Origin of the sequence: Snodgrassella sp. CFCC 13594 (assembly GCF_001590725.1) — a bacterium.
GTDB lineage: Bacteria > Pseudomonadota > Gammaproteobacteria > Burkholderiales > Neisseriaceae > Snodgrassella.
Map to the genome: position 1 here is coordinate 57,672 of NZ_LQXR01000004.1, position 57,046 is coordinate 114,717.

The window sequence follows — 57,046 nt, forward strand, 5'->3', positions numbered from 1 at the left end:
TGCAAAATATTGCGGTGGAAAATCAGGGGCAATCAAAAAATTCAACATTATTGATTCCCTTCTGCCAATCTCATTTGGGCATACAATTCACGCATTTCTCTCACCTTGCTGCGCGATGGATTGCGGCGTACAGAAGTATAGCCTTGAATCACACCATTGCGAATGTTAGGAATAATGGTTGCGTAAACCCAATAAAATCCGCCATCTTTGCGCAGATTTTTAACATATCCATGCCATTTTTGGCCAGCTTGGATGGTGTCCCACAAATCTTTATACGCCACACTCGGCATATCTGGATGGCGCAAAATATAATGCGGCGCACCCATCAATTCTTCTCGTGTCCAGCCACTCATATCCACAAACACATCATTGGCATGGGTAATGATGCCTTCCAAATCGGTAGTTGAGGTAATCAAGCAACCGTCAGGAAAGCGCTTCTCTTCTTCCGTGCAATACACAGTGCGGACTTGACCATCATAATGAGTCAATTCATAGGTGCGATGCGCCACCTGTGGCAGTGGCATAGGTAAAAGCATTTCTTTCCCCCAAAAAATCAAAATCTATGTGCCGTTTATGGCCGTTTAGCTACTCATACTGCCATCATGTAGACCACATGAAAAGAAGAAAGAGTAACTGATTTAAAAAAAATGATTTTTTTTTGATATATATTAAATTTCGGCAATATTTACCACCGATAATACCTATCTAATTAGCATATTATTTTCTTTTACTGCGCTGCCCTGGGATCGACATGCCAGCCCAACGCACAATATTGGCCACCTCAAATTGGTTCAATTCATAATACTGCCCCCGCTTCAATCGCGCAGGCAGCCCGATGGGACCAAAGCCCACCCGAACCAGCCGGCTCACCGTCAACCCTTGGCTCTCAAATAAGCGTCGAACTTCGCGATTTCGGCCTTCTTTGATCACCACATTGTACCAACGATTCGCACCCTCACCACCTTGCTCAAACAACCGCTCGATTTTGGCCAAACCATCTTCCAACATCACGCCTTCAGTTAATGCTTGTCTTTGTTCGTCTGTCAGTTCACCCAAAATCCGAACTGCATACTCGCGTTCAACTTCAAAACTGGGATGAGCAAACCGATTCACCAATTCACCCGAAGTAGTCAAAATCAATAAACCGCTGGTATTGATGTCCAACCGGCCAATAGCCACCCACCGGCTGCTGGCGGTTTGCGGTAATCGATCAAAAATGCTCACCCGTCCTTGCGGATCATCTCGACTGACAATCTCACCTTCTTGTTTGTAATACAGCAAGATACGCGGCAACCGATCCGGCCATTTGATTTTAACTGCTTGGCCTCGAACACTGATTTCATCGTCGGGTGCAACTTTGTCACCCAATTGCGCCACTTTACCGTTTATTTTCACCAAACCTTGTGTAATCCATTGCTCCATTTCACGACGCGAGCCCACGCCGGAAGCAGCCAATGCTTTTTGTAAACGCATTGGCTCTATATCGTGACTGCTGACGCGTTGTTCTTTTAGTTCACGTGCCCGCTCTTGGATTTTCTGGTTGGGGCTACGCACCACCAGTTTTTTGGCTCGGGATACTTGCAATTTAGGCTGTTCACTCGAGGGATGGCTGCCTGAAGCAGGCGCAATAGTTCCCTGCTGGCCAACCTTGCCACGACGCGAAGCAGCTGATGGCATCGCTTTTTTCAGTGGTGTTTTGGGTGTTTTAGATGGACTGGCAACGCCATCACGCATTTGACGCTTGGTCATTTTTTTAGGGGTGGTCATAATCTAGGCTCCCAACTCATCATCAGATGGTTCTTCTGCGGCAGGTAAAGCAGCGGCAGGTTCGGTTAATTCAGGCAAAACCAGTTCGCCCAACTCGGTTAAAGGGGGCAATTGGCACAAATCTTCCAATTGCAAATCACTCAGAAATTGCGGTGTGGTGGCCCATAAATTGGGTTGGCCCAATGTATCACGTTGGCCGATGACTTCAATCCAATTACGATCTTGTAAAATTTGCATCACATGGCTGGAAACAGCCACACCGCGAATGGCCTCAATATCGGCACGTGTTACTGGTTGCTGATACGCAATGATGGCCAGTGTTTCCATTACAGCACGTGAATAACGCGGTGCTCGTTGCTCGTTCAACCGGCTGAGACGAGAAAAGGCAGCGGGCACGACTTGAAACCGCCATCCTTCTGGCGTATGCACCAACAACAATCCACGACCTTGCCAACGGCTTTTCAGCACCGCCAAAACATCAATCAATTTATCAGCAGACATGGGTGGTTCAAATAACGCGCGCAAAGCGCGTTCGTCAAGGGCCTCATCCCGTGTCAGCAACGCTGCTTCAATAAAGGCATCAGCCGATAACGGCGCCTGCTCAGTCATGGGAGCGCCTGAACGCTGTGCTTTGCGCGCTTCGCGTTCTGCTTTAAGCACCGCTTCGCGTTGTTGTCCAGCCTTTAACCACACCGCCCATTGATTGGGTGTTTCCAAGGTAATACACCCAATTTGACCATCACGAAAATCAGTCAGCACTCGTTCGGCCGCCTTTTGATAATCAATGCGCCCCCCTGTCAATAGCGCACCGCGCTTGCGCCCAATCCAATCGAGCCATTCATCATCGCGCCAATGTGGGCTAGTGCTCAAATCAGCCTGATAGCGTGCTTGTAGCAAAGTTAAGTAATGACGACGTAAATAATCCAGCAATTCCAGCGCCACCGTTTCTTCGTCTAACGCATTGCGGCCCACGGCACCACTGGCCGCTAAGTGATAACCGGCCTCTTCGACAATAATTTTTGGCCATAACATACCTGGCGTATCGTAGAGCCAAAAATCATCAGCCAAAATCAATCGCTGCTCCGCTTTGGTGATGCCCGGCTCATTACCCGTTTTCGCACCTTTTTTACCCAGCATCCCATTAATCAATGTTGATTTGCCCACATTAGGAATTCCACAAATCAATACCCGCAAAGGTTTATCCAGCCCCTTGCGGTGAGGTACCAAGGCACGACAGGCGGCTATGAGCTTGGCTGCGGCTTGGCGATCAGATGCATCTAAAGCAATGGCTTGTGTCTGACTTTGCGCTTGGTATTCAGCCAACCATAAATCCGTGCGCTGGGCATCTGCTAAATCTTGTTTATTGAGGATTTTAAGTTTAGGTTTGTCCGCTGAAAGCTTCGCCAACAGTGGATTGGCACTGGAGGCTGGCAGGCGCGCATCCAATACCTCAATCACCATATCCACGCTTTTTAAGCGTTCCATAATGGCTTTTTTGGCCTTGTGCATGTGCCCTGGGTACCACTGAATGGCCATAACGATTCCTAAACATAAACAAACAGGCTAAATTATTCAAGCAGCCTACAAGGCTGCCTGAATATAAAATTAGAATCATTATATCGTGTTTGCCCAATTGTGCCTAACCATCCAATTGACGATGGCGCACCAACACCGAATAAGCCGACAATCGTGCCGCTAACGCCTCCACAATATAAACAGAACGATGCTGCCCGCCAGTACACCCCACACCTATATTCACATAGCTGCGGCTGTCTTCACCCATACGCGGCAACCACCGCTGCAAAAAGGCATCTACGCTGTCTATCATTTCAGCCATCATAGGCTGCGTGGCAAAAAAATTCCGCACTGGGTCATCCAGCCCTGTATATGGCCGCAACTGAGGATCGTAAAAAGGATTGGGCAAACAGCGCACATCGAACACATAATCCATGCTCACCGGCGCCCCAAATTTAAAGCCAAATGATTCCAGTACCACATGCAAAGGCGCCACCGGCAGACCTAGCCATTGTTGCACATAGTGGCGCAATTGTTGCGCATTCAACAGCGAAGTATCTAGGGTATAGGCATGGTTTTGCAGAGGTGCCATATAATGACGCTCAGCCGCCAAACTCTCACTCAGAGTTTGGTGTTCACGTGCGAGCGGATGACTGCGACGCGTTTCGGAGAAGCGGCGCAATAACACAGCATCAGAAGTGGTTAAAAACAAAATATCGACACGATGACCACGCCCCCGTAGCTGACCGATCAACGTTTCAACTTCTGCCAAACGAAAGCGGGATCGAATATCAACGCTAACCCCCAATTGCTCAATTTGGCTCCGCTGGTAATGGCGCACCAAATCAGGCAGCATGTCTACTGGAAGATTGTCTACACACACAAAGCCAACATCTTCCAATAAGCGCAACGCAATGGATTTGCCTGAGCCAGACAAACCACTAATCAGCACGATCCTCATTGTTTGCTGCATCCTCTTTAAGCATGGCGTTGTGCCGATCCAAAAATTCTTTGGTGCTGTCTTTACCACGTATTTGCAAAATATAATTGCGCACTGCTGCCTCAACCAATACCGCCAAGTTGCGCCCCACCGCCACAGGCAAGGTGACGCTGCGGATGGATACATTCAAAATGCCTTCCGTTTCGCTTTGAATACTTAACCGATCGAGATTCTGCATGTATGCATCATCAGCCAAAGCCAGATTGATGATGAGTTTTAATGGTTTTTTCGGGCGCACCGCGGTTTCACCAAATATGGCCCGGATATTAAGCACGCCCAATCCGCGCACTTCCAAGAAATCCTTCAGCATGGGCGGGCAGCGCCCCTCCAACGTCTCAGGGCCGGTACGGTATAATTCAACGGCATCGTCTGCCACCAATCCATGGCCGCGGGAAATCAGCTCCAGGGCCAATTCACTTTTGCCCAAACCTGATTGCCCAGTAATCAATACACCCACTTCAAAGACATCCAAGAAAACACCATGCTTGACTGTAGAAGTAGCCAAAGTGCGTTGCAAATAAATACGCAACACATCCATCAAAAATGGGCTTTCAGTTTGAGAGGTTAGAAGTGGGACACTGTGAGTGTGGCAATAATCGCGGAGCATATAAGGCACAGGTAAATCATTGGCTACAATCACCAATGCCATGGTTAAATCAAAGAGTTCATCAAAACTGGCTTTGACTTCGCCATTTTCCATGCGATTCAGATAATTGACTTCGGCGATGCCCAACACTTGAATCTGGTTGGGATGAATGAAGTTGAGATGGCCCACCAGCGCCAATACTGGTTTATCCGCATCGACACTGATTCGATTGTCCGCGCCTGCAGTACCTGCCGACCACGCCAGTTTGAGTTTATTTTGATTATCCTGATACAAGCGGCGGACAGAAATGCTGGGCATGACCTCAACCTCAATCAGCGATTAAAATAGCATGAGCTGCTTCTGGTGTATTTGCGGCCATCAAGGCCTCACGGACACTTTTCATCGAGAATTTGTCTGCCAAGGCAGACAACACTTCCAAATGTTGACTGGAAGCATTTTCTGGCACCAATAGCACAAACACCAGAGCAACCGGTTTACCATCAGGTGAATCAAAAGACACGGGTGATTTCAAGCGGAAAAAAGCGCCCAATGTTTTTTTAATGCCAGCATGGCGCCCATGCGGAATGGCTACGCCTTGCCCTAAGCCTGTTGAGCCCAATTTTTCCCGCGCAAATAGACAATCAAAAACATCAGCACGGCTTAAGTTAGCTTCATTTTCCAGCAGCAATCCAGCTTGCTCGAAAATGCGTTTTTTGCTGCCCACATCCAAATCCAACACCACATGTGAAAGCGGCAGAATATCCCCGATAAGACTCATTGCGTTCTCTAAATCAAGCCCAAGCTTGTGTTTGTCAAAACGCGCTAATTGTACTGCCGCGCCTCATTAAGCTCAACTTGTAAATGGGGGCATCCATCAGACTGCCTGCATAAATACATTTTCAGGCAGCCAAATGAATCCATAGATAGTGGAGGTACAACCCCAAAAACCACGCCAAGCCAATGCGATTATTGCGTAAAAATGTTACAAAACATGCTGTGCGATGACGTGTACGAATCACTTGGTATTGTCGCCATTGCCAATACACCACCAAAGGCAACATAAGCCAATAAGGCCAACTGGCTTGGATACACCAGCCCAGAACTACCATCAGCAAGGTAAACACCGCATGGCAACACATGATGGCGGCAACATCGTAATCACCAAACGTAATGGCAGAGGTACGGATGCCGATTTTTAAATCGTCTTCTTTATCAGCCATGGCATAAATGGTGTCATATGCCACTGTCCAGAATGTATTGGCTAAAAAGATTAACCATGCCAGCGCTGGCACTTGATTTTGTATTGCTGCAAACGCCATAGGAATACCAAAAGAAAAAGCCAAGCCCAAATACAGTTGCGGCAATGGGAAAAATCGCTTGGTAAACGGGTAGCTTATCGCCAAAAACAGTGCCGGCAAGCTCATCAATGCAGCCAGCCGATTTAGCGGAATCAAACACAACAGCGCCAATAGGCACAGTACCAGCGTCAGTAGCCATGCTTCTTTACTGGTTACCCGCTTCTGCGCAAACGGGCGGTTTTGCGTGCGCGCCACTGCACCATCAAAATGGCGATCAGCAAAATCATTCACGACGCAGCCTGCACTGCGCATCAATACCGTACCAATCGTAAACACCGCCACCAGAAACCAATTTGGCTGCCCTTGCCCGGCCACCCACAACGCCCACCAAGTTGGCCATAACAATAAGAGTGATCCAATGGGTTTATCGATGCGCATCAATTGGCTGTATACCCGCGCGCGATCGCGCAACCGTGTCCACAAATTGCCTGAAGGCGTTGAACTCATTTGCACGCTATTCATTGCATCCCTTTTTTAATGACCACCAACATGGTGATCCAATCTACCTATTCAAGCGAGCCTAATCTGTCGCCACACAAAATTCTGCATGCCCATTGCACACATGCTAATCAGGCAACATAGTGGTGCAATGCAGGCAGGAAAACCTCAACTAAATCTAAAGTTTGTGTCTGCTGTTGCGATTGTTGTCGAAACATAGAGCGCCTAGCCCACAAAGGTTGCTCGTCTGGACATTCTGGGTGCACCCCATGCGCATAATAGAACGTTGATCGCGTAAAAGAGTTTGTCCCATCAAACAAGCGTGCACCCAAGGGCTGCGTACCGCATTGTAAATAGGATACCCAAAAAGCTGCATCCACAGCGCACAGGCTTTTTGCCCACACCACAGGGGTCCCGGCCAAACACAAATAAACTTCGCGAACATAAGCACGGTCGCAAGATTGTGGTGCGGATTCTGGTAATGTCATTAGCATACTGCACTCAGCTTCGCCTTGATGGCGAACCTCAATACTGAAATCAGCCAATGGCCTCAATGCAGCCGTCAGGGATGGTGCCTGCAACAATTGGCGCCAAGGCAGAGTTAAAACTGGAGCATCCGGCCAATATTCAGACCAATTCAAGGCAGCTGCCATGCTGTGTAGCCTCTGTGAAACAAAATAGGTATATTGTACCGTTTCGAGCCATGTCCACCAAGACAAGCACGTTCAGGCAGCCCAAATGCAAAACCTGCCCCAGTGCGCACAACAATCAGGAGACAACAATGGATTTGATTTTATGGCGCCATGCCGAAGCAGAAGAAGGCGATGAAGATTTGCAGCGCAAATTAACCAATAAAGGCCAACAGCAAGCCAAAATCACTGCCACGTGGTTGCGTGAGCGACTGCCTGAACACACCCGTGTATGGGTTTCACAAGCCAAACGAAGCCAGCAAACTGCTGCTCACTTAAAGCTGCCGGTTAGCGTAGTGCCCATGCTCAATCCCACCACTCGGTCACATGATCTGCCGGGATTGCTGCAACGCGAAAACAATGAATCTGCCTTAGTATGGGTGGGACACCAACCTTGGCTGGGACAAATGTGTGCATTTTTACTCAATCAGCAATGGGACAATACACTTTACTGGTCGGTTAAAAAAAGCGGATTTTGGTGGTTTGAAATTAAGGTAGACAGTCACCGCCGTATCGAGGCTAAACTTAAAGCAGCACTGACACCGAATATGGTTAAAAAAGACAAATAACTTGAATCAAACAGCCTTTCTCCCCTATGATGAATTCACTGTTTTCCAGGGAACTGGCCATGACCGACGCAAATAAATTACAGCAAATACAAGAAAAATTCCGGCGCCGCCGTTTGGATGAACGGGGTTTTTTAGCAAAGCTTAAGAAATATGCGGGAAAAATAGGTAAACCAGCAGCCAAGCAACTGTATGCCTTGTATTTTCTTCTCAAATCGAAATCCACGCCAACCCGCAGCAAATTAATTATAGTGGGGGCTTTGGTGTATTTTCTCAGCCCCATCGACAGCATTCCCGATCTGATGGGCCCATTGGGGTTCAGCGATGATTTGGCTGTGATTGCGCTGGTGTATGCACAATTAAAGAATCTACTCACCGATGACATTGTGCAACAGGCCAAAACGGCCGCTGATAAATTATTTGGCGAATAGTGTCACCCAACGCGCCAGATTCCGCATTGATGGCTGACGATGACCATTCGTAGAAAATAAAAAACCGCTCAGTTAGACAATAGCTTGAGCGGTTTAAAAAGGTTTAAAATCAAGATTTTTGTGCTTCCTCAGGCGCTTCGCTGCGGATAATCAACAATGGTAAATGGGTTTCGCGCATCACGGTTTCAGCAAAACTACCCATCAACAAATGCATTAAGCCGCTGCGTCCATGCGTGCCCAAGATGATTAAATCGGAACCTTGCTGATCTGCATAATCCACCAACATTTGAGCCATTTCCTTGGCACCTTTATTGGCCATCAGCAAATGCCGGTGTATCTTATCTGCTGCCAATGCGGTTTTGGCCGTTTGTTCAGCCGCATCCAATACTTTATTGCCTTCCGCCAATGCAGCAGCTTCATAGCTTTCATGCTGTAAAAATTCAGGTGCCAGTGCCATATATTCTGCTGGGTTGGCGACATTCACCAAAGTCAGCTCAGCGTTTTCCACTTTGGCCAAGCCAATCGCATGGGCCAATGCATTTTCAGAAGTATGGCTGCCGTCAACGGCTACAACCAAATGTTTGTACATATATTCAGTCTCCATGACATGGGTATTCTGGAATCCAATGCCCAAGCATCTCGATTTCTTGGGTGACTACAGTATAATACTCGCGCACCGCTTTGTCGGCATTTCCCTTCACAAATTTGATGCAACTCAGATGACCATTATCCCTACCCAACACCCACAACGCCGTTTTGGCGGCATCTCTCGTCTGTATGGCGATGCAGCCTTACAGCGCTTTCAGGCAGCCCATGTTTGCGTGGTGGGCGTGGGTGGCGTCGGCTCTTGGGCCGTAGAGGCACTGGCACGCAGTGGCGTAGGCCAATTGACTTTAATTGATTTAGACAATGTAGCTGAATCCAATGTCAACCGCCAATTGCCGGCGTTAACCAGCCAGTTTGGCAAAGCCAAAGTGGCTGCATTGGCGGAGCGCATTACTGACATCAATGCAGCGTGCACAGTGCATCAAGTTGAAGATTTTGTGGATGCGGATAACCTCAAACAATTGTTTCATCAACCCTTTGATTTTGTCATCGATGCCATTGATCAGGTCCGCACCAAAGCTGCAATGGCGGCCCATTTTGTGTCCACCCAGCAAGCTTTCGCAGTGTCCGGCGGCGCTGGTGGACAAAAAAAATGCGGGCTTAATTCAGCACGCCGACTTGAGCCGTGTCACACACGATCCGATGCTGGCCAATATGCGTTATACCTTGCGCAAACGCCATGGCTTTAGCCGGGACACCGCCGCCAAAATGAACGTGCCTTGCGTTTATTCAATTGAAAACATCACGCCACCCCAAAGCGACTTGGCCTGCAACACAGAAAGCGCACCACAGGGGCTTTCTTGTGCTGGCTATGGAGCATCTATGGTGGTTACAGCAAGCTTTGGCTTGCGTTTAACGCAGTTGTGCTTGGAAGCATTATGCCAACCATAGGTGCGAGTGAAAGATTCACTGAAGAGGCCAAACCTGGTGAATCGGCTGTGGCTTGGCTGTTTGGCCAGCCCGTTATTGACGTACCCAATGATCTGTTTATTCCCCCTGATGCTTTGCAGGTGGTGCTGCAGAGCTTTGAGGGGCCGCTTGATTTACTACTGTACCTGATACGCAAACAAAACATTGATGTGTTGGATATCCCCATGCTCACTGTCACCGAGCAGTATCTTGCCTATATTGGACAAATGCAGGAGCGTGAGCTGGATTTAACTGCGGAATACCTCTTAATGGCGGCGGTTTTAATTGAAATTAAATCACGCTTGCTGCTGCCACAACCCGCTCAGATAGAGGATGAAGAACAAGATCCTCGGGCGGAACTGGTACGCCGTTTATTGGCCTACGAGCAAATGAAGTTGGCTGCTTTGGGGCTCGACGCATTACCCCGGGCTGGGCGTGACTTTGCTTGGGCATATTGGCCAGTTGAAATAAGTAGCACCGTCCACCCACCCAAAATATCGGTTAGCGATTTAACGCAGGCATGGTTGGGTATTTTGGCCCGCGCTCAACACAACCGCAGCCACAGTGTGGTGCAAGAAGCCTTGTCCGTGCGTGTGCAAATGAGCAGCATACTGCGCCGGCTGCAACACGATGGCGGCTGTCGTTTCACACAACTTTTTGGCCAACATGATTCATTGGCATTGGTGGTCACCAATTTCGTTGCCCTATTGGAACTGGCCAAGGAAGGCCTCATTGTCATCGAACAAGCAGAAAACCGAGGACCGATTCACATCCGCTTGCCTAGCCTTCACGGGCTGCCTGAAGATACTACACCCCAAAACTCAATTGATTCGCCCAAATAACTCAAGCCCATACTATAAAATAAGCCCTACTCATGGGCGGGTAATTATACCCATTGAATCAATCCGCCTCCTCATCCATCAAACAGCCCAATCAAATAATAAAGCCTAGCCAAGTAGCTATTTTTCGATCATTCTGCTGAAACATTGGGGGCCAAGTGTGATTACGCCTTACAACAAGTCCAAAACTTGTATCGGCTGCTGAATCACCGCATCAACCGGCCAAGAGGCGGTGTCATCGCTGTCAGCAATATAGCCCCAATCTGCCAAAACGGTACGCATTTTCGCTTGCCTGCCTGCCTGCATGTCACGTTCCGCATCGCCTACATACCAACACTCATCAGGCACAATCCCCAATTGGGCACAAGCAAAATACATCGGTTTCGTACTGGGTTTGGGTTCATCAGTGGTGTCTCCACTAACCACCACAGCCGGAGGTGAAACGAATCCCAATTGCGGTACCAGTCGATCAGTAAATGTATGCGGCTTATTGGTGATAATGCCCCAAGCTATGTTTTTTTGCTGCAAACCCAAAAGCATTTCATTTACCCCATCAAACAGCACCGTTTCTCTGGCAAAGCCTTGTTCGTATTCATCCAAAAAATCTTGGCGCCAACGCGCATGCTCGGGATGGTTGCGACCAATGCCAGCACCCAGCAAAATTAATCCACTGGCACCATGACTGGCCACCGGCCGGATTTCGGCCATGCTTTTTTCAGGCAGCCCTCGACGCTTTAGTAGTCGGTTTAACGCGCCACCCAAATCCAGTGCGGTGTCAGCCAATGTACCATCTAAATCAAATAATACGGCACGGGTCATCATGGTTATCCTTACTTGTCAGTGGGTTTAAAGGGCAATGGTCCAAACGGCGTTAGTGATGGTGTTGTGATTCATGGTTTTGTTGCTTGTGTTGATGTAGCTGGCAAAATAAATCATGGCGGTGCCCGCTTTGTGGACTTTCGGTTTGGATGGTGCTGTGGTGGATGTTGTTGTCCTGTAAAACACGCTCGATCTCGGCCACTACCTGCTCGGCCTCGCGCACACTCAATTCGCCATTTACCACCACGTGGCTCGACAGTGCATTTAGCCCGCTGGTAATGGTCCAAACATGTAAATCATGCACTGCCAACACACCTGGCACCGCCAAAATAGTGGCTTGTAAATGATGGGTATCAGCTTCAACTGGGGTGCCTTCCATCAAAATTTGTATGGTCGTGCGCAAGATGCCCCAACCGCTTTTGGCGATCAACAAAGCCACCAGCACGCTAGCCAAAGGGTCCGCCCAACGCCAGCCAAACATCATCATCAAAATAGCGGCGCTGATGGCACCCACCGATCCCAGCAAATCACCCAAAACATGCAAATAAGCACCATGCATATTGACGTTATCATGGGTTTCACCGCCACGCAGCATATAAAGCGCCACCACCATATTCACCACCAACCCAATAACACTGATGATGAGCATGCCCCATGTGGCAATCTCAGGTGGATGCGCAAATCGACCAATAGCCTCATACACAATCAGCACCGCAATCAACACCAAGGCCAAACCATTAATGGCTGCTGCAAGAATTTCAAAACGCTTGAAACCAAATGTGCGCTTACTGCTGCTCGGGCGCTCGCTCAAATGGAAAGCCAGCAGCGACAGACCCAAAGCCAAAGCATCAGAAAACATGTGACCGGCATCTGATAGCAAAGCCAAGCTATTGGTCCACAACCCACCGACTACCTCCACCAGCATATACAGCGCAATAATCACCAATGATACTTTCAGCACTTTTTTATTGGTACTGTGTGTATGAGAATGTTCATGATGATGAGACATAGTTTGCCCTTTTAAAAATGCGCAACATGATCAATGGCCTGTTTTAACAGACCCAATACATGTTCATCATCGCCAGTGTAATAAATCGAAACGCCAGCGCGCCTGGCTTTCACCAAGCGCAAATCTTTCAATATACGCAACTGATGAGAAATAGCCGATTGGCTCAAGCCCAGCTGCTGCGCAATGTCTCCTACTGCGTATTCACCACCACAGAGTAAATTTAATATCCGCAAACGTGTAGGCTCCCCCAATGCTTTGAAAATACGGGTGAGTCGAATTAGCGTGTCATCATCCAATTGCTGATACATATCCATTCCTATATGAACATATATTCATAAATATGATAACCAAGCTGCCTGAAACATACAAGAGCAGAATAACCGTATTTAAGCGAAGCAAATGACAACATTACCCACTCTGCTTCGCTCTTTCCTGGCCAAGCCCAGTAGATATCATTATTTTGAGTTCATCACCTTGAGATTGAGCGCGAAGCTGTGACATCAATGATTGAGCGCGGCTCGCCAATCGGCTATATCTGGCTACTGCGTTGTTGTTCAAAGTCCGCCAACATGGCCAATTCAAAAGCAGAAAAACCAGCCTGCTCCCGAGCATCCATATTCACATGCCCCCGAAAAATGAACAAATCGTAGCGCTGCAATAAACGTCGAAACACGGTCATGGGATCCAAATTCCGCGCAGCGCAAAGATATTGATACCAATGATTACCGACACGCACATGCCCGACTTCTTCACGATAGATCACATCCAATACCGCACACGTTGCTTCATCGCCTCGTTGCGCCACCTTCGCCCTCATGGGCGGTGTCACATCCAAACCACGTGCTTCTAATACTCGGGGAACGAGTGCCATGCGCAGCAATGGGTCAAAAGCCGTTTTGTAGGCCATGTCCCACAAATGATTGTGGGCAGGAAAATCACCATAATCGAAACCCAAGCTTTGCACCCGCGCACGCATCAAACCAAAATGTTTTGCCTCCTCTGCAGCTACTCGTATCCAATCACGGGTAAACGATTCAGGCAATCTGCGAAAACGATAGGCAGCATCGAGTGCCAAATTAATGGCATTGAATTCAATATGGCATACCGCATGCAACAGCGCTGCATACCCTTCTTGCGTGGTCATTTTGCGGTTTTTTACTGCAGAAGGTGGAACCAAAATTGGCTTAGATGGCCGTCCAGCATAGCGGCAATCAAGAGGTGGAGTCGCCACGGCACGATTCAATGTCTCGGTTTTTACACAAGCAGCCTGAAGCGCGTGGGCGCGTGTGCATTTCTCTGCCACGTCATCACATAAAAGTACCGCTTCCAATTCCGAATAAATTTGCATCACTTTCCTTCAAATTCATGAGTCTTATTATACTGTGTCGAACAGAGTTTAAATCTGCGTTAAAGTAGTTAAAAGATCAGCAAGACAAATCATTGTATTCAATACACTATTCAATAATAATCTGTCTTTACAATTCGCACACTGGTCACTGTGCTGAGCCGATTGCGCTACAATAGCCATCATTCAGGCAGCCTATGGCTGCTTTATTATGCTACCCGCCGAAAGGACGTGTATGACACTCAAACAATTATCTAAAACTTTTGCCGCAGCAGCCTTAAGTGCTGGCATTGGTATGACCCACGCAGACGGCATTGCTGCCCTACAGAAATTCAATACGGATACCGATGGTATCAGCGGTCAATTTTCTCAGACCGTGCACAGCAAGAAAAAAACGCAAACCACATCGGGCCAATTCTCCATTCTCCGCCCAGGATTATTTAAATGGGAATACACTCGTCCATATAAGCAAACCATTGTTGGTGATGGCAAAACCATTTGGTTGTACGACCAAGATCTAAAACAAGTTACGAAACGTGCACAGAATCAAACTATAGGGGATAGCCCGGCCGCCATTTTGTCCAACAAAAGTGCTTTGAATGCCAGCTATACTTTAAAAAATGATGGTGCCAGCAGCGGTGTCGACTACGTCCGCGCCACACCCAAGCGCAACAATGCTGGCTATCGCTACATCCGTATTGGTTTCCGAGGCAACACATTGGCAACCATGCAATTGCAAGACAGCTTTGGCAACAATACCAATATTCAATTTAGTGGCGTCAACACCCGACCCAATTTAAGCCGTGGCCAATTCCACTTCACACCGCCCAAGGGCGTAGACGTATTGGGTCAATAAATTAGAACTTAATTGAATGAGCTGGCTACTCAATGACCTTCAGTCCCTGAACATATTATGATTGTTCAGGGATTTTTATTATCGTTCGCCTTCAATTTTGTCGGGCATTGATGGATTGACAGCAAGACGAACTCCACGTTCGGGTATTTTCAATACAACTAAGATAGATCCGACCCTAACAAGGTATCATGATGTCTGCTATGCCATCTTGAGTAAAGTTCTTTCAACAACCCATGGCTACTGGATAACGATATACTCTTTATAGTCAAACCAGATCATCTAACATAATCCATCCATTTATTTATCCGAATATATTCACCAAAGCGATACACCATTCAACAAAAAACCCTGCTTTAAGCAGGGTTTGATATCACAGCGGCAAACTAAGCATCCACTTTTTCCGCCACTTCTTGATATTGTGGAATTTCATTAAAATTCATGTAGCGGTAAATTTCCAATCCTTTTTCATTAATGATGGCTACATTTTCTTTGTATTCATCAATAGTGGGGATATGGCCCAATTTCGCACAAATTGCCGCCAATTCAGCTGAGCTCAAATACACCTGTGAATTTTTACCCAAGCGATTAGGGAAATTACGCGTGGAAGTTGAAACCACGGTGGCACCTTCTCTAACTTGCGCTTGATTGCCCATACACAGAGAACAACCGGGCATCTCCATACGGGCACCCGCGCGGCCCAATACACCATAATGCCCTTCATCCGACAATTCTTTGGCATCCATCTTAGTAGGAGGGGCTACCCACAACCGAACTGGAATGTCAGTTTTGCCATTGAGTAAAGTAGAAGCTGCACGATAATGGCCGATGTTGGTCATACAGGAGCCAATAAATACTTCATCAATGTGCGTGCCGGCGACTTCAGACAAAAATTTCACGTCATCTGGATCATTGGGGCAGGCCAAAATCGGTTCTTTGATGTCATCCATGTTGATTTCAATGACTGCCGCATATTCTGCATCCTTATCGGCTTCCAGTAGTTGCGGGTTTTGCAACCAATCTTCCATTTTCTGAATACGCCGCTTGATCGTCCGCGCATCCTGATAGCCATCCGCAATCATATTTTTCAATAATACAATGTTAGACTTCAAGTATTCGGTGATTGGCTCTTTGTTTAATTTCACCGTACAACCCGCGGCAGAACGTTCTGCCGAAGCATCAGACAATTCAAAAGCCTGTTCTACTTTCAAATCAGGTAAGCCTTCAATTTCCAAAATCCGACCAGAGAAAATATTTTTCTTGCCCGCTTTGGCTACCGTCAGTAAGCCAGATTTAATCGCATACAGCGGAATCGCGTTGACCATATCACGCAAGGTGATACCCGGTTGCAACTTGCCTGAAAAACGCACCAATACCGATTCCGGCATATCTAAAGGCATCACGCCAGTTGCCGCAGCAAATGCCACCAAGCCTGAGCCGGCCGGGAAAGAAATACCTAAAGGGAAACGGGTATGCGAGTCGCCGCCTGTGCCCACCGTATCTGGCAGCAACATACGGTTGAGCAAGAGTGGATAATGCCATCGCCTGGACGCAAAGATACACCACCACGAGAAGAAATAAACTCAGGCAACTCCTTGTGGGTTTTAACGTCTACCGGCTTTGGATAGGCAGCGGTATGACAGAAAGACTGCATCACCAAATCGGCAGAAAAGCCCAAACAAGCCAAATCTTTCAGTTCATCACGCGTCATTGGGCCGGTGGTGTCTTGTGAGCCCACGGTGGTCATTCGCGGCTCGCAATACGTACCAGGACGCACACCTTCGCCTTCAGGCAGACCACATGCCCGACCCACCATTTTTTGAGCCAAACTGAAGCCAGCTGTACTTTCTTCGGGTGATTGTGGTAAGCGGAACTCAGCGGATGCGGGCAAGCCCAATGTTTCACGCGCTTTGGCTGTTAAACCTCGGCCAATAATCAAGTTAATACGCCCTCCCGCCTGCACTTCATCCAGCAAGACAGGGGACTTTAATGCAAATTCCGCCACGGTTGTGCCGTCTTTCACAATTTTGCCTTCGTATGGCAAAATATCCACAACATCGCCCATATTAAGTGCGGACACATCCACTTCGATTGGCAATGCGCCTGAATCTTCTTGGGTATTGAAGAAAATCGGGGCAATTTTCCCACCCAAACAGACTCCGCCAAACCGCTTATTGGGAACATAAGGAATGTCTTGGCCAGTATGCCAAATCACCGAATTGGTGGCAGATTTTCGAGAAGAGCCTGTGCCCACCACGTCGCCTACATAGGCCACCAAATGACCTTTGGCCTTTAATTCTTGCAGCAATGTGATGGGACCGATCTCACCCGATTTATCAGGTGTGATGCCTTCGCGTGGGTTTTTCAGCATGGCCAACGCATGCAGTGGGATATCGGGTCGACTCCATGCATCTGGCGCGGGCGATAAATCATCAGTATTGGTTTCACCAGTAACTTTAAATACCGTAATGGTGATTTTTTCTGGCACCTTGCCGCGTTCCGTAAACCATTCAGCATTGGCCCATGATTCCATCACTTCCTTGGCATAAAGGTTCCCTGATTTGCGTTTTTCATCCACATCGTGGAAGGCATCAAACATCAGCAAAGTATGCTTTAACGCTTTCGCCGCGATGGGGGCCAATTTTGAGTCATCGAGCAATTCAATTAAAGGATGAATATTGTAGCCACCCAACATGGTGCCCAATAGTTCAGTCGCCAATTCAGGCGTAATCAGCGGACTTTTGACTGAGCGTTCAGCGACCGCAGCCAAAAATGACGCCTTCACTTTAGAAGCATCATCTACACCAGGCGGCACCCGATGGGACAACAATTCCACCAAAAATTCGCCCTCACCTGCAGGCGGATTTTTCAATAACTCAACCAACTCTTCGGTTTGCTTGGCTGTTAACGGTAGAGCAGGAATACCCATAGCTTCACGTTCAGCAGCAGCAGCGCGGTAGGCTTCTAACATCTCAAACATCCTTATGTAATGGTTTTTAGGTTTTTATTCTGATGTTGGTATGACAACTACAATAAGCCGCATCATAACCGAAAATGACCCGAATTGAAACAATTTGTAGTCGCCTGTAATTCAATGAAACGCACGAGGGACGTACTTTCAGGCAGCCTCATCCAGACAATAAAGGCTGCCTGAAAAATTTTATTCACTAACGATGTCTGTTTTGCTCGTAAATAGGCAATATCTGTGGCAATTGCTGCTGAATAGCGGCAATGCGCGCATTATTGGTGGGATGCGTTGACAAAATACCGACCAATGCGCCGTTATCCTGATTCACTTGATTCATTTTCTGCCAGACTGTTAGCGCAGCGCGCGGATCATAACCCGCTTCCGCCATGAGCCGTAGGCCACCTGAGTCTGCTTGGTTTTCCTGATGCCGAGAAAAAGGCAAACCAATCCCATACTGGCTGAGTACATCTTGTGACACTCCAATGGCTTCACTACTAATACCGGTTTGTGAGGCCAAAATTTGGCCACCGATATTCATCGCCAAACCCGTGAGCACTTTTTGACCAGCTGCTTGTTTGGCATGCTCAAGTAACGCATGGGTCATTTCATGGCCAATAATGGCCGCAATCTCATCATTACTCAGCCGCAATTGATCCACAATACCGGTATAAACCACCATCTTGCCTCCGGGCATGGCCCAGGCATTTAAATCTTTACTGCGTATCACCGTCAATTGCCAATCAAAAGGTACACCCGTTTTATTGGCCTGCCTCGCATAAGGCAGCATGCGTTCAAATACGGCTCGAATACGCTTTGACGTATCAGAAGTGCTGTCTACTGCGCCTTGTCCGCGTGCTTGATTGACTACTTGTGCATAACTTTTAGCAGCATTGGCATTCAAAGTTTGGGTATTGTAACCAGCCATATCTGCCACTTGAACGCAACTCGCCAATGTAATCGCAGCAAGCAAACTGGCAATTAATTTGTATTGGTTCTTGCTGAATAAAAATCGCATGCTACCTCCCATCAAGATGAACCCACAATCACTGAATTTGGCACAGTACAATCCAGTAACCAGCCAATTACAGCACGCTCAAAACGGCTCTCCTATCCGCACCACACATTGCCGCCATACTCAAAACCGTATTTGCTCCGTTTTAATGCACTTGCTGATGCTGGCAGAGCGCCGATGTCAATGTCGCCAAATCTGCGAAAACCACCTGCGCCCCTGCCACTTTCAATGCATGGGCACTGGTGTGGTGTCCATGAGGACAAAAAGCCAAAACAGTAGCGCCCGCCGCCGCGCCCGCGCGGACACCAGTAACTGAATCCTCAATTACCACACAATTTGTTGCCAGCACACCCAGTCCCAACGCCGCAGCCAAATACACATCGGGTGCCGGTTTATTGGCCGCTACATCATGACCACTGAATACACGTGACTCAAAATATGGCCACAGCCCTACTTTTTCCATCTGCATGGTAAGCTTGGCTCGGTCTGCTCCCGAAGCACATGCGATACGCCCGCTAAAAGCCGCATATATCGACTGCACCATAGCAACAGCGCCATCTATCGCGCACACTTCTTCAGCCAAAGCACGATTGCGCCGTTGGTAAAATTCAGCCATCCACGTATCAGTCAGTGGTTTACCGGTATTGGCCTCAATTAATGCTTTTTGACTGATGACCATTTTGCCCACAAAACAGCGCATGCACTCTGCTTCAGTTATGTGCCAGCCTGACTCATTCAACATCTGCTGTAAAACACGATTGGTAATGTTTTCACTGTCTACCAACACACCATCACAATCAAACAAGGCTGCCTGAAATGGATGCACTCGTTGCATTAAATCAGTCATTCAGATCTCCATCAACATACAGCCACTGCCCGTTTATACACTCAAAACGGCTGGTTTCAGCCAATTTTTCGGCACGCCCATTGTCTTTATAACGCGCCACAAACGCCACGATCTCATGCTGTGCATCCAGAATCCGATGTGATGTTACCGTTAGCCCGATCCACTTAACTGAGTTTTCTTGCGCGCCCACATCCAAAGGACGTGTTTGCGGATGCCAAGTCCGCTTTATGTAGTCGAAATCATGACACGCATAAGCGGTATAACGCGACCGCATCAATACCGCCGCATTTTCCGGTTGGCGCGCCCCGCGTAAATAAGGGCCACAACATTCAGCCAATAAGCGCGTATGCCCCTTGTTATTCAAGGCGCCACATGGGCAGACTACTTGATGTGGCTGTGCTTTTTTCTTCATTCCCATCACCTCATCCATTTTCAGGCAACCGATTCAATCATCCGCAGTCAGCGACTATGGTTGCTGAACATGCCGAATCACCACAGCTGACGTATAAAACGCAAAGTACTGTAGCAAAATGGTAGTGTCTTATAAACGCTTCAGGCAGCCCCGTTAGGCTGCCTGGAAACCCCTACACAATTCTACTAGCGACTAATGGATTCCAAAGTCCGACCTTTGTTTCTTCCCCCAACAACGCAACCACCACCGCCACAGCCAGTAACACCACTGTAAACATGATAAAGACACGTGAGAAAGCATTACTGCCAACCATCATATGGGTCACCACTAATGGCGCCACAATACCCCCCATGCGACCAATAGCAGAAGCCCAGCCAGAGCCAAAAGCCCTTATATTGGCTGGGTATTGTTCTGGTGTGTAGGTATAGAGCACACCCCAAGCACCCAGATTGAAAAACGACAGTAAACAACCCCACATAATAATAGCCGCTTCCGAATTTGCTTGGCCAAAGAAATAAGCACACGCAGCGCAGGCGGCCATGAATCCAGCCAGCGTCGCCTTCCGACCCGCTTTCTCAATCAACCATGCGGCTGCCAAGTATCCTGGTAATTGAGCCAGAATCAGCACCAAGGTATATTCAAAAGACTTTACAATATCAAATCCTTGAGCAACCAATAAACTGGGTAGCCACGTAAAAATCCCATAATACGAGTACACAATACCAAACCAAATCAACCACAGCATCAACGTACGCCGAGCAAAACCACCCGACCACAATTGCATGAATGACACCGTATGCTTTTCAGCCACGGGGGCGACTTCAATTTTTTCCACTACAGGCACGCCTGCTTCTTTTTCCAAGGCACAAACAATTTGATGAGCCTCATCAATGCGACCTCGATTGATTAAATAGGGAATCGATTCAGGTATTTTTCGCCATACATAAAACACATACAAAGCGGGGATTCCTCCAATCAGGAAGACTGTATGCCAGTCATGCTTAGGAATCACAAAATAAGCAATTAGCGCGGCCACCAACCACCCCACACCCCAAAAGCTTTCCAATAAAACAATAAAACGCCCACGCACTTGTGCCGGTACATATTCGCTGACCAAGCTCACTGCCACGGGAAGCTGACCGCCCAACCCCAAACCCACAACAAACCGAAACACCAACAACCACGTTAAATTTGGCGCTAATCCGCACAGTGCAGTGGCTACACTGTACGTTACCAAGGTAGCGGCAAAAACAGTTTTACGACCAATTTTATCGGCAATACCACCCGCCAACACTGCACCAATCGCCATGCCCACAAAGCCGATGCTCACTACCCAAGCCTTCTCACTTGGCATCAAATGCCACACCTCTGATAAACGCGGCATGATAAACGCAATGATCCCAGTATCCATGGCATCAAACATCCAGCCCAGACCAGTAATCAACAACAGTCGGTAGTGAAAAGCGCCTACCGGTAAACGCTGCACACGCGCCAATAAATCCATCCTGTTCCCCCTTGTCGGCAATAGATCGATCTTGGTTTATTTACCTAATCGGCTGCCGCAATTGTATCCGATCGTACTATGGGCAATTGTTTACGCGGATTACTGGCATCAAAAACCTGAATAATGCCTTCTGCCAACATATCCGTACTATTCACCACATGCTGTGCCCCCGCCTGGCTAAATGCCTCAAGCTCTTTTTCACCTTCACTAAAAGTAATTACATTTAAATGGGCATTCATACCCAAAGCTTCTTGAATAATAGCCACAACTTCAGTTTGATTGCTGATAGTAATCACCAAATTTTTGGCCTGTGTCACGTGCACAGCATCCAGCATTCCTTCAGATAAAGCGTGTCCATAAGCCACAGGAATTTGCTGAGCACGCAATTCTGTTGCCACATTTAACCGGCTTTCTTGAACATACACCTGCTCCTGCCGCTGCAACAAATGGGCCAATACCACCTGACCGATAGGCCCCGCACCCACCAAAATGGTATGGTTCTCTGCCGCGGGAGCAACCACCATGTCTTCATCTTGAAACAAAATTGAAACGGGTCTAATGGGCGCCGCTACTTTGGCTTGTGGTCTATCTGAAATAACGTCGCTGTCTTGGGCTTCTGCTGGTGTAGATTGAACATTTTTCTGCTCTGATGTTGCAGGAGATTTTACAGTTTTCTTGCTTTGATATTTATTCAGCCACACAAATAAAAAAGGGTTAATCACAATGGACACAAGGGCAGCCCCTAAAATCAAATCACTCGCCAACTGCGGTAGGATTTTATACACCATCCCCAAGCTAGCAATCATAAAAGAGAACTCACCAATCTGTGCCAACGCAGCCGAAATGGTTAATGCCGTATTTTTTGGGTACCCCAAAATTCGCACAATGAAAAAAGCGCCTAAGCTTTTACCGATGACCACAATAAACACTGTAGCCAATAAAAGCCATGGTTCGCGCACCACAATACTGGGGTCAAACAGCATGCCCACAGACACGAAAAACAATACCGTGAAAAAATCGCGCAATCCGGTGGTTTCTTTTTCAGCAGTGTGATTCATTTCCGTGTCGTTGATAATCATGCCTGCAAAAAAAGCGCCCAACGCAAATGACACACCAAACAAGTAATTGGCCAAAATAGCGCAACCCAAAGCAATGGCCACCACTGCCAAACGAAACAATTCAGGATTACCGGTACGCACCACACGCTTTAAAGACCAAGGTATTAATTTCCGCCCCCCGATCATCATTAAGGCAACGAAAGCAACAATTTGCAGCAAGGTCTTACCCAACAATATGGCCGTTTCACTGCCTGAAACATCGCCTTGGCCAGACAAAATAGGCGCCAACGCAGGGATCATCACCAACACAAACACCATGGCAATATCTTCTACAATCAGCCAACCTGTTGCAATTCGACCGCGCGTGGTGTCCATTAACTGCCAGCGTTGAAGCGCCGCAATTAAAACCACGGTGGAGGCACAAGACAAGGCTAACCCAAATACCATGCCTGCCCCCCATGACCAATCTAGCAACCAGCTTAGGGCAACACCCAAAATCGTAGCTAAACTAATTTGGATAATTGCACCCGGCAAAGCAACCTTGCGCACAGCCAATAAATCTTTGATAGAAAAATGCAAACCTACCCCGAACATCAGCAATATCACACCTAACTCAGCCAGTTCTTGCGATAGTTGTACATCAGCTGTAAAACCTTCAGTATGCGGGCCAACAATAATACCGGCCAATAAATAGCCAATAAGGGGGGGCATTTTTAACTTCTGAGCCACATAACCCAAAATAAAAGCAAAAAACAAGCCGCCAACAATGGTTTCAACCAAGGGAAAGGAGTGGTGCATAGAATGATCAATTTCTTTCAGTTGGGTGTAATAGAAGCCTTTATTCTATGGGAAATGCGTGTAATTACAAATCAATTTCTGCTTTTTTGCGGTCATTCACGAAAATTTGCCGTATTACCCCGCACAATACGCAATAACCAAATGCTCAAATTGCAATTTTCAAAAAGATAATAAGACAAAAGAAAAATTAGCACTCTGGTGGCGAAATAATTTGTCCTCAAGGCTGCCCAATAAGACTGCAACCAAATTATTTATATTTTCAACATAACTCAATCCAAAAGACTCATGTCGAATGATTGTCGCGAGATTGTTTTGCTGCGCAGAAAGATACCGTAGACGGTGTTTCATCGGATCTTTGGTTGATGTTGGTTGACTATCATACAAGGGCAGTTCACGATGCAACCATTATGTATATTGGCTTGTGTTGATGTTGGTTGATTATCGTAGACAAAAAAATAACCCCATTTGGGGTTAGTGTGGTGCGGATGGAGAGACTCGAACTCTCACACCTTTCGGCGCCAGAACCTAAATCTGGTGCGTCTACCAATTTCGCCACATCCGCATTGATTTAAAACTTAAAGCAAAATTGAATCTAATTTCGATATCTTAATAATGAAAACAGCACAACCACTCCGATGATTGCACTGCTTTTTTTATTTTGGTGCCGGCACCAAGAGTCGAACTCGGGACCTTCTGATTACAAGTCAGCTGCTCTACCAACTGAGCTATACCGGCAACGAGGGCGCATTATGCGCAATTTAGCTCAATTTGACAAGGCCATTATGGGTTTATTTGACCACCGCATCACACCCCACTGATTTAACAATAGAAATATTCAGGCAGCCTTTACATTAAATCTACAAATGTAAATAAAACAATACATCCGTTATAATCGGCTCGCTAAAATTAAGGAATAACCATGATTGCTCATCAACTCAAATTGGCAGTATCGGGTGCTCAAATTTTGTTTGTGGCGTTCGGTGCAATGGTATTGGTACCTTTGCTCACCGGCCTCAACCCAGCTCTGGCACTCTTAGGCGCAGGCATTGGTACCTTGTTATTTCAATTGTGTACCAAACGCAAAGTCCCTATTTTCCTCGGTTCTTCCTTCGCTTTTATTGCCCCAATCATCTATGCCATCCATGAATGGGGCTTGCCCAGCACCATGTTTGGTTTATTTGCAGCTGGTTTCATGTATTTTGTGTTTGCCGCACTGATTAAGTGGCGTGGATTAGCAGCTGTTCACCGCTTATTACCACCTGTGGTCATTGGCCCCGTTATTATGGTGATTGGCCTATCGGTTGCCATGGTGGCTAGCGGTATGGCGATGGGCAAATCAGGTGATAAGCAAGTTATGGACTATACACACTCGCTGTTGTTGGCTGGCTTTACCTTTGCAGTCACTGTAGTGATTAGTGTATTTGGCAGTAAAATGATGCGCTTGATTCCGATTTTAATTGGCGTGGCTGCGGGTTATTTGATGGCATTAGCTACAGGCATGGTTGATATATCTGGTATCGTGGCGGCCCCATGGTTTGCTGTGCCCCATTTTGAAACACCCGAAGTTAACTGGCAAGCAGCTTTGTTCATGCTTCCCGTCGCCATTGCACCAGCAATTGAACACATTGGCGGCATCATGGCTATTGGGAAAGTGACGAACAATGATTATGTTAAAGACCCGGGCCTGCACCGTACCTTAACCGGTGATGGGCTGGGCGTTTGCGTAGCAGGGTTAATTGGTGGGCCACCGGTCACTACTTATGGCGAGGTCACTGGTGCGGTGATGATTACCAAAAACAGCAATCCTGTCATCATGACATGGGCTGCAGTATTTGCCATCTGCATGGCTTTCTTTGGTAAGTTCAATGCGTTTCTAGCTTCAATTCCCATGCCGGTGATGGGCGGCATCATGATTCTGTTGTTCGGGACCATTGCTTCATTGGGCTTGAAAACATTGATTGATGCTAAAGTGGATTTGATGGTGCCTAAAAATTTGGTGATTGTCAGCTCTGTTCTCACCGTGGGTGTGGGCGGCATGGTGGTGAAATTCGGCACCATGGCTTTTGCAGGAGTGGGCTTGTGTGCACTATTGGCGATTTTGCTGAACTTGGTATTGCCTAATCGCAATCCTCAAACAGATTGATTCACATTGTGGCTGCCTGCATTTTTCAGGCAGCCTATTCCATGCTCAAGTGGATTTTATATTTAATCAGCGCTTTTTTAATCATAATTCTAAAAAATAGTATGCATCTATCAGAAAAGTAACAATTGCATTCATTCACTTTTCTCTAGCGGATGCCAATCACCACATGCCACAATCCACCTTTATCAGCATATGGATGAGCACCAATAATGATGCCCAGCGCCAATGAAATACATTGCATCACCGTGACTCCGTATAAACCACGTAAAAATATACAAATCCACTCAATATTATCCCATAGTGGCTAATCGGTATATTAACCACACTTTTTTACTAAATGCGCTTGAACGGTTAAAATCCAACACAACATTTAAAATCTTCAGGCAGCCATTGCATTTTGTTGGCAAATAACTTAAGCGGTTTTGCGCTTAGATCAAAATGTCATGGCTCAGCAAGACGCAATGGATATTGCCGCAAACATCATCTAAACACCACGATAATAATACAAAAACAGATAAATGATTTCATCAGCACAAACACAGGCCCAAGCGAAAGTCATACCTTCGCGCAGATTGTCTGTGGCCCCCATGCTCGATTGGACCGACAAACACTATCGTTTTATGGCCCGTCAAATCACACAGCATGCTTGGCTATACACGGAAATGATTAATGCCAATGCCATTAATCACGGCGATGCAAGCCGCTTATTGGCCTTCAATGAAGGCGAGCAACCGCTGGCATTGCAACTGGGCGGCAGCGATCCCGCAGAACTCGCCGCTGCTGCACGCACAGCAGCAAATTTTGGCTACAATGAAATCAATCTCAATTGCGGTTGCCCCAGTCCTAAGGTGCAAAAAGGTGCTTTTGGTGCCTGTTTGATGAATGATGTTGGATTAGTGGCTGTGTGTTTGAATGCCATGCAAGCACAAGTAGATGTTCCCGTCACCATCAAACACCGAATCGGCTTAGACCGGCAAACCGATTACGCGCCTCTGGAAGATTTTGTGGGTACCCTACTGGCTCAAACCGCCTGCCGCACATTTATCATACACGCACGCAATGCATGGCTAGATGGCTTATCGCCGAAAGAAAATCGAGATATCCCGCCTTTGCGCTATGATTATGTTTATCGTTTGAAAAAAACGTTTCCAGACGCCGAAATCATCATTAATGGTGGCATCAAAACAAACACCGAAATCAGCACCCACTTACAACACGTAGATGGCGTGATGGTGGGCCGAGAGGCATACCATAATCCCATGCTGATGCGCGACTGGGATGTTTTATTTTATGGTGCCAAACAAGCGTCCATCACCACCCAACAGCTGGTAGAAAAATTGCATCGCTATGCCCAAGCACAATTGCGTGCTGATGACCGCGCGGCATTGCGCCAGATTGTGCGGCATTACTTGGGCTTGATGCATGGTTTGGCTGGGGCCCGTGTTTGGCGGCGCATGCTTTCAGATGCTCAATTACTTAAATACAATAACCCAGATTTGATTCAAGCCGCTGGGGCGGCTATGGCGGATGAAGCCAGCCACAAAGAGCTCAGTTTGACGACGCGCAACACTTAAACCAGCCGTGCAACAAGCAAACAGCTTGATCTTAAAAGGAACACCATAACGGCATCCAAATTTTGTCTGAAAATCTGTCAAATTATGCCCATACAAGCCGGGAATACAGTCGCAGAACCCACTTTACAGCGTGATGAAGGCCCGCAAATTGCACAGGCATTTGCCATAACCCAATCCTGCAAGCGTATTGCGCGCATTACATCAGAAACCGAACACATTGTCAGGGCAACTTCAGGTAAAATTGCCCAAGTCACGAGTCGTGGGCTGTGTGTGGCTATCGTAGAAACAAATTTGCCCGCAGTACTGACTGCTGATGTTCATGGAGAAACGGACACCGTGGTTAAAATCAATGCATCTCATTTTTAAAGGCCAGCTTTCATGCAACAATATTTGGATTTAATGCGTCATGTGATGGATTCCGGTGTGGACAAAGAAGACCGCACTGGCACAGGTACGCGCTCGGTATTTGGCTATCAGATGCGCTTTGATTTACAGGCAGGCTTTCCCGTACTCACCACCAAAAAACTGCATTTGCGTTCGATTATTTATGAATTACTGTGGTTTTTACGCGGTGACACCAATATCCGTTATTTACAAGAAAACCAGGTCCGCATTTGGGATGAATGGGCCGATGCCGATGGCGATTTAGGGCCTGTTTATGGATACCAGTGGCGCAGCTGGCCTGCGCCCGATGGTCGCCACATTGACCAGATAGCCAATGTGGTGACCCAAATCAAAAACAACCCAGATAGCCGGCGCCTAATTGTATCAGCGTGGAACCCTGCTTTGGTGGATGAGATGGCACTACCACCCTGCCATTGCCTGTTTCAATTTTATGTAGCTAACGGCAAACTATCCTGCCAACTTTATCAGCGCAGCGCAGATATTTTTCTGGGCGTTCCATTCAATATAGCCAGTTATGCCTTATTAACCATGATGGTGGCACAAGTCACGGGCCTTCAGCCAGGAGAGTTCATTCACACGTTGGGTGATGCTCATTTATATCGAAACCACTTCGAACAAGTAAAACTACAATTAACACGCACGCCGAAAAAGCCACCAAAAATGAAAATAAATAAAGAAGTCAATGATTTATTTTCATTCCAATTTAAAGACTTCGAGCTGGTAGGCTATGAGCCTGATCCACACATCAAAGCAGCAGTAGCCGTTTAGATTGAGTATGCGATTGTGAGAACATCATGACATCACAAATCACCCTGGTTGCCGCGTTGGCCAGTAATCGCTGTATTGGTCATCAAAATCAGATGCCTTGGCATATCCCAGAAGATTTTGCATTTTTTAAACAATACACCTTGGGAAAACCCGTGATCATGGGGCGAAAAACGTGGGATTCTCTACCCAGGAAGCCATTGCCTGAGCGAAAAAATATTGTCATTACTCGGCAAGCAAGCTGGCAAGAGTCGGGTGCAGACACCGTTCACAGTCTTCAGGCAGCCTTAAACAAGCTGGCTGATGTCCCTGAAATCATTATTATGGGCGGTGCGCAAATTTATGCTGAAGCATTACCGCTGGCCACAGATATGCGCTTAACTGAAGTGCATGCCAACGTTTCAGGTGATGCATTTTTTCCAGCGTTTCCCATTAACCAATGGCGGGAGTCCAGCCGCAGCACCCACGTTAGTGCCAAAAATGGACTGGTATTTGATTTTGTGCACTACACCCGGACAGACTTTCTGCATCAGCCACCAACAACACCAGTTGCCAATACCCTAAAAGGCATTGAACATTGATTATGAAAGAAGCGCTTCATGGCTTTGGAAATTGAACACAAATTTTTGGTCATTGGTTCTGAATGGAAAAACCAAACTACCGGCATTTTATACCGTCAAGGCTATTTGAATACGGTGAAAGAAAGAACGGTCCGAGTGCGCACCATTGGTGATCGTGGCTATTTAACGGTTAAAGGACTCAATCATGGTCTTAGTCGATTGGAATTTGAATATGAAATTCCCCACAAAGATGCCAAACAGATGATTAATGAATTGGCAGAACAACCCATCATTGAAAAGTATCGCTATCGAATCGCCCAAGATATGTTGACTTGGGAAGTGGATGAGTTCTTGGGCAGCAATGCTGGCTTGGTGATCGCTGAAATAGAAGTGCCCAATAGTCATTTTATTTTTGCTAAACCCAATTGGGTGGGAAAAGAAGTATCCAACGATACACGTTATTTCAACAATAATTTGGTATTGCATCCTTATCAAACTTGGCCTGAAAACAGTCATTCCCATTCTAGTACGCAAAATACCATCATAATGGGTCCATGCTTTTTATTTTGCGCAATGTAGTTCATTAGCCTTTTTAGGGCAGCCCATCCTTCTGCAGCACAGAAGCATAAGCATAAATATCTCATTTCCGCTAAATCTGTCATGATTCAATCGGGAAATCACCAAATGACTTTAATGTCCCAGAAAAGTTGGTCTACTTCTGCACATCATTGAGAGGTAAAATTGATTGCATATGCGCCGTCATCGGATTTTTAATTCAGGATAAATTGATGCTTAACTGTTGATTGCTGATGATAGGCATCGTGGCAAACTGACGGCTAAATGCATATGCTGATATGCTTATTCTGATGTACTCAATTGAGTTGGAGCATCTCCGAATAATTGTGCAGGTTTGCATTTTTTATCTGGCCAAAGCAACACGCAATAGCGATTCAATCCACATCAAAAATGTTCTATCGGGCACCACATGCGATGATTGAGACGCATTGCGTATCGCCTAAGTTTACTACCTTCGAGCTAATGGATTTTCGATTAGAAAGACGGTATAGCCAAAGAAGAATGATTAAAATTAGAAGGCATTGTGAATGAAGTGTTTCCCGATATGCGTTTTTTGGTGACCTTGGAAAACGGCCATCAAATCATTGCCTACACTTCAGGGAAAATACTGAAGCACAGTATCTGTATTGGTGCAGGTGATGCAGTCACGGTGGAAATGTCTGACTACGATCTCTGTAAAAGTCGAATTAATTTCCGCCATGCCGCACCTATGCGATCAGCACCGCATTAATGCAACATGTTAATCATTTAATTTTTGATGGCCCTGACTCATCAAATCAGCAATTCTGGCTTGCCTTTTATCTCTAGTAAATGCCCTAAAACTGGGTTTTGCATACAGCTCTAACGCCATGAAATGTCCACACAATGCCAAACCTAATAGTTTAGGCAACTGCCATTCACCCACTAATATTTTGCCACAGGGAATGAGTATTTATATTCCTGTTTTCTTTCCCAACTCTTTATTATTATAATTTTGTATATCCAAACGTGTTAGATCACTTAGGTAGACAAACCAAAACAAGTACCGTAATTATAGTATGGGTATTAATAAGTTCTAACTAGCCTAAAACCATCAATTTCCGTCCCCACTTTTTAGAAACTCACTCATCTGCCAACCATTAGCAAGTGCGATATCACTCAATTTAGAGTCCCCATTAACAACATGGGGATGCGAAACCATTTGCAATAATGGCAGATCATTAATTGAATCACTGTAAAAATGGCTTTCTTCATAATCACCCAACGATCTATTTTTTTGTAGAAGCCAGTTTTGTAAACAAATAATTTTGCCATCACGAAAACTAGGGGTGCCTACATAATGACCAGTAAAATTACCATTATCATCTTGTTCTGCCACAATACCAATACTGTCCCTAATCCCTAGCAATTGAGCAATGGGCGCCACTAAATAATGGTTTGTGGCTGAAATCAGCACAACATCATCGGCATTGTTTTGGTGATGCTGAATCAATAGGCGGCTTTCAGGATAAATCTTCGGAGCAATCACTTGCTCTAAAAACACCACCAAATGTTGATCTAAAATCGATTTAGGTATTTGTGCGAGCACCTTTAACTGCGCGCGCACGAAATCTGCAGTGGCAATTGTGCCATCAGCATAACGTTGATAACATCCATTGTGTTTTTCTACAAAAATATCATCCAATAAATGTTGCTGATGCAAATACGCCACCCATGCCTGATCAGAATCGCAAGCAATCAGAGTGTGGTCTAAATCAAAAATCGCCAGCTTACGCATATACAATACTTTATTTAAAAAAAACTTAAGCACTTTGTTGCAATTCCAGTATCTCGCTGTCAGGAATTGTAAGAAAAACGGACTCTTGTACAGACAAGTGACACAACGGCCCATAATTTAAAACATCTACCAAGATGTGCTCATTTTGGTGTGTTTTGACCGTATAACGCACCACACCGCCCAGTAAAGTACGATTAATCACCACGCCAGGGATATGCCCCTGCTCTTTGTCGATTTGAATTGCTTCAGGGCGTATCACCAGTACCCCATTTACGTGGGGGCGCAATGAAGGATATGATCCCATATTGTAATTACCCACAAATTGGGCCGTAAAAGATGTATTTGGGGTGTTATACAATTGTTCAGGTGTGGTGTGTTGTTCAATTTTACCTTTGTTGAGCAGCACCACTTGGTCAGAAATGGCCAGAGCTTCCTCCTGATCATGTGTGACAAATACAGTGGTTAATTTGAGCTCTTGTTGAATATCGCGAATTTGGCTGCGTAAATTTTTACGAATACGTGCATCTAGGCAGATAAAGGCTCATCCAACAACAGAAGCTCAGGTTCCATCACTAAGCTGCGTGCCAAGCCACGCGCTGCTTCTGGCCACCAGACAATGCAGTTGGTTTATGCGTGGCAAAAGCATCCAGCTCTACCAACTTTAAAATCCGTGCTACTTTTTGCTGACGTTCTTCACCTTTGATTTTTTTCATTCTTAAGCCAAATGCCACATTGTCGGCTACAGTCATATTGGGAAATAAGGCATAGTTTTGAAAGACCATTGCCACATCTCTTTTTTGTGGTTTAGCCCGGGTGATATCGCGCCCATTTAATTCAATTGTGCCACTATCTAAATTTTCCAAACCAGCAATGCAACGCAGCAAAGTTGATTTACCACAGCCACTGGGCCCTAATAGGGTCACTAATTGATTGTCTTGAATGGTAAGATCCAAATGATCGATCACAACCTGATCACCAAAAATTTTGTGGGCTTGTTTAATCTGTAACATATTTTTTCTCCTGGCTTAACCAGCTCACTACACCGGTGAGTATCAGCAATAAAACAAAATAAGAAATAACCACAGCGCTGCTTAAATGGCCGGAACTATTTTTCAAGGTATACAAATAAACCTGTAAAGTTTCAAAATAACCACCGGCTAAAATATTAATGAATACAAATTCACCCATTAAAAACGAGATGGCAATAAAAAATGCCACAATCACGCCCTTTTTCAGGTTCGGCAGCAGTACATTCACAATGCTTTGCCAATAAGAAGCGCCTAGCAAAGCAGATGCATCCATTAATTCTTTGGCATTTAATGATCGAAAATTATTGTCTAATGAACGATATACAAATGGCATCACGATAGTGAAGTAGCACCCAATCAAGACAATAAAAGTACCCAAACCTGAGTTGAGCATGTGTGTATAAAGCTGCAAAATCCCCACAGAGGCCACCACAGGTGGCAGCGTAAATGGCAATACCAATACCACATTAAGCCATTTCTCCCAGCGTGGATGATTAATATGAACCGCCAATACAACGGGAAATACCACAACAATGCTCAACAAAGCGGTAAACACACAAATGGCAACAGAAGACCACAAAGATTTGATGAATCGGTCATCCTGCCAAATTTGGCTCAGCCAATTAAGTGTCCAAGAATCGGGAAGAATGCTGCGTGACCATTCACCAGCTATGGCATACATCAACGTGCCCCACACGGGTATCAGCAATGCACCGATTAAAATCAATAAATATAAATAGTGAAAACGTTTGGCTTTCATGATTACACCACCATCCGATTAGGCCTGATATTTTTTCAATAAAAATTGATGAATCGCCGTTGCCATTAACATCAACAATACCAATACCAGCGCTAATGTCGCTGCCATATTGGGCTCAAGGCTGATATTGCCTGCAATCAAAGCCGCAATGCGAATCGGCAAGATATTAAAGCTGCCTGAAGTTAAAGCATAAGCGGTTGCGTATGCACCCAATGCGTTGGCAAATAAAATCACCAAGGTTCCCAATAAAGCGGGCATCAAAACTGGCAACACAATCAGCCAAAAATAACGTCCAAACCCGGCACCCAATAAATAAGCGCTCTCCTGCCATTCTGCTTTCACGCTCTCAATCGCTGGATACAACAGCAAAATCGCCAAAGGTATTTGAAAATATATGTAGGTCAGCATCATGCCAGCATAAGAGTAGATATCCAGCAGTGTGGTCATCCCAAAATGTTGTACCAATAAGTTGAGCACACCAGCATTACCCAGCACAATCATCATCGCGAAAGCCAATGGCACACCAGTAAAATTGCTGAGTAAACTATTAATGGGAATCAGCCATTTACCCAACTTAGTATGGCGAATAGCATACAAAGAAATCGCACCTTGAAAGCCGACAATCAAACCTATAACACTGCTGTATAAGCTGATTTTCAACGATAGTGTGATCGATTGTGCATAAAATGCATTAGTGAATACAGACTTAACATTGGCCAGGCTCCATTGTCCTGTGTCATTTTGGAAAGCATGCACAATAACCCACAACAATGGTGCCAGTAAAAAGGCCAAAACCAGCAAACCAAAAGGTGCAGCCAACATATAATCCAACCAACGGCGAGAAATGGTCTTTTGCGTTGACGTTATCACAGCCGTGCTACCCGTAGCGGCTTTCATTTCAATAATCCAGGACAAGCAGGTTTATCATGTTGTACTCCCAGCAATGAACACACGGTGCCACAAAGCTGTGTTTGCTTGATGGCAGTGTCTGCCATTGAAAAAGCATCGCCAAAAACATACAAAGGAACACGCCGCTCTTCTGGCAATGTACCTCCATGACTTAAATCATTATTCATGCCGTGGTCACTGGTAATCAATACTTGATAGCCTGCAGTAATCCATTGAGCCAAATACGGCGATAAATACATATCGGCCATACGGGCGCTGTTGCGATAAGCATGGCTATCCAAACCAGTACGGTGGCCTGCGTCATCAATATTCATCGGGTGGATTAGTAAAAAATGGGGATCGTAAGTGCGACGTAAATGCTCCGCGTCGTCAAACAAATGACTATCAGGATAGTGGTCTTCATAATAAAAATGACCATATTGAATAGGCAATGCTTCATTTGCGACATGGCGGTCTTGAGCAGCGTCAAATGGTGTATGGTTATACAGTTCACTTACCCAATAATAAGCAGCGGCGGCCGTGCGTAATCCGCTTTCGCGTGCATAATGAAAAATGCTCTTTTGCTGTGATAAATGATTAATGCGATTATTATAAATACCGCTTTTAGCCGGCTCTACACCCGTCAAAATACACTCATACAATGGGCGCGACATTGAAGGCAATTCACAAGATAGTGTATAAAATCGACCTTGTTTTTGCTCACACAACGCTTGCATAAATCCCATGGCATGAATAGCCACATCGGCATTTAATCCATCCAACACCACTAAAATAACTTTATTCATTGCTTTTAACTTTATCTTTTTTACTTTCAGGCAGCCTAATGCTGCCTGAAAGCGGTTCAAACAAGATTACTGATTAATCAACACCTTTTGCTGCCACATTGCAGGCAATGCTTTAGCAGACGCTTCCCAAACACTGGCGTTTTTAACAGGATGGGCGTTTTTATACTGCTCTTGTGGCAACAGCTTTTTCTGCGCATCAGCAGGAATCTGTACATGGTCAATACGAATCGGACGTGCATAGCCACGAGCCAGATTTTGCTGGCCTTTATCCGACAAAATAAATTCGCGTGCCAATTTGGCCGAGTTAGGGTGTTTACCAAATTTATTGATAATGGTGGTGTAGCCAGAGATGACAGAACCATCACTCGGAATAACAACATCAAAGCGGTTATGATCAATTTGGTCTCGATAGTTAAGACCATTAAAATCCCACACCACAGCCACTTCGATTTCGCCCTTCTCTAAGTTAGCAACGCTCGGATCAGCCATGCTCAAACGTTTTTGCTTAGCCAAATCGGCAAAATAATTCAATGCAGGGGCCAAATCTTTCTCATCGCCACCTAATGCATAATTGGCAGCCAAAACGCCATTAACTGCTTGGTTGGCCGTAGCAACATCACCAATGGTGACTTTATATGCGGATTTTTTTAAATCAGCCCAACTGGTAGGTGTTTGTTTCACTTTTTGTTTATCAACGATAAAAGCAATGGTCCCAGTATATGCAATAACCCAGTGGCCATCTTTGTCTTTAGCCCAATCAGGAATCTGATCCCATGTGCTGGTTTTATAAGGCAAGGTAACGCCTTTATCGACAGCAATAGGGCCAAAAGGCGCGCCAACATCACCTATGTCGGCGGTGGCATTGTCTTTTTCCGCCAAAAACTTAGCAATTTCTTGGGCAGAACTCATGTCGGTATCTTGGTGCTTTAGGCCATATTCTTTGCTCAAATCTTCCCAAGTTTCTTTCCAGTTTGCCCAAGTATCTGGCATCCCCAAGCTATTCACCACCCCTTCTGCTTTGGCCTGTTTAATAATTTGATCCAAAGTTTCAGGTTGTTGAGCTGCTGATGCTTGAGCAGGCTGGCTGGCTGTTTCTTTTGCCGCATCTTGGCCAGAACAGGCAGCCAAAACCAAAAATGGTACAAACATCAGTGAGCGAACGCATCGCATATTGTTGATTCCTTTATCAGAAGTCAGTTATATATTGACGAAATATATTTCAGTGTGATTAAGCATCTGAAATTCTCGCATCAGACCATGACAACAATATGAATACATTTAACCAACATATGGATTTAATGGCGCATCCGAACGTACACTGGGACAATATTAGAATAAAAAATGAAAAATTATTCTAATAAATTAGGAAGATATGATTACTCAGGTATTTCTAACATCATTCACATGCTTTATTTTGACCAAAAATACCAATTGAATAGATCGTTTTTCTAAAGCATGCTGCATGGCAATATTTGTCGATGAAATATCGAATTAAAATCAATGCAGAATAAGTAAAACTGTAGGTTTATTGAGCAGTCAAAACTAACCGACCCAACTTAAAAGCAGTATAAAATTTTCATTAGACAGGAAAATATGAGACGCCAATGATTGCAATATGCACCACACCATGATTAGATTTATTTGAGATAAAGTAATTTAAGCCTAGTTAATATTAGGTTTTATTCTCTATATTTATCCATATTGTTTATTTTTTATAATTTTCATGATGTCTAACCGTTTTTCATTATTTTCCTGATACCGTCATCCTAATTTCAATTCGACCAGTAATTCGGCCAGTTGCTGACGACCATGCCCTTTTATGGACATCAGTGGCGGTGGTAAACTTGGTGATGACACAAAACCAAGCAACTCAGCTGCCGTTGCGATGACACGTAGACTACCCCCATATTCGGCAAATAAATTCCACAATGGCTTGAGGCAATTCGATAGTCTAGTGGCCTCTTCTGCATTGCTGGCTTGAGCAGCTTGTGTAATGGCCATTGCAATCTCGGGGAATAGTCCGCCAATCACTGAATACCAAGCCTCGCAGCCTGCATTCAATCCAGAAGCAGCGCAAGCATCTCCGCTGATTCCTATTGTAACGTGCGAAGGAATTATATTTCGCAAATGCTCAATGCGTGCTTTAGCAACTATGGGGTCTGATGAGACGGCAGGAATTTTTATGGATCCCACGTTGGGTAACTCCGCTATGCGACCATGAAGTTCATCAGTAAACGTGAAATGAGTCGTCAAAGGATTATCGTATATACATAATGGTACAGAGAGTTGCTGTGTTACAGTCTTGTAGAGCGAAAAAACCTCATCTTCAGTTAACTTTTGATAGGATACCGGAGCCAATAACACGCCACGAGCTCCAGCTTTTTGTGCGTCATCAGCCAAGGATAATACATCCCGGGTGTTCGTCGCACTAATGCCAACAATAACAGGGACGTTACCTGCATGTTCAATTGCAATTCGCGCTGCTTGTGCTCGCTCTTTCATTGAAAGATAGGCATAACAACCAGTTGAGCCAAGAACACCAATGGAATCAACTCCAGATGGCACTAACCGCTGAATTAAAGAGGCGAAAGCTACTTTGTCGACATTATTTTTGTAGATCGGTGTTAAGGAGAATGCACTAAGACCTGAGAACATAATTGAAATCCTTTATTGGCCAATAAATTATCTTCAGCCACCCGTTGTGAGAGCCAAGCAATAAATAAGCGCAAGCCATATGAATTCATATGTCACCCAAGCCCATTGTATGGTGCCAGTCATAAAACTACCTAGGAAGACAGCTTCATCAGCACCAAGCCGCTCACAATCAGCACAGCAGCAAAAATACGTATCGGGCTGGCGACCTCACCCAACAAAAGAATACCGATGAGAAATGCTCCAATGGCACCTATACCTGTCCAAATTGTATAAGCCGTACCCAGAGGAATAGATTTCATTGCCATTGACAAAAGTCCAATGCTCGCAATCATAGACACGATGGTGATGGACGCATAATCCAGTCGCGAAAAACCATTAGAGAGTTTCATCATATAAGCCCAAACTATCTCAAGTAAGCCTGCTGTTATCAGAAAAAACCAAGCCATGCGATTTCCTATATCCAATAGAGGTTAATATCAAAATGAGAATTCAAGCAAAATACTATTTTTGTTCTTATATTCTACAATATGGTTACATCTTCTCAAGGTTTATAAACTTTGTCTGGATGGTTGTGTCTAGCATTACCCAGTTTATTTTTTCAACTAGCGTCTTCTCTGTTCCATAGGATATAAGCCCACGACATGACTGCTAAGCATTCCAAAATGAACGCCTCCTTTACGGCCTCTGAGTTTGGCCGAATTCGACTACGTCTTCGAATTATTGCGTGATGGCGTATTTCTTTGTCGCTATTATCGCAAAAGGTATGCCCGTTCTAAGTGTGTACAATCAAATGCTGGGAAAAATACAATATCGGACACCGGAATTGCCGTTCTCTATGCAGCATCATTTCCTCGGTAATCCTCCCATTTTTAATAGGCTGAAATTAGTAGCTCTCAACAATGACCAATGATGACTTGATAAGATTTTTCATGGTTACACAACTACAAGCAACAGGTGGCATAATCTTCCAACTTTGGTTCTAAACTTTAAAATCAATGCACAGTAAAAGCGATATCCCTGTTTGAGATTGGATTTAAAACCATTCGAATTTCATATATACAGAGCATGTTTAAAGGCGGGGTTACTCTCCCAATATGCGTGCTCCTGTATAATAACCACCATAAATTACCCCGTTAATATATAACCCAATAGCAGGTATCTGCGCCTTGTTACTTTCATTCAAGATTGTTTAAATCAGTTTTACCAATCCATTTTCCTAAAAAACACAATAGACCAAACATCACGCCGGCATCCATTGAAGATGCACATTCAATGGATGCCGCCCCAAAATGGCAATCACTGCTGTTGGTCAACCAATTCGAATGAATCATCGATTCAAGTTGCACTGAAAATTATCAACTTGATTTTAAAATTAATTTTTCCTACTCGTCTATTTATTGACGAGTGCTACTCGATCTTTTTCTCTCTAATAGGCCATTGGTTATAAGCAAACAAATAAACAGTATTTAATCCCTGCTACCTCGGCTTGCTATATTGCCGCCATAAACACAAACAAGGAGCGGAACATGAAAACGACAGCGCACTGGCTTGCTATCCCTTTGATTTTGGCACTCGCGGCCTGCGGCCAAAGCAACACCACCTCATCAGCGTCATCTGGCAGTGATTCAGGTAAAGCACCGACTGGAAAAATAAGCATACTGAATGTTTCTTACGACCCCACTCGAGAACTTTATCAGGAATACAATAAATCCTTCCAACAATATTGGAAAACCAAAACTGGTCAAGATGTTGATATTCAGCAATCGAATGGCGGTTCAGGCAAACAGGCTTTAGCAGTTCAAAATGGATTGAAAGCAGATGTGGTTACTTTGGCGTTGGGGGGGGATATTGATGCTCTGAATACCCCAAGTAAGCAACTGATCAAGCCTGACTGGCAAAAAGCATTGCCAGACAACAGCACGCCTTATACATCCACCATTGTGTTCTTAGTACGCAAAGGCAATCCCAAGCACATTCAAGATTGGGGTGACTTGGTTAAAAATGGTGTTGAAGTCATTACCCCCAACCCCAAAACCTCAGGTGGTGCCCGATGGAATTTCTTGGCCGCATGGGCGTGGGCAAAACACCAACCAGGCGGCAGCGATACCACGGCTAAAGATTTTGTGACCAAGCTTTATCAACATGTACCCATCATGGACACGGGTGCGCGCGGTGCAACCATTTCTTTCACACAACGACATTTGGGTGATGTCCTTCTGGCCTGGGAAAATGAGGCTTACTTGGCCTTAAAAGAAGCGCCAGATCAATTTGAAATTGTGACGCCTTCCCTGTCTATTTTGTGCGAACCGCCTGTGGCTGTGGTGGACAGCGTGGTCGATGCCAAAGGAACACGTGAAGTGGCCACCGAGTACCTGAAGCACCTGTATACGGAAGATGCACAACGCTTAATCGCCAAAAATTTCTACCGTCCAATCAACCCCAAAATTGCCAATGAGTTCAAGCATCAATTCAAGGATTTGAACTTAGTGACCATAGACAAAGACTTTGGTGGCTGGACAGCAGCACAGAAACATTATTTCGCGGACGGCGGCGTATTTGACCAGATATACAGCAAGAAATAAATGTCCAATGCAAAAGGCTGCCTGAAAACCGATTCAGGCAGCCTTTTGCAACTTTAGGCAAATCCACTGGCGCACTCATCTTGTCTTTTCTTTAAAGGTAACAGCCATGCAAAAAAGTCGATTAAGCAAGAGCAAACAAAGCCAATTGATTGAACTTTTCGTTGCCGGTGTGATGCCCCAAACTGCCGCTGCCGTAGCAGGAGTTCAGTTCACGACCGCCTCATTGTATTTCAACAAACTGCGGCAATTGATCCTTTTATTCAGTACCCAACCCGGCTTCTTGACGGCCACGGAATCCGACCACAATCTACCATTAAACACACTGCCGCAAAGCAGTACTAACCTATTGTCTTTTGGCTTGCATATGGCCACACAGGAAACCCATGTGGTACTCAATAAAAGTGAGAGTCTATTGTGTAACTTACCCATTAGAGGTGAGGCTTCACTGGATATTTTTATCACCACATCCAAACAAATTGATTTATCGAATTCAGTCCCTTTTTCTATTTTTCCCTGCTCTCTCAACCCAAACGAGACCAGTCAATTTCGTGAGCGCGCCAATCAATTTCTAAGCCAATTTTGGCAGCAAAACAAAAACTACATCCATAAACTCAGCCGCATGCCACATGCCCATTGGTATTTATATTTAAAGGAAAACGAGTGGCGACACAATAAAGCCCATATCTCATCCCAAACCCAAGAACTCAAGCAATTGGCGGAGCGGTACTTAAGCAGTCCGTGAACTTTAGTCCAACCACTTTACCACCGTTACCCCACAGGAACATGGCAATGGCTATGTTCCTGATTTTATTTTATTAAAAACATTTTTTATATAACAAAAAATCATTATTTAATAATAGTTAAAAATATAAATACTATAAATAAAAAGTTATTTAGTCAGAAATTAATATTATTTCTGTATTGGCTGACCGCTCTTTAAGATGCACAACACATTAAACGCAAAACACGTTAAGGAGCAGGAAAATGTCAGCACAGCCACAGAAAAAAAAGAAAATCAGTCTAATTGTTGCCGGATTGGTCGTAATCGGCATTGCCGCCTTCATCTACAGTCAAAACCACCAAAACAAACCCACTACAGCAAACAATGGAAACGCCTCCGCCAATACATCATCAAGCGAACCAGTCACATCAGCAGAAGCCATTACCGTAGCCTACCAAACCGGCATCGATCCCACTAAGGTAGCCCAAGCAGATGGCGAATATGAAGCGGCCACCGGCGCCAAAATCAACTGGAAAAAATTTGACAGCGGTGCAGACGTTATTGCTGCAGTAGCCTCCGGCGACGTACCTTTGGGTAATATTGGTTCCAGCCCTTTTGCCGCAGCCACCAGCCAAGGGTTGCCCATTGAAGTTTTTTACATTTCCGGTATTTTGGGGGATTCGGAAGCTCTGGTCACCAAACCCAGCATCAACAATCCTCAAGCACTGATTGGTAAAAAGATTGCGGTTCCCTACGTATCAACCACACATTACAGCTTATTATCAGCGCTGAAACATTGGAATATTGATTCCAAGCAAGTCAACATCATCAATTTGCGACCACCGGAAATCACCGCCGCCTGGCAACGAGGTGACATCGATGGTGCTTATGTATGGGAACCCGCACTGGGCAAACTCAAAGAAACAGGCAAAGTATTGGTCAGCAGCGATCAAGTGGGTAAATGGGGCGCGCCTACTTATGATTTGTGGATTGTGCGCAAAGACTTTGCAGCCAAACACCCCGATTTCTTAACTCAATTTGCCAAAGTTACCGGCAAACAAGTGGTACGTTATCAGCAAGATCCTAAGGCCTATGCCAACAACGCCGATAACATCAAAAAAATTGCCGCGCTCACTGGGTCAAAACCAGAAGAAGTACCGCTATTGCTTTCAGGCAACCAATACCCAAACTTGGCCGAACAAGCCAAATTACTTGACGGCAGCTTTGCCCAAGACGTGAAAAATACAGCGCTATTTTTAAAACAACAAGGCAAAGTGGATGCGGTAAAAGATAGCTATGCAGAATTCGTGACTTCAAAATTCGTTAAAGCGGCGCAGGAGTAATGCTATGCCCTCCATTGAAGTTAATAGCGCATCTGTGCATTTCGCGGGCCAGAGTAAACCCACTTTGGATGACATCAACCTAATCATTCCCGACGATGGCATCACTGTCATCATTGGTCCTTCAGGTTGTGGCAAAACGACATTGCTAAATATCTTGGCCGGATTCATCACGCCGACATCCGGAACCATTAGCAGCAATGGCCAAACCATTAGCGCACCGGGTTCTGATCGCGTGGTGGTATTCCAAGACGATGCTTTAATGCCCTGGCTCAACGTGGCTGAAAATGTGGCGCTGGGCCTGAATATTGCAGGCACAGATAAAACCACTCGACAGCAACGTGTCACCGAAAAGCTACAGCAGGTAGGCTTGGAAAATGTGGCTGACAAACCGATTTGGGCATTGTCTGGTGGTATGCGCCAGCGTGTTGGCATTGCTCGGGCACTGGCAGTGAACTCACAGTTCCTGTTAATGGATGAACCTTTTGGCGCACTGGATGCATTTACACGTGAGCAAATGCAGGAATTGGTTTTGTCTCTGTGGCGTCAACACAGCTCTGGTTTTGTTTTGATCACCCATGACATTGAAGAAGCTTTATTACTGGCCACACGCTTGGTGCTGATGGCGCCATATCCCGGCCGCATTTTGGAAATACTGGACCTGGATTACAGTCAACGTTGGCGCCAAGGAGAATCGCTACGGCATCTTAAGGCTGACAAAACCTTTGTCGAATTACGCGAATCTTTATTTTATAAATTAGTGGCACGCAGTCCAGCACAACACGAGGTCGCCATATGAACACGAGGGCTTTTACAGGAGGCCAACCCAACCGCTATCTTTTAGCCACCATCAGCATAGGCTCGGTTTTTTTGGTGTGGTGGCTCATTACCGCGTTGCATTGGATAGATCCATTGTTTTTACCCAGCCCCAACCAAGTATGGAAAAAATTTTTGGTGATAGCGCAAACTGGTTTTATGGACGCAACGCTTTGGCAGCATTTAGCAGCCAGTTTACAAAGGATGTTGCTCTCGGTGCTGGCGGCCATTATTGTGGGTATCCCTGTGGGCATTGCCATGGGACTCAACCCTTGGATTAGAGGACTGATTGACCCATTAGTGGAGTTGTATCGGCCCATCCCACCGCTGGCCTATTTACCGCTATTGGTGATTTGGTTTGGTATTGGCGAAGCCACCAAAATTTTGCTGATTTTTTTGGCTATTTTGGCGCCCATCATTATTGCCACTACCCAGGGTATGCTGGTTTCACCTGGCAACCGAATTCGAGCTGTGCAATCTTTAGGCGCTTCGCGTTGGCAAATTGTCCGCTACGTCATTTTGCCGGCTGCTTTGCCCAACATTCTAACTGGGATTCGCATTGGGCTGGGTGTCGGCTGGTCAACTTTAGTGGCGGCTGAACTGATTGCGGCAAAACAAGGTTTGGGGTTAATGGTTCAGGCAGCCGCACAATTTTTGGTTACCGACGTGGTTATCCTAGGCATTATTCTGATTGCATTGATCGCCTTAATCATCGAACTGGCTTTGCGCTATCTACAAAAAGAATTGGCACCTTGGTATGGCCACGAATAAAACACGCAAATGAACTAATTGAATATTTAATTTCGAAAGTTAAAATACAATGAATATCCAACAATTGACCCCTAATATCGGGGCAGAAATTGAAGGCATTGATTTGAATGGGCTCGTCGATCATGCCGCACTATCACAGATCCACAACGCACTGTTGCAACACCATGTTTTATTTTTCAGGCAACAATTCCTAGAACCCAAGGCTCAGCGGAATTTAGCGGCCCAATTTGGGGATTTACACATCCATCCCATTTATCCGCCTCACCCCGATGCCGCTGAAATTATGGTGTTGGACAGCCACCAACAAGATTTACGCGACAATGAATTGTGGCACACTGACGTGACTTTTATTGAAACGCCACCTCTTGGCTGTGTTTTGTCCGCCCAGAAAGTACCTGACTACGGTGGCGATACGCTGTGGGTCAGCGCAGCTGCTGCGTATCGCGATTTATCCGAACCCATCAAACAACTCCTATTGGGATTGAGCGCGTCTCATGACATCAGTAAATCCTTTCCTGACGTCCGCTACGCACGTACCGAAGAAGAACGGCAGAAGTTGTTATCTGCCAAGCAAAAAAACCCGCCCATTAGCCACCCACTGGTGCGCACCCACCCGGTAACCGGGGAAAAAGCGTTGTTTGTGAATGAGGGTTTTACCACCCATATTGACGGCTTATCTCGCTGCGAAAGCGATGCTTTGCTGGATTTTCTCTTCAAACACAGTACCCAACCCAAATACGCAGTACGTTGGCATTGGCGCAATGGAGACGTGGCCATTTGGGACAACCGCATCACCCAGCATTTGGCCAACTTCGACTATGGCGATGTGCACCGAGTAATGCACCGTGCTACCATTATTGGCGACAAACCCTATTAAACCGCAGCCCTGGAATATGGATAGAATGAACATGTCTTTTTTATTGTTTTTGGCCATCATCGCCGAGGTGGCGGCCACCACGGCACTCAAAGCCAGCAATGGGTTTAAAGTTTGGGTGCCTTCCATCATCACCATCGTGGGCTACATCACCTCGTTTTATTTGCTTTCACTTGTCTTGCAAAAAATCCCAGTCGGCATTGTTTATGCCATTTGGTCTGGCTGTGGCATCATTTTAATTTCCATACTGGCTTGGTTTCTTTATGACCAAAAATTAGATATCCCCGCCATCATTGGGATTCTATTGATTTTAGCAGGCGTCATTACCATCAATCTATTCTCCAAATCTGCTGCTTAAATCGGTTCTAAGCATTGTTTTAGTTGAATGATTGGGAGCCTGGTCAACAACATAATCATCCTCGCCTGTATATTGCCACTCAAAAGTCGGGCTGATGATATACCTTGTTTTGGTAAAGCAAAGGCAAGTTGATTTTGTGCTTTCAATGCTGCCTGAAATCATTTTGGCACTGGTGGCTGAGTCGAATGGACAAACTCATTAAGCAAATTAACACGTGCATTGATACAAAAAGTGGTTCACCATATCTGCATGGTCATCTACTCAATTCATGGCTATTTTTTGAAAGGAAAACAACATGAAAAAAAATTTATTATTGCTGGCGCTGTGTAGCAGCGCTTTTGCATTCTCAGCCCCACTTCACCCTGATCACACCAAAATGGATCAAGATATTGCTCAAGCTGCCAGTACTACCGAATACCAACAGGCCATGAGCAAAATGCACCAAAGTATGGACATTGATTATTCAGGCAATGCCGACATTGATTTTGCCAAAGGCATGATTCCCCACCACCAGGCTGCCATTGATATGGCCAAAACCCAATTAAAATACGGGAAAGATGCACGTTTAAGAGCCATGTCGAAAGACATCATTAAAGCCCAAACGCATGAAATTCAAATACTCGAAAGCTGGTTAAAACAACACGAAAAGCGCTAATCAAGATAGCTATTAATAAAGGCAAGGCCTACTTACCGTCGGCCTGCTTGCAGCTAGCCGTTGATGCTTATCGCTACCCTAACATCGCGAAATAAACAAAAAATGCTGCGTTTCCCTTGATTCTCTATTGGGTGGGGTTCAGGCCATTTTCAGCTAGCATAAGCAAATTTAAGCAAAACAAAAACCTGTTGGGATTTTTAATCTCAACAGGTTTTTAAATTGGTACGCCCACGGGGAATCGAACCCCGGTTGCCGCCGTGAAAGGGCAGTGTCCTAACCGCTAGACGATGGGCGCATAGCATTATGTGTGGTGCACCCGGAGCGATTCGAACGCCCGACCCTCTGGTTCGTAGCCAGATACTCTATCCAACTGAGCTACGGGTGCAACACTCTTGCTTGTCAGCGCCAATGCACTGAAAATCAAGAAGTGCGCATATTATAGAATCCCCATCTGTTTGTCCAGCGTGACTAGGCTTTATTTTGCAAAATTAAGCTTAATAAATGATTTTTCAGCAAACATTTTTCAGGCTACCTGAGTACTCATGCCCCTATCCAAACCATACATGCTCTAGTCAACGTACGACTGCATACCTATATTAAGCAGTCACAGCATACCAATCCCAGATACTTCTCGCGCCAACCTAGCAGCGGTATTGTCGGTCATCCCCCCCACAAAATCCAAAATTTTCATATACGCTTGATAAAGGCTATCCCCTGCCTCTAAAGGTTCATCCTTGAGCAACTCCAGTGCCAAAGACTGGCGCACACTCACTTCGCCACTGCTCACAAAAGAATGGGCGGCGGGAACCAGCAAACCCAAAATCGAGCCCAAGCAAGGGAACGTGGCAATTTCGGTAATCAATTTACCTTGATGGCGGAAAATACGTGTTCTTGCCAGTTCTTTTGCCTGAATCAGGGTATCTTGCACTTCAGCACTGGCCATAGCCAATAAATCTTTGGCTTGAAACGCGCCCGCCAATAAATCTTCATGATGTGTCATAAATGTTTGGGCCACATCATCAATCGCACGGCCAATGGCAATACCTCGCAACATGGCACATTTTTGGCGGCTAGATGGCGCTTGCCACGTGCTTTCGGTATAGGTCAGCGCAGAGAGCACTGCTTCCACTTCCAAATCGCGCAGTAAACCCAATTCCACGGCATCTTCCAAATCAAGCAAGGCATAACAAATATCGTCAGCTGCTTCCATTAAATACGACAGCGGGTGACGAGCCCACTGGTTGATGCCACATTCAGGCAACCCCAACTCTGCGGCCACGTTTTCGATAAAAGGCAATTCAGTTTGGTAAATACTAAATTTACGGCGGCCATGTTCAGCAGAGCTGGTCCACGGGTATTTTAACAGCGCGCCAATGCTGGCTGCCGTTAAGCGCATGCCACCTCGATTTCGGTACATTTCCAAACTGGCCACAAGACGCAAACTGTGGGCATTGCCTTCATAGGTTTGGATGTCATTGCGCTCTGCTTCACTCAAGCCTAATAAATAACCAGCATGGTTGGGATCTCGAAACCAATCACGCAGTGCATCTTCGCCTGTGTGACCAAACGGCGGATTGCCAAAATCATGGGCCAGGCACGCCACTTGCACTGCCGCACCAATGTCTGAAGGCGTATTCAGTGTAGGTAGATAGCCGCCTGCCTGCAACATCACGCCCACTCGATTACCCAAGCTTCTCCCGACGCTGGCCACTTCCACACTGTGGGTCAGCCGGTTGTGGGTATGGTCGTGTTCGGCAAAAGGATGCACTTGGGTTTTGCGCGCTAATCGCCGAAATGCACCAGAAAATACCACGCGGTCATAATCAATATGAAAATCAGTACGCAAGGCTTCTGCGCCTTCTTGAGTCGAAGGCGTGCTGGTCGGGGTGATTGCGCCTTCGCTCATGCGGAAACGCTGGGTGCTGAGTAATTGCTGCCAATTCATCATAAACTCACTATTGGAAGGAGTTGAAAGGGGCTTCCGATGATCAGGAATGCTATTTCAGGCAGCCGTTATAGGCTGGCTGGTCCGATTAGCGGGATGAAAAGCGATTTTTCCATTCTCGCAAACACGCAAATACCGCCAGTGATTGGGTTGCGCTCGCTTTATCCAAACCAGTCCGCACAGCCGCCGCAGCCACCGTCGCCGCATGGGTGCGCAAAAATGGATTAATTTCGCGCTCATGAGCCAAAGTCACCGGCAAAGTGGGCCGGTGTTGACGCCTAAGTTGCTGTGCTTGCTGCTGTGCTTGTTGAATGTGTTCATTCCCTGGCTCCACCGCGGCCGCAAAAATTAAGTTGGCCAACGTATATTCATGCGCCGGATAAAACAAGGTGTGTGCAGGCAGTGTATTCAACCGTGTGATACTGTGATACAAATCGGTGATGGTGCCACTGAATACGCGACCACATCCACCTGAAAACAATGTATCGCCGCAAAATACCCGTATTTCCGAACCATTCGACAGCACATAGGCCAAATGATCCAGAGTATGGCCAGGCACGGCCCATACAGTAGCCACGGCGTCCCATGCGCGCAATTCATCACCCTCATCAACCGCACAGCACACACCAGGCCACGCGCCATTACCATACACAACCACATCAGGCCAGGCCTCGCGCAATGCAGCCACACCACCGATGTGATCGGCATGTGCATGGGTCAACCAAATGGCTTTCAAGGATAAATGGTGCTGTTCTAAATAGGCCATCAGTGGTGCGGCTTCACCAGGATCCACGCAAATGGCTTCATCATTGTGCCGGAGCAACCAAATATAATTGTCTTCAAACGCATGAATGGGCATGATCGTCATGATATTTGTCTAACTTAAGTATCCAGGTCGCCAAATAAGCTTTCAGGCAGCCTTAAATTTAACCGTGCAGCAACCAGTATTGCAAAGCCACCCATGTTTTGGCATCGTGAATACGGTTGTCTGCCAACGCTTGGCGCACTTCAGCCGCATCCATCAATTCTGGTTCCAGAATTTCATCTGCTTCTGGATTCAGCTGGCTATTACGAACGACGTTTTCAGCCAAATACACATACATTTTTTCATTACAAAAACCAGGAGAAGTATAAAACGTTGCCAATAAGGTCACGTCCGTGGCAGTGTACGGCGTTTCTTCAGCCAATTCACGCTTGGCACACTCATCAGGTTTTTCGCCGGCAATATCCAACTTGCCGGCAGGAATCTCCAATAAAGCATCGCCAATTGGATAACGCCATTGGCGTACCAATACCACTTTTTTTTCAGGCGTAATCGCCAAGACGCTGGCAGCTCCTGGGTGTGTGACCACCACACGGCTGGCTGTATTGCCATTAGGCAATGAGGCTTCATCTTCGTAGACATTGAGAAATTGGCCTTGATAAATGTCTTTTCGAGCCAATTGGGTTTCCGTTAATTTCATTTTCCACCTCTCAGTATTCGCATGGGCAAGATTAGTCATTTTGTTTATGGAAAGCAAATGCAGGATTATAATTAGGCTTTATTTAACGGACATTCATCCATGTGGGCTTCGATAGCAGCCATTGCCTTGGGTGGCGCCATCGGTTCGGTATTACGATGGTTATTGGGCAATGCGCTCAACAGCTTTAACCCGAATTTGCCTTATGGCACACTTACTGCCAATTGGGTGGGGGCCTACATCATTGGTGTTGCCATGGCATTCTTTGCCAATCTGCCTTCGTTATCGCCCGAATGGCGATTATTTATCATCACTGGTTTTTTGGGTGGACTCACAACGTTCTCTACTTTTTCAGCGGAGTCTGTTACCTTGCTGCAAAGCCAACGATTTGGCTGGGCCGCTTTACACATCGCATTACATCTAGGTGGCTCTCTATTGCTGACTACCCTTGGCATACTTACCTTGCATTGGTTTAAGGCTGCCTGAAATGTTACGCATCTTTTGAACCACACGGCGAATTCTGGCATTATCACAATCCATATAGCCTTGCGCCTCCGAATCGATTGTGTACTGGATTGGCTACCCAATATTGACCGCAGGTTCCTCGAATAATCGCCATACACTCTCTTCTTCAATCACTTCGCCGCCATCAATGCCTCATTTGGTTACTCACCTTATTGTGACATCCATTTAATTCATTATCGTAATAAACAAACTCCGCATCTATTTTAAACCGTGATATTATTAAATAATAATAATAATTATTATTATCTATTTTCCCGACTTTCTATGGCTACTTTTTGAAGGAGAACGCATGAGAACAACATATCTATACCTGTCTATGGCGACTATGGGATTCTTCGGACTGGCACAAGCAGCCGATTTAAAAGTGTATACCATCCGCAGTGCCGAGGCGATGAAGCCTGCTGTTGCAGCCTATGAGCAGCAAACAGGTCATAAAGTTACTTTGGTGGCTGACAAAGATGCGGGCAAAAAACTGCTTGCGGGCAACATTACCGATGGTGATGTGTTTATTGGGGTGGATGTCGATAATTTGAGCAAAATCAGTGCTGCCAAGCTTTGGCTGCCAATTCGTTCATCTGTTTTGAACAACAATATTCCGCGTGCGCTGCGTGACCAGCAAAATGAATGGTATGGATTGGGGGTGCGGGTGCGCACACCATATTATGACAGCCGCCAGGTTAAGCCTTCTGAAATCAACACATATGCTGATTTAGCCCAATCAAAATGGCAAGGTAAGTTGTGTTTACGTGGCACAAGGGGTACCTATAATCAAGGCTTAGTAGCTTATTTGATTGAAACTGAAGGCAAGGCAAAAGCCAAGCAAATTGTTGCAGGCTGGTTGAAAAATTTGGCAGCTCCGCCTTTTGACAATGACACCAAAATGATAGAAGCCATCGCCGCCGGCACTTGTAGCGTAGGCATTGGCAACAGCTATTATCTGAGCCGTTATTTGAAGGATCATCCCAATACGCCAGTTGCCGCGCGCTACGTGAACCAGAGTGGACGCGGGGTACAGGCCAACATCTCTGGTGGCGGCGTTCTGAGAACCAGTCAGCAGCCCAAATTGGCGCAGTCATTTTTAGAATGGTTGTCATCCCCGGCAGGGCAAGCATTATATGCTCCTGGCGCGGAAGAATTTCCGGCCAATCCAAAAGCAAAAGTGGCCGATTTGGTTGGCCATTGGGGTAAACCCAAATTGGCCAACACATCGTTAAACGCAATCGCCAAACGCTATCCAGAAGCGCAAACCATCATCGATGAGTTAAATTGGAAGTAATGCTTTGTTCTAAAACAGGCTGCCTAAATACATTCAGGCAGCCTGTTTTACAATTGGACAACAATCAACTATACAATGGGATTTAAGCCAATCCTTTTTTGGATAAATAGCCTTCATAATCACCCAAATGATGCTCAAAGCCACCTTCGCCGTCCAATTCAATGATTTGAGTGGCCAAGCTGGATACAAATTGGCGGTCATGTGACACAAAAATCAAGGTTCCAGGAAATTTCTCTAATGCCATATTCAAAGACTCAATGCTTTCCATATCCATATGGTTAGTGGGTTCATCCATGATCAGCACATTTGGTTCTTGCAAAATTAACTTACCATAAAGCATGCGCCCTTTTTCACCACCGGAAAGCACCTGTACCTGCTTGCCGACATCATTCCCACCAAACAACAAGCGCCCCAGAGTACCGCGAATCACCTGCTCATCGTCCCCTTCTTTGCCCCACTGGCGCATCCAGTCGGTTAAGGTCATCGGCACATCAAAATCATTTTCATGGTCTTGGGGGTAATAGCCCACCTCGGCTTTTTCTGCCCATTTAATACTGCCTGCATCGGCTTTAATGCCTTCACCATAAGCAACATCATAAGCACCCGCCAAAAGTTTCAATAAGGTAGATTTCCCGGCACCATTGGGGCCAATAATCGCCAAGCGCTCGCCAGCATCAAGCATAAAATTCAGGTTTTTAAACAGCTGCTTATCAAACCGTTTGCTCAAACCTTGTACTTCCAATGCCTGGCGATGCAATTTTTTCTTATCGTCATAATCAAAGCGAATAAATGGGTTTTGACGACTGGAAGGTTTTACTTCCACCATTTCCGATTTAATTTTATCGGCTTGTTTCAAACGACTGGTTGCCTGTCGCGCTTTGGATTTATTGGCAGAGAAGCGCGCCACAAATTCCTGCAATTCTTGTAGGCGCTCTTTTGCCTTGGCATTGTCTTTAACAGTACGCTCGCGCGCCTGAGCTGAAGCGAGCATATAGTCATCATAATTTCCGGGGTAAAGCGTAATGCCGCCGTAGTCGACGTCGGCAGTGTAGGTACATACCTCATTCAAAAAATGACGGTCATGCGAAATAATGATCATGGTGGATTCATAGCCATTGAGTACGCCTTCCAACCACCGGATGGTATTGATGTCCAAGTTATTGGTAGGCTCGTCCAACAGCAATACATCAGGCTTGGAAAACAGCGCCTGAGCCAACAATACGCGCAACTTAAAACCCGGTGCCACCTCGCTCATGGTTGCCTGATGTAAATGTGTATCAATGCCTACACCGTTTAATAATTCACCAGCACGGGCTTCCGCAGTGTAGCCGTCGTATTCGGCAAATTTGGCCTCTAAATCGGCAGCGCGCATATAATCATCTTCGGTCGCATCCGGATTCATATAAATAGCATCGCGTTCGGTCATTGCGGCCCACATCTCAGTGTGCCCCATCATCACCACATCCAGCACCCGCATGTCTTCATATGCAAATTGGTCTTGGCGCAATTTACCCAAGCGCAATCCTTGGTCGATAGCCACTTCACCACCACTGGGCTCCAAATCCCCGCCCAGAATTTTCATAAAGGTGGACTTCCCCGAACCATTGGCACCAATCAGGCCATAACGCTCGCCGCCACCAAATTTAACTGACACATTTTCAAACAATGGCTTGGCACCAAATTGCATGGTGATATTATTGGTACTGATCACGGTCTGTATCCCTGCTTAAACAATCATAAAATCGGCGAATTTTAGCACAATCATGCTACTCATGCGTGACACCAGCCCATCAGCCAGCCACATCGCCTTCTTGGCAGCCTAATGACAATCAATGGTGATAACTGATCATTTGGCATGGGCGTGTGGATCTGGGCACTCATCCCATGCTTCAAAACAATCGACTCTAAAAAGTTTCAATGCACAGACCTGAGATGGCTATTGATTTCATCTCACAAGAAAAATGTACGACTCAAACAACTTAGCTGAAATTCAACTGGCCACTGCTTTGTCACACAACGACCAACATTAATCTCGGCCATGGGCGAAATTCCACACCGGGTTTATCCTGCCGATGCGACTTAGCCCCCAAAGCACAATCGACAAATTACTATGGCGCTCATGCCGTTTATTGCATACCTGATTAGTCAAAACGCTGCTTTTGGGTACCATCACATTGGCTGACAGCCAAGCCAGTACCGTCCCAACCACTGCTCTGCAAACACAAATTGGTTCCATTCAGTCTAATTTGATTTTGTATCCGGCGCCAATCTTGCATTGAATCGCCGGTGCAACGACGCCCAAAAACCGCACTTCCCTGCGTTTGCAAACACATGCCATTAATGATCACCCGGCCTTGGCGAAAACCCAGCATTTGGCTGCGGTGCTAGATAGACAAGGTGCTTCAAACACGGCTGCGCGCCCATCTGCTAACTCGTCTCCCATCGTCACACATTGACCGGAAGCCATGCGCAAGGTCGCAAGACCTGCTGTCGAAGGCGCGATGATGGTGGTTTGGCTGGGATAATCACCCTCCATCGCCGAATCAACCGGTATCTCACCATAAATCACAGTGCTACCGGGTGGCGCATAGATGCGCACAGTTTTGTTGATGGTCGTGGTTGATTGCGTAGGAATACGAACGCTAATGCGTCGATCAGGCCGATGATCTCGATACACCACGTCAGCATACACGGGCGTGAACACGCTCACAAAAATCAACCACCTCAGCCAATTCACGTAACCCAAGCTAGATTTTTTCAACATCAGCATTCCCCTATATGTTCAGGCAGCCACCAACCAGAATCACTTCACCCTACCACAAACACATTCAAGTACGCGTTTATGCTCGGATTTCCCAACATTGATGAATTTTTTTATTGCGAAAATCTTCCGGTACCGATTGTGTACTAATGTCTTTAATGTCATAGCGCTCAGTTAAGGCTTTATCCAATTCAAAACTGCGTAAATTATTGGAGAAAAACAAAACGCCTTTGGGTGCCAACAAGCGCATGGCACCGTCCACCAAGATCGATTGATCACGTTGCACATCCAATATTGACAACATTTTTTTGCTGTTTGAAAAACTCGGCGGATCCATCACGATCAAATCAAATTGTTTACCTGCATCCGCAGCCTGCTTTAAATATTGCAAAACATCAGCGCGAATAATTTGGTGCTGCGTTTCATCAATGTCATTTAGGACAAAATTGCGCCGCGCCCAATCCAAGTATGTGTTGGACAAATCTACAGTTTCCGATGCAACGGCCCCCCCCGTAGCCGCATACACACTAAAACTGCCGGTATACGCAAATAGATTTAAAAACCGTCTGCCAGAAGCCAATTCACCCAAGCGCTGCCGCGTGTTTCGGTGATCAAGAAATAAACCAGTGTCTAGGTATTTATCCAGATTCACCCAAAAAGCGCGGCCGTGCTCATGCACCACAAAATCCACCCCCAACTGCCCCGTTTTTTCGTATTGCTCTTTGCCTTTCTGTCGTTCTCGTCGTTTTAAGTGGATCTGCTCAGGCTTAAATCCGGTCACGTACCCAATGGCGTTTTGCACTTCTACCAACCACGCTTCATGCACATTGTCCGGCAACAGCCATCCTGTGTCATACTCCTGCAAATGAATGTGCTCGCCATAAATATCAATTGCAAACGGGTATTGCGGCACATCTCGATCATATAATCGCCATGCTTCCAAGTCATGGCGACGCGCCCATTTCATTAAATGCTTGATATTTTTACCCAGACGATTGGCAAAAGCCGTTATTTCCGACATGCTCGACAACGCTTTCTTGAAACGCGGATCAACCGCCATAAGTGCTTATTGTACTGGTAAACAGCCCAAGCTCATATCCACATGCCTATCCATTGGGCAAGTAACGCTTCATTAGCACACCCAGCTCCAACCCGTAAAGCCAATTCGTTTTCAGTTATATGACAGTCAAAATAAAAACAGCACCAGCACAATCACCAAAAAATTTGACATAAGTAATTCATTTACTTATAATACGCGCCTTCGAAGCCATCGTCACTTCAGCCCATCATGCGGTTTTGCCGCATTCTTCTGCGTTTGTATCATAGCGCTTAGCCGGTTGTCGCCGATGTTTAACCTCAAGCACACGCTTGCGACACACCCGGCCAACGCCAATCCACATTGCTATTGCGTCCGTATTGCTTCAGGCAGCCTGATCAATCCATTCAATAAATGGATGAATTAGGAAGCCGCAGGTCTGTCGTTGATCATTTAGGAAAATAATGTCTTTGTCTTTTGCTGATTTACATCTGGACCAACCTTTAACCGACGCGCTGGCCGCAGCGGGTTACGACAGCCCCACACCCGTTCAATTGGAATCCATTCCGCCAGGCTTGGCTGGTCATGACTTAATGGTTTCGGCGCAAACAGGTTCCGGTAAAACCGCGGCATTTTTACTACCAACTTTGCAAAAACTCCTCAAACGCAGCGACCAGCCCGGTAAAGGCCCGCGCGCTTTGGTACTTACCCCAACACGCGAATTGGCCCAGCAAGTCGAAAAAAATGCCCAGCTCTATGGCAAAAATATGCCTTGGTTACGCACCGTAACCTTGGTGGGTGGCACGTCATTTGGTCAACAAATTCGCGCATTGGGCCGCCCCATTGATTTGATTGTGGCGACACCCGGCCGCCTGATGGACCATATGCGTCAAGGTCGTGTGGACTTTAGTCGCTTAGAAGTACTGATTCTGGATGAGGCCGACCGAATGCTGGATATGGGCTTCATCGATGATATTGAAACCATTGTGGCCGCCACCCCAAAAGAACGTCAAACCTTATTATTTTCAGCCACTTGGGATGGTGTCGTAGGCAAACTGGCTCAGAAGTTGACCCAAGACCCACAAAAAATCGACATTGCACGTGAAGCTGAACAAGGCCAGATTGATGAGCAGCTTTTGTATTGTGATGATTTGCGTCACAAAAACCGTTTGCTGGATCATATTTTACGCGACAACAGCATCAACCAGGCTGTCATTTTTACGGCCACCAAAGCCATGACCGAACAATTGGCAGACGAATTATACGAAAAAGGTTTTGCAGCCAATTGCCTTCACGGTGATATGCCACAAGTCTGGCGTAACCGCACCCTCAATGATTTGCGAAAAGGCCGTATTAAAATTTTAGTGGCCACCGATGTAGCAGCCCGTGGCATTGATGTACCCAGCATTACCCACGTTATCAACTACGATTTGCCCAAACAGGCTGAAGATTACGTACACCGGATCGGGCGAACTGGCCGTGCTGGACGAACCGGCTTGGCGATTACCTTTGCCGAAGTCAACGAATACATCAAAGTACAAAAAATTGAGCGCTATCTGACTCGAAAGCTGCCTGAAACCACCATTGAAGGCATGGAGCCCACTCGCAAACGCTCAGGAAAACAAGCCATGCGGAACCGTCGCCCAGGACAAGGCAAGGGTCAATGGCAAGGTGATCGCAATCAACGACCAGGCAAAAGTGCAGGCAATAAACACACAGCGCGTAACGGCAAACCCAATGGCGCTCGCCCCGCCTCAGCAGCACGCAGCAACACGACCAAATCAGCACCTCGAAATAGCCATTAATCTTTGATTTAAAATCGATTTCAGCCACCGTTTACATGGCTGAAATCGGTTTATATACCATCTTATTTCATTAATATCCTAAATAATTCACATAAGCACACAGAGATTTACATCAGTAACACAGGCATAGTGCTTGCCAACCCATCATTGAGCCCTTATATTGAAAGGGCAATAAACTTAAATCAATTTAAATAAATAAACGAGCAGCGAAAAGACAGCAATTTGGCAATTCATCAAATTGTCATCGATTGTCACTACACTGCTTAATTAATGAAAAACTTAATGACAAAAGTTGATGTCCACATCAACACTTGAGAATGAAAGGAAGTAATATGCAACATCGTCGTCGTTTACAAATTTTCCAAGCAGCCAAGCGCACTGCTTTTAATCATATTCATCACGATAAATACATGGTTAATCAGAAACCAGCCACGCAATTGGTGGCATCAGAACGTTAATCGGTTCTAATCCCATCATGCTAGCCGCAGCCCATTGCTGCGGCTTTTTATTGGCATTTGATTTCAATCATTCCAGCTCCGCTATCACAATCACATTGATAACAAAAATCCCGGCCATAAGGTCGGGATTTTGGCGCTATAGGCCTACGGACAAACGGCTTTTTAATGAGCCAAATCAAAAGCTGCCTGAATGTGAGGTAATACCTTGTCCAACGCCAAGATCGTGGCTTCTTGGTCGCGCCTTGCTTGATATTCCACATTGCCTTCTTTTAAGCCGCGATCGCCAATGACAATGCGATGCGGAATGCCCAGCAATTCCGAATCATGCAGCAAAACACCAGAGCGTTCATCTCGATCATCCAGCAATACGTCGAATCCGGCCTGCTGCAATTGTGCATACAAATCATCAGCGGCAGCT

The 57,046-nt window shown here is 45.9% G+C and carries 58 protein-coding genes, 4 tRNA genes and 4 pseudogenes (2 of these 66 only partly in view); 24 read left to right on the forward strand and 42 right to left on the reverse strand.

The features are described from left to right. The 10 genes and pseudogenes from A2F46_RS03965 to A2F46_RS04005 all read right to left on the reverse strand — a co-directional run. A protein-coding gene (locus A2F46_RS03965) for a PhnD/SsuA/transferrin family substrate-binding protein (protein ID WP_197457556.1) crosses the window boundary here: on the reverse strand, positions 1–48 show its beginning. Its footprint begins 699 nt before the window's first position; only the first 48 of its 747 coding nucleotides appear in the window; it begins with the start codon at positions 46–48; its stop codon lies off the left edge, out of view. Then, a complete protein-coding gene (locus A2F46_RS03970) occupies positions 48–536 on the reverse strand; it encodes a PAS domain-containing protein (RefSeq protein ID WP_066567007.1) in 489 nt (162 codons plus the stop codon). The genes A2F46_RS03965 and A2F46_RS03970 overlap by 1 nt, the downstream gene beginning before the upstream one ends. Positions 537–717: 181 nt before the next feature. After that, a complete protein-coding gene (locus A2F46_RS03975; RefSeq protein ID WP_066567009.1) occupies positions 718–1,767 on the reverse strand; it encodes a pseudouridine synthase in 1,050 nt (349 codons plus the stop codon). A 3-nt stretch (positions 1,768–1,770) separates the two neighbouring features. Further along, a complete protein-coding gene (locus A2F46_RS12470; protein ID WP_197457558.1) occupies positions 1,771–2,376 on the reverse strand; it encodes an SMC-Scp complex subunit ScpB in 606 nt (201 codons plus the stop codon). Between the two features lie 6 nt (positions 2,377–2,382). Then, positions 2,383–3,303: pseudogene (ylqF, locus tag A2F46_RS12020) on the reverse strand (ribosome biogenesis GTPase YlqF); the annotation flags it as partial. 103 nt (positions 3,304–3,406) lie between these two features. Continuing rightward, positions 3,407–4,243: an RNase adapter RapZ gene (rapZ, locus tag A2F46_RS03985; protein ID WP_066567011.1), complete on the reverse strand. Its 837-nt coding sequence runs from the start codon at positions 4,241–4,243 to the stop codon at positions 3,407–3,409. Continuing rightward, positions 4,224–5,186, reverse strand: coding sequence for an HPr(Ser) kinase/phosphatase (gene hprK / locus A2F46_RS03990; RefSeq protein WP_066567014.1), 963 nt, complete (start codon positions 5,184–5,186; stop codon positions 4,224–4,226). The genes rapZ and hprK overlap by 20 nt, the downstream gene beginning before the upstream one ends. Positions 5,187–5,196: 10 nt before the next feature. Beyond that, on the reverse strand, positions 5,197–5,646 hold the full coding sequence (gene ptsN, locus A2F46_RS03995; RefSeq protein WP_066567017.1) for a PTS IIA-like nitrogen regulatory protein PtsN: 450 nt from the start codon (positions 5,644–5,646) through the stop codon (positions 5,197–5,199). 121 nt (positions 5,647–5,767) lie between these two features. Beyond that, a complete protein-coding gene (gene ubiA, locus A2F46_RS04000; protein ID WP_066567188.1) occupies positions 5,768–6,673 on the reverse strand; it encodes a 4-hydroxybenzoate octaprenyltransferase in 906 nt (301 codons plus the stop codon). 122 nt (positions 6,674–6,795) lie between these two features. Further along, on the reverse strand, positions 6,796–7,317 hold the full coding sequence (locus tag A2F46_RS04005) for a chorismate lyase (protein WP_066567019.1): 522 nt from the start codon (positions 7,315–7,317) through the stop codon (positions 6,796–6,798). A gap of 128 nt (positions 7,318–7,445) precedes the next feature. Here A2F46_RS04005 and A2F46_RS04010 point away from each other — a divergent pair, with 128 nt between their 5' ends. Beyond that, positions 7,446–7,922 (forward strand): histidine phosphatase family protein, encoded by a 477-nt coding sequence (locus A2F46_RS04010; RefSeq protein WP_066567021.1) that lies wholly within the window; start codon positions 7,446–7,448, stop codon positions 7,920–7,922. Positions 7,923–7,981: 59 nt separating this feature from the next. Next, positions 7,982–8,350 carry a YkvA family protein gene (locus A2F46_RS04015; protein WP_066567024.1) on the forward strand — a complete coding sequence of 123 codons (369 nt, stop codon included), beginning with the start codon at positions 7,982–7,984 and terminating at the stop codon, positions 8,348–8,350. Positions 8,351–8,459: 109 nt separating this feature from the next. On the opposite strand, the gene A2F46_RS04020 is transcribed toward A2F46_RS04015, so the two are convergent. Beyond that, complete coding sequence (locus tag A2F46_RS04020; protein ID WP_066567029.1) at positions 8,460–8,939, reverse strand: universal stress protein; 480 nt, start codon at positions 8,937–8,939, stop codon at positions 8,460–8,462. A gap of 130 nt (positions 8,940–9,069) precedes the next feature. Here A2F46_RS04020 and A2F46_RS04025 point away from each other — a divergent pair. Both A2F46_RS04025 and A2F46_RS04030 read left to right on the forward strand, forming a co-directional pair. After that, a pseudogene (locus A2F46_RS04025) lies at positions 9,070–9,847 on the forward strand (ThiF family adenylyltransferase). Next, positions 9,835–10,707 (forward strand): ScpA family protein, encoded by an 873-nt coding sequence (locus A2F46_RS04030; protein ID WP_066567030.1) that lies wholly within the window; start codon positions 9,835–9,837, stop codon positions 10,705–10,707. The pseudogene A2F46_RS04025 and the gene A2F46_RS04030 overlap by 13 nt, the downstream one beginning before the upstream one ends. A gap of 168 nt (positions 10,708–10,875) precedes the next feature. Here the strand turns inward: A2F46_RS04030 and A2F46_RS04035 are convergent, their stop codons facing one another. From A2F46_RS04035 to A2F46_RS04050, 4 genes are all read right to left on the reverse strand, one after another. Next, positions 10,876–11,523: an HAD family hydrolase gene (locus tag A2F46_RS04035; RefSeq protein WP_066567032.1), complete on the reverse strand. Its 648-nt coding sequence runs from the start codon at positions 11,521–11,523 to the stop codon at positions 10,876–10,878. A gap of 52 nt (positions 11,524–11,575) precedes the next feature. Continuing rightward, positions 11,576–12,532, reverse strand: a complete 957-nt coding sequence (locus tag A2F46_RS04040) for a cation diffusion facilitator family transporter (RefSeq protein WP_066567034.1) — start codon at positions 12,530–12,532, stop codon at positions 11,576–11,578. A gap of 11 nt (positions 12,533–12,543) precedes the next feature. Then, positions 12,544–12,840: a helix-turn-helix transcriptional regulator gene (locus A2F46_RS04045; protein WP_304437933.1), complete on the reverse strand. Its 297-nt coding sequence runs from the start codon at positions 12,838–12,840 to the stop codon at positions 12,544–12,546. Positions 12,841–13,061: 221 nt separating this feature from the next. Beyond that, entirely contained in the window at positions 13,062–13,880 is an 819-nt protein-coding gene (locus A2F46_RS04050; RefSeq protein WP_082783564.1) for a ferritin-like domain-containing protein, read from the reverse strand. Between the two features lie 232 nt (positions 13,881–14,112). On the opposite strand from A2F46_RS04050, the gene lolA reads away from it, so the two are divergent. After that, a complete protein-coding gene (gene lolA / locus A2F46_RS04055; RefSeq protein WP_066567039.1) occupies positions 14,113–14,733 on the forward strand; it encodes an outer membrane lipoprotein chaperone LolA in 621 nt (206 codons plus the stop codon). A 383-nt stretch (positions 14,734–15,116) separates the two neighbouring features. On the opposite strand, the pseudogene acnB reads toward lolA, so the two are convergent. From acnB to A2F46_RS04095, 8 genes and pseudogenes are all read right to left on the reverse strand, one after another. Beyond that, a pseudogene (gene acnB / locus A2F46_RS04060) lies at positions 15,117–17,701 on the reverse strand (bifunctional aconitate hydratase 2/2-methylisocitrate dehydratase). A 196-nt stretch (positions 17,702–17,897) separates the two neighbouring features. Next, positions 17,898–18,713, reverse strand: coding sequence for a M48 family metallopeptidase (locus tag A2F46_RS04065; protein ID WP_066567048.1), 816 nt, complete (start codon positions 18,711–18,713; stop codon positions 17,898–17,900). Between the two features lie 142 nt (positions 18,714–18,855). Then, entirely contained in the window at positions 18,856–19,557 is a 702-nt protein-coding gene (locus tag A2F46_RS04070) for an HAD family phosphatase (RefSeq protein ID WP_231867698.1), read from the reverse strand. Next, positions 19,550–19,969 (reverse strand): YchJ family protein, encoded by a 420-nt coding sequence (locus A2F46_RS04075; RefSeq protein WP_156471552.1) that lies wholly within the window; start codon positions 19,967–19,969, stop codon positions 19,550–19,552. Before A2F46_RS04075 ends, A2F46_RS04070 begins: the two co-directional genes overlap by 8 nt. Positions 19,970–20,154: 185 nt before the next feature. Beyond that, positions 20,155–21,473 (reverse strand): annotated as a pseudogene (locus A2F46_RS04080) (MFS transporter). Positions 21,474–21,517: 44 nt separating this feature from the next. Next, entirely contained in the window at positions 21,518–23,329 is a 1,812-nt protein-coding gene (locus A2F46_RS04085; protein WP_082783565.1) for a cation:proton antiporter, read from the reverse strand. A gap of 477 nt (positions 23,330–23,806) precedes the next feature. Next, positions 23,807–23,891, reverse strand: a tRNA-Leu gene (locus tag A2F46_RS04090). Between the two features lie 97 nt (positions 23,892–23,988). Beyond that, a tRNA-Thr gene (locus A2F46_RS04095) sits at positions 23,989–24,064 on the reverse strand. 184 nt (positions 24,065–24,248) lie between these two features. Between A2F46_RS04095 and A2F46_RS04100 the strand changes: the two genes are divergently transcribed. From A2F46_RS04100 to infA, 7 genes are all read left to right on the forward strand, one after another. Then, positions 24,249–25,472: a uracil-xanthine permease family protein gene (locus A2F46_RS04100; RefSeq protein ID WP_066567057.1), complete on the forward strand. Its 1,224-nt coding sequence runs from the start codon at positions 24,249–24,251 to the stop codon at positions 25,470–25,472. A gap of 518 nt (positions 25,473–25,990) precedes the next feature. Continuing rightward, the gene (gene dusA, locus A2F46_RS04105) at positions 25,991–27,046 is read left to right on the forward strand and encodes a tRNA dihydrouridine(20/20a) synthase DusA (RefSeq protein ID WP_066567059.1); all 1,056 of its coding nucleotides are present in this window, start codon (positions 25,991–25,993) and stop codon (positions 27,044–27,046) included. A gap of 84 nt (positions 27,047–27,130) precedes the next feature. Further along, positions 27,131–27,412, forward strand: coding sequence for a hypothetical protein (locus A2F46_RS04110; protein WP_066567060.1), 282 nt, complete (start codon positions 27,131–27,133; stop codon positions 27,410–27,412). A gap of 12 nt (positions 27,413–27,424) precedes the next feature. After that, positions 27,425–28,219: a thymidylate synthase gene (locus A2F46_RS04115; RefSeq protein WP_066567062.1), complete on the forward strand. Its 795-nt coding sequence runs from the start codon at positions 27,425–27,427 to the stop codon at positions 28,217–28,219. 26 nt (positions 28,220–28,245) lie between these two features. Then, entirely contained in the window at positions 28,246–28,797 is a 552-nt protein-coding gene (locus A2F46_RS04120) for a dihydrofolate reductase (RefSeq protein WP_082783566.1), read from the forward strand. 18 nt (positions 28,798–28,815) lie between these two features. Then, a complete protein-coding gene (locus tag A2F46_RS04125) occupies positions 28,816–29,355 on the forward strand; it encodes a CYTH domain-containing protein (protein ID WP_082783567.1) in 540 nt (179 codons plus the stop codon). 517 nt (positions 29,356–29,872) lie between these two features. Continuing rightward, positions 29,873–30,082, forward strand: coding sequence for a translation initiation factor IF-1 (gene infA, locus A2F46_RS04130; protein ID WP_255358747.1), 210 nt, complete (start codon positions 29,873–29,875; stop codon positions 30,080–30,082). A 342-nt stretch (positions 30,083–30,424) separates the two neighbouring features. On the opposite strand, the gene A2F46_RS04135 is transcribed toward infA, so the two are convergent. The 9 genes from A2F46_RS04135 to A2F46_RS04170 all read right to left on the reverse strand — a co-directional run bounded on the left by A2F46_RS04135 (position 30,425) and on the right by A2F46_RS04170 (position 37,691). After that, positions 30,425–31,222 (reverse strand): HAD family hydrolase, encoded by a 798-nt coding sequence (locus A2F46_RS04135; protein ID WP_082783568.1) that lies wholly within the window; start codon positions 31,220–31,222, stop codon positions 30,425–30,427. Further along, positions 31,134–31,514: a TOBE domain-containing protein gene (locus A2F46_RS12475; protein ID WP_231867699.1), complete on the reverse strand. Its 381-nt coding sequence runs from the start codon at positions 31,512–31,514 to the stop codon at positions 31,134–31,136. The genes A2F46_RS04135 and A2F46_RS12475 overlap by 89 nt, the downstream gene beginning before the upstream one ends. Before the next feature lie 166 nt (positions 31,515–31,680). Continuing rightward, complete coding sequence (locus A2F46_RS12905; RefSeq protein WP_231867700.1) at positions 31,681–32,118, reverse strand: ABC transporter ATP-binding protein; 438 nt, start codon at positions 32,116–32,118, stop codon at positions 31,681–31,683. Next, complete coding sequence (locus A2F46_RS04145) at positions 32,105–32,896, reverse strand: ABC transporter permease (protein WP_066567067.1); 792 nt, start codon at positions 32,894–32,896, stop codon at positions 32,105–32,107. Before A2F46_RS04145 ends, A2F46_RS12905 begins: the two co-directional genes overlap by 14 nt. Positions 32,897–32,914: 18 nt before the next feature. Beyond that, positions 32,915–33,793 (reverse strand): ABC transporter permease subunit, encoded by an 879-nt coding sequence (locus A2F46_RS04150; RefSeq protein WP_066567070.1) that lies wholly within the window; start codon positions 33,791–33,793, stop codon positions 32,915–32,917. Continuing rightward, a complete protein-coding gene (locus A2F46_RS04155; RefSeq protein ID WP_066567077.1) occupies positions 33,790–34,590 on the reverse strand; it encodes an alkaline phosphatase family protein in 801 nt (266 codons plus the stop codon). The genes A2F46_RS04150 and A2F46_RS04155 overlap by 4 nt, the downstream gene beginning before the upstream one ends. A gap of 66 nt (positions 34,591–34,656) precedes the next feature. Then, positions 34,657–35,760, reverse strand: a complete 1,104-nt coding sequence (locus tag A2F46_RS04160) for an ABC transporter substrate-binding protein (protein WP_082783569.1) — start codon at positions 35,758–35,760, stop codon at positions 34,657–34,659. Positions 35,761–36,351: 591 nt separating this feature from the next. Continuing rightward, positions 36,352–37,245, reverse strand: a complete 894-nt coding sequence (locus A2F46_RS04165; protein ID WP_066567083.1) for a dihydrodipicolinate synthase family protein — start codon at positions 37,243–37,245, stop codon at positions 36,352–36,354. Positions 37,246–37,376: 131 nt separating this feature from the next. Next, complete coding sequence (locus A2F46_RS04170; RefSeq protein ID WP_066567086.1) at positions 37,377–37,691, reverse strand: multidrug efflux SMR transporter; 315 nt, start codon at positions 37,689–37,691, stop codon at positions 37,377–37,379. 1,080 nt (positions 37,692–38,771) lie between these two features. Here A2F46_RS04170 and A2F46_RS04180 point away from each other — a divergent pair. From A2F46_RS04180 to A2F46_RS04215, 8 genes are all read left to right on the forward strand, one after another. Next, positions 38,772–39,827, forward strand: a complete 1,056-nt coding sequence (locus A2F46_RS04180) for a sulfate ABC transporter substrate-binding protein (protein WP_082783570.1) — start codon at positions 38,772–38,774, stop codon at positions 39,825–39,827. A 106-nt stretch (positions 39,828–39,933) separates the two neighbouring features. Beyond that, positions 39,934–40,569, forward strand: coding sequence for a hypothetical protein (locus A2F46_RS04185; protein ID WP_066567091.1), 636 nt, complete (start codon positions 39,934–39,936; stop codon positions 40,567–40,569). Positions 40,570–40,811: 242 nt separating this feature from the next. Beyond that, positions 40,812–41,891, forward strand: coding sequence for a taurine ABC transporter substrate-binding protein (gene tauA / locus A2F46_RS04190; protein WP_066567092.1), 1,080 nt, complete (start codon positions 40,812–40,814; stop codon positions 41,889–41,891). A gap of 4 nt (positions 41,892–41,895) precedes the next feature. After that, positions 41,896–42,687 (forward strand): taurine ABC transporter ATP-binding protein, encoded by a 792-nt coding sequence (locus tag A2F46_RS04195; protein WP_066567094.1) that lies wholly within the window; start codon positions 41,896–41,898, stop codon positions 42,685–42,687. Continuing rightward, positions 42,684–43,475, forward strand: a complete 792-nt coding sequence (gene tauC / locus A2F46_RS04200) for a taurine ABC transporter permease TauC (RefSeq protein WP_066567098.1) — start codon at positions 42,684–42,686, stop codon at positions 43,473–43,475. The genes A2F46_RS04195 and tauC overlap by 4 nt, the downstream gene beginning before the upstream one ends. Positions 43,476–43,524: 49 nt before the next feature. Then, complete coding sequence (gene tauD / locus A2F46_RS04205) at positions 43,525–44,352, forward strand: taurine dioxygenase (RefSeq protein WP_066567100.1); 828 nt, start codon at positions 43,525–43,527, stop codon at positions 44,350–44,352. 25 nt (positions 44,353–44,377) lie between these two features. Continuing rightward, the gene (locus A2F46_RS04210) at positions 44,378–44,707 is read left to right on the forward strand and encodes an SMR family transporter (protein ID WP_066567102.1); all 330 of its coding nucleotides are present in this window, start codon (positions 44,378–44,380) and stop codon (positions 44,705–44,707) included. A gap of 295 nt (positions 44,708–45,002) precedes the next feature. Next, positions 45,003–45,362, forward strand: a complete 360-nt coding sequence (locus A2F46_RS04215; RefSeq protein ID WP_082783571.1) for a DUF305 domain-containing protein — start codon at positions 45,003–45,005, stop codon at positions 45,360–45,362. A 220-nt stretch (positions 45,363–45,582) separates the two neighbouring features. Here the strand turns inward: A2F46_RS04215 and A2F46_RS04220 are convergent. From A2F46_RS04220 to A2F46_RS04240, 5 genes are all read right to left on the reverse strand, one after another. Beyond that, positions 45,583–45,657, reverse strand: a tRNA-Glu gene (locus A2F46_RS04220). A 13-nt stretch (positions 45,658–45,670) separates the two neighbouring features. After that, positions 45,671–45,747, reverse strand: a tRNA-Arg gene (locus A2F46_RS04225). A 219-nt stretch (positions 45,748–45,966) separates the two neighbouring features. Beyond that, positions 45,967–47,307, reverse strand: a complete 1,341-nt coding sequence (locus tag A2F46_RS04230; protein WP_066567104.1) for a deoxyguanosinetriphosphate triphosphohydrolase — start codon at positions 47,305–47,307, stop codon at positions 45,967–45,969. A gap of 88 nt (positions 47,308–47,395) precedes the next feature. Beyond that, positions 47,396–48,175, reverse strand: a complete 780-nt coding sequence (gloB, locus tag A2F46_RS04235) for a hydroxyacylglutathione hydrolase (protein ID WP_066567106.1) — start codon at positions 48,173–48,175, stop codon at positions 47,396–47,398. A 58-nt stretch (positions 48,176–48,233) separates the two neighbouring features. Then, positions 48,234–48,770 (reverse strand): NUDIX hydrolase, encoded by a 537-nt coding sequence (locus A2F46_RS04240; protein ID WP_066567108.1) that lies wholly within the window; start codon positions 48,768–48,770, stop codon positions 48,234–48,236. A gap of 99 nt (positions 48,771–48,869) precedes the next feature. On the opposite strand from A2F46_RS04240, the gene crcB reads away from it, so the two are divergent. Both crcB and A2F46_RS04250 read left to right on the forward strand, forming a co-directional pair. Continuing rightward, positions 48,870–49,253, forward strand: coding sequence for a fluoride efflux transporter CrcB (crcB, locus tag A2F46_RS04245; protein WP_066567111.1), 384 nt, complete (start codon positions 48,870–48,872; stop codon positions 49,251–49,253). A gap of 328 nt (positions 49,254–49,581) precedes the next feature. Then, a complete protein-coding gene (locus A2F46_RS04250; protein WP_082783572.1) occupies positions 49,582–50,568 on the forward strand; it encodes an extracellular solute-binding protein in 987 nt (328 codons plus the stop codon). 82 nt (positions 50,569–50,650) lie between these two features. On the opposite strand, the gene A2F46_RS04255 is transcribed toward A2F46_RS04250, so the two are convergent. The 4 genes from A2F46_RS04255 to A2F46_RS04270 form a co-directional block, all read right to left on the reverse strand. Then, the gene (locus tag A2F46_RS04255) at positions 50,651–52,279 is read right to left on the reverse strand and encodes an ABC-F family ATPase (protein ID WP_066567116.1); all 1,629 of its coding nucleotides are present in this window, start codon (positions 52,277–52,279) and stop codon (positions 50,651–50,653) included. Between the two features lie 430 nt (positions 52,280–52,709). Further along, positions 52,710–52,940, reverse strand: a complete 231-nt coding sequence (locus A2F46_RS04260) for a ricin-type beta-trefoil lectin domain protein (RefSeq protein ID WP_066567119.1) — start codon at positions 52,938–52,940, stop codon at positions 52,710–52,712. Beyond that, complete coding sequence (locus A2F46_RS04265) at positions 52,913–53,332, reverse strand: hypothetical protein (protein ID WP_066567127.1); 420 nt, start codon at positions 53,330–53,332, stop codon at positions 52,913–52,915. The genes A2F46_RS04260 and A2F46_RS04265 overlap by 28 nt, the downstream gene beginning before the upstream one ends. Before the next feature lie 76 nt (positions 53,333–53,408). Next, positions 53,409–54,350 carry a class I SAM-dependent methyltransferase gene (locus A2F46_RS04270; RefSeq protein WP_066567209.1) on the reverse strand — a complete coding sequence of 314 codons (942 nt, stop codon included), beginning with the start codon at positions 54,348–54,350 and terminating at the stop codon, positions 53,409–53,411. Between the two features lie 479 nt (positions 54,351–54,829). On the opposite strand from A2F46_RS04270, the gene A2F46_RS04275 reads away from it, so the two are divergent. After that, positions 54,830–56,170, forward strand: a complete 1,341-nt coding sequence (locus tag A2F46_RS04275; RefSeq protein ID WP_066567129.1) for a DEAD/DEAH box helicase — start codon at positions 54,830–54,832, stop codon at positions 56,168–56,170. Between the two features lie 332 nt (positions 56,171–56,502). Beyond that, a complete protein-coding gene (locus tag A2F46_RS13200) occupies positions 56,503–56,628 on the forward strand; it encodes a hypothetical protein (protein WP_255358746.1) in 126 nt (41 codons plus the stop codon). A 162-nt stretch (positions 56,629–56,790) separates the two neighbouring features. Here A2F46_RS13200 and A2F46_RS04280 read toward each other — a convergent pair whose 3' ends face one another. Then, a protein-coding gene (locus A2F46_RS04280) for a proline--tRNA ligase (RefSeq protein WP_066567133.1) crosses the window boundary here: on the reverse strand, positions 56,791–57,046 show its end. 1,463 nt of this gene lie beyond the right edge of the window; 256 of the gene's 1,719 nt are visible here — the last part of the coding sequence; its start codon lies beyond the right edge, outside the window; its stop codon occupies positions 56,791–56,793.

What these genes read in the sequence shown, in the direction of transcription:
- A2F46_RS04005 (WP_066567019.1), bottom strand. Translation starts at nt 7,317, where the DNA reads ATGGCAGCTGCCTTGAATTGGTCTGAATATTGGCCGGATGCTCCAGTT.
- A2F46_RS04210 (WP_066567102.1), top strand. Translation starts at nt 44,378, where the DNA reads ATGAACATGTCTTTTTTATTGTTTTTGGCCATCATCGCCGAGGTGGCG.
- A2F46_RS04030 (WP_066567030.1), top strand. Translation starts at nt 9,835, where the DNA reads ATGCCAACCATAGGTGCGAGTGAAAGATTCACTGAAGAGGCCAAACCT.
- tauA (WP_066567092.1), top strand. Translation starts at nt 40,812, where the DNA reads ATGTCAGCACAGCCACAGAAAAAAAAGAAAATCAGTCTAATTGTTGCC.
- A2F46_RS04265 (WP_066567127.1), bottom strand. Translation starts at nt 53,332, where the DNA reads ATGTTGAAAAAATCTAGCTTGGGTTACGTGAATTGGCTGAGGTGGTTG.
- A2F46_RS04125 (WP_082783567.1), top strand. Translation starts at nt 28,816, where the DNA reads ATGGCTTTGGAAATTGAACACAAATTTTTGGTCATTGGTTCTGAATGG.
- A2F46_RS03970 (WP_066567007.1), bottom strand. Translation starts at nt 536, where the DNA reads ATGCTTTTACCTATGCCACTGCCACAGGTGGCGCATCGCACCTATGAA.
- A2F46_RS04085 (WP_082783565.1), bottom strand. Translation starts at nt 23,329, where the DNA reads ATGCACCACTCCTTTCCCTTGGTTGAAACCATTGTTGGCGGCTTGTTT.
- A2F46_RS04260 (WP_066567119.1), bottom strand. Translation starts at nt 52,940, where the DNA reads ATGCTGGGTTTTCGCCAAGGCCGGGTGATCATTAATGGCATGTGTTTG.
- A2F46_RS04230 (WP_066567104.1), bottom strand. Translation starts at nt 47,307, where the DNA reads ATGAATTGGCAGCAATTACTCAGCACCCAGCGTTTCCGCATGAGCGAA.
- A2F46_RS04040 (WP_066567034.1), bottom strand. Translation starts at nt 12,532, where the DNA reads ATGTCTCATCATCATGAACATTCTCATACACACAGTACCAATAAAAAA.
- A2F46_RS04170 (WP_066567086.1), bottom strand. Translation starts at nt 37,691, where the DNA reads ATGGCTTGGTTTTTTCTGATAACAGCAGGCTTACTTGAGATAGTTTGG.
- A2F46_RS12470 (WP_197457558.1), bottom strand. Translation starts at nt 2,376, where the DNA reads ATGACTGAGCAGGCGCCGTTATCGGCTGATGCCTTTATTGAAGCAGCG.
- A2F46_RS04115 (WP_066567062.1), top strand. Translation starts at nt 27,425, where the DNA reads ATGCAACAATATTTGGATTTAATGCGTCATGTGATGGATTCCGGTGTG.
- A2F46_RS04065 (WP_066567048.1), bottom strand. Translation starts at nt 18,713, where the DNA reads ATGCGATTTTTATTCAGCAAGAACCAATACAAATTAATTGCCAGTTTG.
- A2F46_RS04045 (WP_304437933.1), bottom strand. Translation starts at nt 12,840, where the DNA reads ATGTATCAGCAATTGGATGATGACACGCTAATTCGACTCACCCGTATT.
- A2F46_RS04215 (WP_082783571.1), top strand. Translation starts at nt 45,003, where the DNA reads ATGAAAAAAAATTTATTATTGCTGGCGCTGTGTAGCAGCGCTTTTGCA.
- A2F46_RS04270 (WP_066567209.1), bottom strand. Translation starts at nt 54,350, where the DNA reads ATGTCGGAAATAACGGCTTTTGCCAATCGTCTGGGTAAAAATATCAAG.
- A2F46_RS04165 (WP_066567083.1), bottom strand. Translation starts at nt 37,245, where the DNA reads ATGTTCTCAGGTCTTAGTGCATTCTCCTTAACACCGATCTACAAAAAT.
- A2F46_RS04120 (WP_082783566.1), top strand. Translation starts at nt 28,246, where the DNA reads ATGACATCACAAATCACCCTGGTTGCCGCGTTGGCCAGTAATCGCTGT.
- A2F46_RS04185 (WP_066567091.1), top strand. Translation starts at nt 39,934, where the DNA reads ATGCAAAAAAGTCGATTAAGCAAGAGCAAACAAAGCCAATTGATTGAA.
- ptsN (WP_066567017.1), bottom strand. Translation starts at nt 5,646, where the DNA reads ATGAGTCTTATCGGGGATATTCTGCCGCTTTCACATGTGGTGTTGGAT.
- tauD (WP_066567100.1), top strand. Translation starts at nt 43,525, where the DNA reads ATGAATATCCAACAATTGACCCCTAATATCGGGGCAGAAATTGAAGGC.
- A2F46_RS03975 (WP_066567009.1), bottom strand. Translation starts at nt 1,767, where the DNA reads ATGACCACCCCTAAAAAAATGACCAAGCGTCAAATGCGTGATGGCGTT.
- A2F46_RS04195 (WP_066567094.1), top strand. Translation starts at nt 41,896, where the DNA reads ATGCCCTCCATTGAAGTTAATAGCGCATCTGTGCATTTCGCGGGCCAG.
- gloB (WP_066567106.1), bottom strand. Translation starts at nt 48,175, where the DNA reads ATGACGATCATGCCCATTCATGCGTTTGAAGACAATTATATTTGGTTG.
- A2F46_RS12905 (WP_231867700.1), bottom strand. Translation starts at nt 32,118, where the DNA reads ATGTTACAGATTAAACAAGCCCACAAAATTTTTGGTGATCAGGTTGTG.
- dusA (WP_066567059.1), top strand. Translation starts at nt 25,991, where the DNA reads ATGATTTCATCAGCACAAACACAGGCCCAAGCGAAAGTCATACCTTCG.
- hprK (WP_066567014.1), bottom strand. Translation starts at nt 5,186, where the DNA reads ATGCCCAGCATTTCTGTCCGCCGCTTGTATCAGGATAATCAAAATAAA.
- tauC (WP_066567098.1), top strand. Translation starts at nt 42,684, where the DNA reads ATGAACACGAGGGCTTTTACAGGAGGCCAACCCAACCGCTATCTTTTA.
- A2F46_RS04275 (WP_066567129.1), top strand. Translation starts at nt 54,830, where the DNA reads ATGTCTTTGTCTTTTGCTGATTTACATCTGGACCAACCTTTAACCGAC.
- A2F46_RS04135 (WP_082783568.1), bottom strand. Translation starts at nt 31,222, where the DNA reads ATGGGCCGTTGTGTCACTTGTCTGTACAAGAGTCCGTTTTTCTTACAA.
- A2F46_RS04110 (WP_066567060.1), top strand. Translation starts at nt 27,131, where the DNA reads ATGCCCATACAAGCCGGGAATACAGTCGCAGAACCCACTTTACAGCGT.
- A2F46_RS04155 (WP_066567077.1), bottom strand. Translation starts at nt 34,590, where the DNA reads ATGAATAAAGTTATTTTAGTGGTGTTGGATGGATTAAATGCCGATGTG.
- A2F46_RS04015 (WP_066567024.1), top strand. Translation starts at nt 7,982, where the DNA reads ATGACCGACGCAAATAAATTACAGCAAATACAAGAAAAATTCCGGCGC.
- ubiA (WP_066567188.1), bottom strand. Translation starts at nt 6,673, where the DNA reads ATGAGTTCAACGCCTTCAGGCAATTTGTGGACACGGTTGCGCGATCGC.
- A2F46_RS04070 (WP_231867698.1), bottom strand. Translation starts at nt 19,557, where the DNA reads ATGACTGATTTAATGCAACGAGTGCATCCATTTCAGGCAGCCTTGTTT.
- A2F46_RS04180 (WP_082783570.1), top strand. Translation starts at nt 38,772, where the DNA reads ATGAAAACGACAGCGCACTGGCTTGCTATCCCTTTGATTTTGGCACTC.
- A2F46_RS04240 (WP_066567108.1), bottom strand. Translation starts at nt 48,770, where the DNA reads ATGAAATTAACGGAAACCCAATTGGCTCGAAAAGACATTTATCAAGGC.
- A2F46_RS04145 (WP_066567067.1), bottom strand. Translation starts at nt 32,896, where the DNA reads ATGAAAGCCAAACGTTTTCACTATTTATATTTATTGATTTTAATCGGT.
- A2F46_RS04035 (WP_066567032.1), bottom strand. Translation starts at nt 11,523, where the DNA reads ATGACCCGTGCCGTATTATTTGATTTAGATGGTACATTGGCTGACACC.
- A2F46_RS04010 (WP_066567021.1), top strand. Translation starts at nt 7,446, where the DNA reads ATGGATTTGATTTTATGGCGCCATGCCGAAGCAGAAGAAGGCGATGAA.
- A2F46_RS13200 (WP_255358746.1), top strand. Translation starts at nt 56,503, where the DNA reads ATGCAACATCGTCGTCGTTTACAAATTTTCCAAGCAGCCAAGCGCACT.
- rapZ (WP_066567011.1), bottom strand. Translation starts at nt 4,243, where the DNA reads ATGAGGATCGTGCTGATTAGTGGTTTGTCTGGCTCAGGCAAATCCATT.
- A2F46_RS04020 (WP_066567029.1), bottom strand. Translation starts at nt 8,939, where the DNA reads ATGTACAAACATTTGGTTGTAGCCGTTGACGGCAGCCATACTTCTGAA.
- A2F46_RS04150 (WP_066567070.1), bottom strand. Translation starts at nt 33,793, where the DNA reads ATGAAAGCCGCTACGGGTAGCACGGCTGTGATAACGTCAACGCAAAAG.
- crcB (WP_066567111.1), top strand. Translation starts at nt 48,870, where the DNA reads ATGTGGGCTTCGATAGCAGCCATTGCCTTGGGTGGCGCCATCGGTTCG.
- lolA (WP_066567039.1), top strand. Translation starts at nt 14,113, where the DNA reads ATGACACTCAAACAATTATCTAAAACTTTTGCCGCAGCAGCCTTAAGT.
- A2F46_RS04250 (WP_082783572.1), top strand. Translation starts at nt 49,582, where the DNA reads ATGAGAACAACATATCTATACCTGTCTATGGCGACTATGGGATTCTTC.
- A2F46_RS04050 (WP_082783564.1), bottom strand. Translation starts at nt 13,880, where the DNA reads ATGCAAATTTATTCGGAATTGGAAGCGGTACTTTTATGTGATGACGTG.
- A2F46_RS04075 (WP_156471552.1), bottom strand. Translation starts at nt 19,969, where the DNA reads ATGAAGAAAAAAGCACAGCCACATCAAGTAGTCTGCCCATGTGGCGCC.
- A2F46_RS04160 (WP_082783569.1), bottom strand. Translation starts at nt 35,760, where the DNA reads ATGCGATGCGTTCGCTCACTGATGTTTGTACCATTTTTGGTTTTGGCT.
- A2F46_RS04100 (WP_066567057.1), top strand. Translation starts at nt 24,249, where the DNA reads ATGATTGCTCATCAACTCAAATTGGCAGTATCGGGTGCTCAAATTTTG.